Origin of the sequence: Pseudomonas sp. Irchel 3A5, assembly GCF_900187575.1 — a bacterium.
Classification (GTDB): domain Bacteria; phylum Pseudomonadota; class Gammaproteobacteria; order Pseudomonadales; family Pseudomonadaceae; genus Aquipseudomonas; species Aquipseudomonas folii.
In genome coordinates this window covers 172,895-229,743 of the sequence record NZ_FYDU01000010.1, presented here as the reverse complement: position 1 = coordinate 229,743, position 56,849 = coordinate 172,895, and the positions used below count along the sequence as shown (strand labels likewise).

Genomic DNA, 56,849 nt, shown 5'->3' with positions numbered 1-56,849 from the left:
GGTGAGCGATGAGCAGATCACCACCGGAGTAGGGCGCTCGCTCATGATTTTCTTCAAGAAGGTAATGCCATCCATGCGAGGCATTTCCACGTCCAGCACGATCACGTCCGGCCATTCTTTGGCCAGTTTTTCCATGGCGAAGATCGGATCAGACGCTGCCCCCATCACATGGATGTCAGGCGTGTCGTTGAGGATGGCCAGCAGAACTTGACGAACTACCGCCGAATCATCGACTAGCAGTACGTTTATTTTTTTCGTGGCCATGTTCCGTGGTTGTCCTTATTGGTTTGTGTCTGACCCAGACATGTCCGTTGCAAAGGTCGAAAATGACATTGCGGTAGCCTGTGCTGCCCATGTCCTGTGCAATCAGGTCAAGGTCGTGGCTATCGGCGAGCTCCAGTGCCGCCCGGACGTTCATCCGCGCAACATCGCTGTAATGCACGCCACGTTTGTGGTGGGGGAACATTTCGCCACCCCCGAACAACTTGAGTTGATAGTCTTCCGGCGCGGTGCGGTGTGCTTTGGCGTGTTCGAGGAACATCTCGATCGCTTCGTCACCGTATTTGCCGTTCAGCCCGCCGCATCGGTGGGTCCGGGTTGGCAGCATGAAGTGGCACATGGCGCCAATCTTGCGCACCGGATGCCAGAAAGTGATGCCAACGCAGGACCCGAGGATCGTGCGTATGCGGGTAGGGTTTGTCGCGAAGTGAAAGTCACCCGGCGCCAGAAAGACTTCATCAACGGTGGTATTCATGGCTTGCGATAGATCGAGGGTGCTACCAGTTTCAATGCATCGCTGACGCCGTTGAGGCTTTCAGAGTGGCTGACAATGAAATACCCACCGGACTTGAGGCGCGGGAGCAGACGGGCAACAACCTTGATCTTTGTCTCCTGGTCAAAATAAATCATTACGTTACGTAGAAAGATCACGTCGAACTCGCCGAGTTCCGGCAGAGCCTCATTTAGATTGACCTGAATAAAGTTGACCCGGTTGCGCAACCCCCGGTCCACCAGAAACGTGCCGTGCTGATTGCCAATGCCCTTGAGGCAGTACTTGTGCAGCAAGGGCTGGGGCAGGTTGGTGGCGCGCTCCATGGGGTAATGTCCGGCACGGGCCTTGGCAAGCACCTGGCTGCTGATATCCGAGCCGATGATTTCCCACGGCGTAGTGCCGAGGCTTTCGGCCAGGGTCATCGCCAGGCTGTAAGGTTCTTCGCCCGAAGAGCTCGCGGCACTCCACACTCGAAAAGTCTTGCCCGGCGTTGCTTTGGGCAATACCTGCTGGCGGAGAAAATCAAAGTGCTTGGGCTCGCGGAAGAAGTAAGTTTCATTGGTGGTGAGCAAATCCAGCGCAACCTGTAGTTCGTCGCTGCGCTGGCCGCTCATGATCAGCTTGAAGTATTCGCCATAGCTTTCCAGCTCATAGTGCTTGAGGCGCTTGAACAGGCGACCCGCCACCAGCGCTTTTTTTGCGGGTGACAGGCTGATGCCCGCCGCCCCGTACAACCAGGACTGAAACTGGCTGAATTCCCTGTCGTTGAGCACTGTTCCGTTCACGATATCTGCCGTCCCGGGTCAGCGCTGTTCGGCGTCGATGGCCGGAATCTGATCAACCGCAGCCAGACTCGACATCTCGTCGATGGACAGCACTTGATCAACTTCCAGAACGATGACGAACTTGCCATCGACCTTGGCCATGCCGCTGATGAAATCGGCACGAATCTTTGCACCGAAGCTGGGTGGTGGTTCGATTTGCGAAGCGGGGATGTCCATCACCGCTGAAACCGTGTCCACCAGCAGGCCGATGTCCTGTGACTGTCCGTCCGCTGTGCTGGCTTCGATAATGACCACGCAACTGCGACGGGTAATCGTCGAGTTGGGGCGGCCAAAGCGCGCCGACAAGTCCACTACCGGGACCACCGCGCCGCGCAGGTTGATCACCCCGCGGACGAAGGCCGGCATCATCGGCACGACAGTAAGATTGCCGTACTCGATGATTTCCTTGATACCGAGGATGCCAATGGCGAACATCTCGGTGCCGAGCATGAACGTCAGGTACTGCTCCTGTTCCTCAACGACCGTCACGTTTTGTCGTGTCGTAGCGATTGCGCCCATGTCTGTCTCCTTCATGACAAGCGAGTGGGTGGATCCGCTCAGAATCGAGTGAATTCGGATTCATCCGGGGTGCTTGCCATGTTGTACGCAAACGATTTCTGCGGCGCTTGCGGAGCCGGGCGAGACGGCTTGCGGCTTGTAGTGCCTGAGGAGTTATCGAACTTCGCGGGCTGGTTGGCGGCTTTCGGCGCGGCGTCGAGGGTGAAGAAGCTCATGGCCTGCTGCAGTTGCTCAGCCTGACTGCTCATCTCTTCAGCAGTGGCAGCCAGTTCTTCGCTGCTCGATGCGTTTTGCTGAGTGACGGAGTTGAGCTGGGTCATTGCCGTGTTGATCTGCGCGACACCGGCTGCCTGTTCTTCGGAGGCGGCGCTGATTTCCTGAACCAGATCCGAGGTTTTGTTGATCGACGGGACCATCTCATTGAGCAGGTTGCCGGCTTTCTCTGCCATGTCGACGCTGCTGGACGACAGCTCGCCAATTTCCTGTGCTGCGACCTGGCTGCGTTCCGCGAGTTTGCGCACTTCAGCGGCAACTACGGCGAAGCCTTTGCCGTGCTCACCGGCACGCGCCGCTTCGATGGCCGCGTTGAGGGCCAGCAGGTTGGTTTGATAGGCGATGTCGTCAATGATGCTGATACGCTGGGCGATTTTCTTCATGGCCACAACGGTCTGCTGTACGGATTCGCCGCCATCGGTGGCTTCCTTGGCAGCCTTGCTGGCCATGCCGTCGGTGACTTTGGCGTTCTCGGTGTTCTGATTGATGCTGGCGCTCATCTGTTCGATGGAGGCGCTGGTTTCTTCGACGCTGGCCGCTTGCTCGCTGGTGGCCTGGCTCATGGACTGAGCGGTTGCACTGACTTCTTCAGAGGCGCTGGCCAGATTGTCGGCTGCGTTACGCACCTCACCAATGATGTGCGAGAGCTTGCCAACCATGTTTTGCATAGCGTTGATCACCATGCCGGTTTCGTCTTTGGAACCCGGCTCGATGTGCACGTTGAGGTTGCCTTCGGCCAACTGTTCGGCAACGACCGCAGCTTCTTTCAATGGGCGTGAAATGACTCGCGAGATGAACAGCGCCAGACCCAGGCCGACAATCAGCGCCGAGATCAATACCGCAATGATCGAAATCCGCGCGGTTGCGTACAGTTCATTGCCCAGCACATTGGCTTTTTCAGCACCGGCGTCGTTAAATTCGACCATTTTCTGCAGGTCGGCCGTCACCAGGTCGAAAGTACGTTTCGACTCACCCCGCAACAGAGCACGTGCATCGGCTTCCGCACCCTGCATGGAAAGGGCCAGAACGTTTTTGCTGACCGTCAGATAAGCGGCCCAGTCAGACATCATCGTGTCGAAAAGCTGGCGTTCATCCGGCCCGGAAATGAGTTTTTCATAGACCGCCACCCGGCTCTCAAACTGCTTCCTCGCTTCCGCCGCTTCTTGCTCTGCGGTAGTTTTTTCCTGGGTGGATTCGGTGCTGATGTGACGGTTTTCCTTGAGACGGTAATTGGCCGCTTGAAAGCGCATCGCGGACGCCGCACGCATGGACGGCATCCAGTTATCGCGAATGTCGCTGGCAGTGTCATTTACCTGACCCAGCTGAATAATGGAAAACACGCCCATGACTGCGGTGAGGGCGAGCACCGTGAGAAATGACGCGATCAACTTCGTGGCGATCTTCAGATCGTAAAACCATTTCATCGGGTGTTACCTCCATGGAAATGCGGATGCATCAACGGGCAGTGGCTGGCGATTGGGCTGGATTAGCGGTGTAGCGTGTTTCAAGGTGTACGATTTGGCTGAGCAGGGCCGGTATGTCGAGAATCAGCGCGACGGCGCCACTGCCCAGAATGGTCGAGCCGCTGATGCCGCGCAGTGCGCCAAACAGCTTGCCCAATGGTTTGATCACGGTCTGGAATTCACCCAGCAGGTCGTCTACAACCAGCCCCGCCTTATGTTCGGCATAACGCACCACCACCACGTTCTGGCGGCGAGCGGCAGGGCCGTCGTGGTGAAAGTGGTCGCGCAGATACACCAGTGGCAGCACTTCACCACGCAGGTCCAGATAACCCTGTTCGCGACTGAGTTGGCGGTCGTTCTCGTTGAGCTCGATGCATTCCTGGACCATGTCCAACGGAATCACGTAAGTGGATTGACCTATCCCGACGAGGAAACCGTTGATGATTGCCAGCGTCAGCGGCAGACGAATGCGTATGACGGTGCCTTGCCCCGGTTTACTGTCCAGATCGACCGTGCCGCGCAGCAGGGTAATGTTGCGCTTGACCACGTCCATGCCGACGCCACGCCCTGACAGGTTGGTGACCGCCTGGGCGGTGGAGAAGCCCGGTTCGAAAATCAGGTTGTAGATTTCCTGATCGGTGAGGACTGCACCGGGGGCTATGAGGCCACGTTCCTGGGCTTTTTCCAGAATCCGGTCGCGATTCAGTCCCGCGCCATCGTCGGCAATTTCCAGCACGATGCTGCCGGAGTCATGGTAGGCATTGAGGTGCAGATGGCCCTTGGCAGGCTTGCCGGCAGCCAGGCGTGCCTCGGCGCTTTCAATGCCGTGATCCATTGAATTGCGCAGCAAATGCATGAGCGGGTCGCCGATTTTCTCGACGACGGTTTTATCCAGTTCAGTTTCGGCACCGCTGATGATCAGGTCGATGTCTTTGCCCAGTTCCTGGCTGACATCCCGCACAACACGGCGGAACCGATTGAACGTGTCACCAATGGGGATCATCCGCAGACGCAATGCCCCGTCGAGAATTTCCTCGACCAGCCCGGAAACAGTTGATGTGGACTCTTGCAACGGGTCGTTGTCGCAAGTCCGGGCGAGCAGGGTAGCGCCCGCACTGGCAATCACCAGTTCACCGACCAGATTGATCAGTTCGTCCAGTTTGTCAGCGTTGACCCGGACGTAGCGGCCATCTTTGGCTTTGCTCTCGGCAGGCTTGTCGCTGGAAAGCTGCTTCTCGCTGGAGACGTTGGCCGGCACGCGTGGCACGGAGCGCTGGTCTTCCAGCAACTCGCCCATGGCAACCATGGCGGTGCCTTGCTCTGCGATGTCCGACGCCTGGGACATCAGTTCAGTGCCCAAGCGTTCCTGTTGACTCTCAGTCTCCGCTTTAGTGATTTCCACCAGACAGTCTTCGCGCACGAAATCAAAGACTTCGTTGATCGCGGCATGGGTCGCACTGGAATGGAAGTCGATTTCGAAGCCCAGATAGCAAGACTCTGCATCCCATGCCTCGAGCGCTGGCAAGTTGTCGGTCAGTGTCTGCACCGTGACGATCTCGCCCAGCGTGTTCAAGAAGCGCAGGAATGACAACGGGTCCATGCCATTGCGAAACACGTCGTGACCGAAGCGCAGGGAAATATGCCAAAGCACGGCACTGGCCTGTTCGGTGTTGAGTTCAGTATCCGGGATCACTTCCAGCTCATCGCTGCTGACGTTCGCGGGGGCCTGATAGGCTTGCAGGCGTTGACGCAGTTCGGCTTCGCGAGCGAGTGCAGGAGCTTGCAGCTGGCCGCCTTGGCTGGCGACGACATCAATCAGTTCGAGCATGTGATCGCCGGACTTCAGCAGCACCGCGATCAGGCCCGCATCGGCAGCAACACTGCCTTCGCGCAGTCGGTCCAGCACGTCTTCGACGATGTGCGTGAAGCTGACAATCGGGTCGAGTCCGAACAGGCCAGCCGAGCCTTTGATGGTGTGCGCTGCCCGGAAGATCGCGCCGATCGCGTCGGCATCGCCGGGTTCGCTTTCCAGTTGCAGCAATGACTCTTCCATCGCCTCCAACAGCTCGCGAGCCTCGACGATGAACGTTTGTAATGCCTGGTCGAGATTAATGCTCACGCTCAGTTCCCTTTGGTGATGTCAGCCGCAGTAGCCGGGGGAGTCGGTATTCAAACCGACGGTCCCAAGCCACTCAGTTGCAGGGTTTCCAGTACCGCATTGCTATGGCCGGTCAGGGTCAGTGCCGTCCCGGCCTTCGCGGCCTCACGGGTGACCATGATTAACAGTTGCAAGCCTGCGCCGTCCATTTCGGTGATCTGCGACAGATCGATCTGCATCTGTGGCGTTGCGCCCAACCGTGGAAGCAACTGAGCGGACAAATCCGACGCGGTGTAAATCGTCAGCTCACCGTCGATGTTCACGTGTGCCGTGTCATTGAGAATTTCACATGCAAGCGGCATCGCAACCTCCCGGTATCAGGCATCAAGTAGCAGGCAATCAGGGCAGAATCAGCTTGGAAACAGCGGCCAGCATCTGCGCTGGCTGGAACGGCTTGACCACCCAGGCTTTCGCGCCTGCTGCCTGGCCTTCCATCTTTTTCGATTCCTGAGACTCGGTGGTGAGCATGATGATCGGGGTGAACTTGTAGTTCGGCAGCTTCTTGACCTCTTTGACGAAGGTGATGCCGTCCATATTCGGCATGTTCACGTCGCTGATGATCAGGTGCACTTTCTGCCCGGTGAGCTTGCTCAGGGCGTCACGGCCATCGCTTGCTTCGATAACGTCATAACCTGCGCTTTTCAGGGCGATGCCGACCACTTGTCGAACGCTGCTGGAGTCGTCGACGACCAGTATGTTTTTAGCCATGAGGCTCTCCTAAAAAAAGGTTATTTCTTGTGAACTCTGTTGTCCGGCGCTGCTGCCGTGGTGTGTCTTGCGCTGCTCGTCGGTGGCGTAGGTCGCTTCCATGCGCGCGAGCCAGCTGCGTGCGTCAATATTCACGGGCTGATCAGGTGCCTGGGTCGCCTGCTGCAAATGGGCGTGCAGGTCGTCAATGTTGTCCCGCACATGAACCAGGATCTGGCTGACTCGATCCTGGAATTGCAGGCTGACCAGTACTTCGGTCATTTCGTCGCGGATACCGAAGCTTTCCTGTTGCAGCATTTCCGCCGACTCGGCGAGGCGCTCGGTCACGCTCTTGAATCGCTCAAGTACTCGCTGAATAGTGTTTTCAGAGTTCACTACCGAGTTGCTGTCCTGGTCCGCGCCACTGGAAGCGGCCTGCACCAGTTGATTGATTGCGCTGTTGATGATGTCGACCTTGGCGGACATCTGCTGACCGGTTTCGCTGGACTTGCTCGACAGGCTGCGTACAGCGTCGGCGACCACCGCAAAACCGCGGCCGGCTTCGCCTGCGCGCGCCGCTTCAATGGCCGCGTTGAGCGCCAGCAGGTTGGTTTGAGCTGCGATGGCCGCAACGTCGGCAGCCATCGTGCGCAACTCCCCGGTGTAGGCAGTAAGGTTGCGAACCTGAGCCAGGGTTTCATCACGGCTGGTCTGCGTTGCCTTGAGGGAATTGATGACCTGCACCAGATCACTGTCACTTTGTGCAAGCACTTGCAACGCACCATCGCCGCTCTGGCCGCCAAGATCGCCCGCCGCATGTTGCGACGCATGAACCGTTTCCTGCAGCCGTGAAGAGATACCTGTGAAGCGGCCCGTCAGGGCAACGATGGCGGTTTCAGTCTGCTCTCGTGAGCTTTCGACTTGCTTGGCCCAGATGGGCATCGCGCCCAGCAGAACTTCATTGATCTGTGTGCTGGATTGCAGCGATGCGCTGTCTGCAGCGAGTTGTTGATGCAAACCCGTAGCCTTGGCAATGGCCTGCAGTTTGCGATTCTGACTGGCTGCGGCGAACAACCCTGTGGCAACACCTACAGCCAGTACGCCAGCACTCAAACCCATGTTCAGCTGGGTGGAGGCCGACAGTAAAAGCGCGGCACAACCTGCAACGGCAGGCACCAGCGGAAACCAGAGGAAGAGCATTGGGCGGCTTTGAGCAGGAGAACTACCGTTTTGGCTCTGCATCATGGTTCGATCCTTGAACTACTAAGTAAGGAGAAATTGCGAATACTGTGTTATCTGCAAACCCGACTGAGACTTTAGTCACATTAATGGCGTCAATCGTCAGTCGATTCGACAATGCCAGCTTCATTCGAGGGTGTGATGGCTTGAATGAGTGCTTTTGGGGGTGTCCATTGCCTGTCTTTGCTAGGGATTCCCCGATCGAGGGTCAGGAAAAAGCGTAGCAGTGCATTTTCAAAGCTGGAAATAATTTGTCTTGAATAGCCCGGACTTTTTTTATCCTCAGGGCAAATCAAGCCTATGGGCAGGGAAAATCATCGTTCAGGCAGCCTTGATGAGCGGTCCAGACACCGGCACCTTTGCGCGGTTATCCTCAAAGGCTTGAGTTTTCCAAGCCCGCCAAGGAGAAGCAGCATGCAATATCGTCAATTCGGCCGGACAGGCCTCAGCGTTTCGCGGCTGTGTCTGGGGACCATGACTTTTGGTTTGCAGACCGATGCTCAGGTTTCACACCGGATCATCGATCACGCCACGGACGCCGGAGTGAATTTCATCGATACCGCAGATGTGTATCCACTCGGCGCGAAATTCGATGCGGTGGGTCGAACAGAGGAAGTGGTTGGCAGTTGGCTCAAAGGTAAACGCGACCGTTTCATCCTCGCCACCAAGGCCAGCGCGCCCATGGGACCTGCGGCCTGGAATCAGGGCAATTCACGCAAACACTTGCTGGACGCAATCGAAGCTTCGCTGAAACGATTGAACACTGATTACGTCGACCTCTATCAACTGCATATGGACGACCCGCTGACCCCGCTTGATGAGACCCTTGAAGCGCTGGACATCATCGTCAAGCATGGCAAGGCGCGGTACATCGGGGTATCGAACTTCCTCGCTTATCGAATGGCGAGGATGCTCGGCAGGGCGGATTACCTGAGGCTGACCCGGTTCGTTTCCATTCAGCCTCGCTACAACCTGTTGTTCCGGCAGATCGAGCGCGAGTTGTTGCCATTGGCGAAAGAAGAAGGACTGGCGGTCATCCCCTACAATCCGTTGGCAGGCGGTTTACTGACCGGCAAGCACGCACTGGAAAGCACGCCCAGCGATGGCCGCTTCACGGCGAGTGTCGGTGAGGCCGGGGAGATGTACCAACAGCGCTATTGGCATGAGCGCGAGTTCCAGAGTATCGAGCGGCTCAAGGCCTTGCTCAACGAGTCGGGCAAATCAATGACCACTACCTCCGTTGCATGGGTGCTGGCCAACCCTGTGATCACCTCGGCGATCATCGGCGCCAGTCGCCCGGAGCAACTGGATGACACTCTGGCCGCAGCGGATTTTGTGCTGGATGAGTCGTTGAAGAAGCAGCTTGATGACATTACTCATGAATATCGGTGGGGGGATGCGGCGCGGTAGGGAGGGTCGCCGTACCTGAAACCCTTGAATTGGAATGCATGCTGTAGGAGCTCACCGAGGTTACGAGGCCAGCGATAGCGGTGTGTCAGGCAGCCTGGCATCGCGGCCTCGCGGTGCTCGTGCGCTCCTACGGATATTTTTTGGCGCGTTATCGGCGGCGATCTTCAAACGGGTCGGCCCCACAACTCCATCACGTAGTCGACAAAACTGCGCAGTTTCGGCGAGCGGTAGCGGTCCTGGGCATACAGCAGGTGCATGGGGCGGCAAGGCAATTGGTAATCAGGTAACAAAGCGATCAGCTTGCCGTTTTCCAGATCATCCTGAACCAGCGCGTCAGGCATCATCGCGATGCCTGCTCCGCCTCGGGCAGCCTTGTGCAGCCCGGCGGAGGTATTCATGGTGATGGGACCACTCACCGGGACCAATATTTCGCCTTCAGCCCCTGTTAGCCGCCAGTGTTTTTCGACTGAACTCCAGTCATCTCCGGCCGGGTAGGCAAACGCCAGGCAATCATGGTGTTGCAAATCCATCGGCTCGACGGGCGTGCCGCGACGCTGCAGATACGATGGTGCCGCGCAGAGGGTCAGGGTGTAATCCTGCAAGGGTCTGGCGATCAGGCTTGAGTTATGAATCTGGCCCAGACGAATCGCCGCGTCGAACCCTTGCCCGATCAAATCCATGCGCTCGTTGCTCCACACGATATCCAGCTTGATTTGCGGGTAGCGGCGAATGAACTCACTCAGCGCCGGGGCGAGGCTTTCCGAGCCGAATGTGAAAGGTGCGGTAATCCGCAATGTCCCCTGGGGAATGTCCTGAGACTGTGCAGCCAATTGCTCCGAATCGGCAACCAGCGCCAGAACATCGACACAACGCTGATAGTACGTAGCGCCAAACTCTGTCAGACCCTGGCGACGCGTCGTACGTTTGAGCAGGCTGACCCCCAGTCGCTGTTCCAGCCCCCTCAAGTGGTTGCCCACCATGGTGGTCGACATGCCGCATTCCAGTGCGGCAGCCGTCATGCTGCCGGTTTCCACCACTTTGACAAAAACCGACATCGCCTGAAGTAAATCCATTATCAAGCCTGACTTTAAAATTATTGAAGGGAATCGCCGTTTATCCAGCTCTGGTTGCTAACGATACTGGAAAAAACAACGCCTGAGATGGAGTTTCAAACATGACCGCTACTTGCCTGATGAGCACTTACCAACCTTTGGCACTCAGTTTCGCTCGCGGCCTTGGCACTCGCCTGTGGGATGAGGCTGGTCGCGAGTATCTCGATGCGGTGGCGGGAGTTGCAGTCACCAACGTTGGTCATTCGCACCCCCGGCTGGTGGCGGCGATCAGCGAACAGGCAGGCCTGCTGATGCACACCTCGAACCTGTACAGCATTCAATGGCAGCAGGAACTGGCCAGAAAGCTGACCGGACTGGCTGGCATGGACCGGGCGTTTTTCAATAACTCCGGCGCTGAAGCCAACGAGACGGCGCTGAAACTGGCCCGGCTGTATGCCTGGCACAAAGGCATTGAAAAGCCGCTGGTGGTGGTGATGGACAACGCGTTCCATGGGCGGACTCTGGGGACTCTGTCAGCCAGCGACGGGCCCGCTGTGCGGTTGGGTTTCAACTCGTTGCCGGGTGATTTCGTCAAAGTGCCATTTGGCGATTTGGCCGCTCTGGACAAGGTGTGCCAGACCTATGGCCATCGCATCACGGCGATGTTGCTGGAGCCGATTCAGGGCGAAAGCGGCGTGCAACTGGCTCCGCCGGGTTATTTGAAGGCCCTGCGTGAACTGTGCAGTCGGCGCGCCTGGTTGCTGATGCTGGATGAAATCCAAACCGGCATGGGCCGCACCGGGCAGTGGTTCGCCTTTCAGCATGAAGGCATTGTCCCGGACGTGATGACGTTGGCCAAAGGCCTGGGCAATGGCATCCCTATCGGCGCCTGCCTGGCGCGGGGTAAAGCGGCTGAGCTTTTCACGCCGGGCAGTCATGGCAGTACGTTTGGCGGCAACCCGCTGGCCTGTCGGGTTGGCTGCACAGTCGTGGATATTCTCAAGGAACAGCACCTGCTGGATAACGCCCGGTTGCAGGGCGAACGGTTGCTGGCCGGATTGCGTGCTGCCCTGAGTGAGCACCCGGATGTGCTGGAAATTCGTGGCAAGGGGTTGATGGTGGGCGTCGAACTGACCCGGCCATTGCCGAATCTGGCAGCGATTGCCGCGCACGAGCATGGCGTGCTGCTCAACGTCACACGTGGCAAGACGATCCGTCTGTTACCGCCATTGACCGTGAATGAGCAGGAGATTGATGCGATTGTGTTGGGGGTATGCAAGACGCTGGCGTCGTGTACCGGGTTGGGAGGGCAGCCTGCGCCAACGCAAACCGGGAAGAAGTCGATACATCCGCTGCAGGTTTGTTAGGAGCGGTTCCTGTGGCGCTATCTCGCGGCAAACAACGGACCTGTAGGAGCGCACGAGCAACGCGAGGCCGCGATGGCGGTGTATCAGGCAGACCGCCATCGCGGCCTCGCGTTGCTCGTGCGTTACAGAGAGGGATTTAATCCAACGTTTTATGCAGTCCTTGTTAGCTGCGAGGGCTTGTTTACGTCACCACCCGATAGCAAGGCTCATACGCCGCGCCACCCGGCAGCTTCATGCGATGCTGTTCAACGAACGCGTGCAGCAGCCGATCCAGCGGCTCCATGATTTCATTGTCGCCATGGATTTCATAAGGCCCATGTTGCTCGATCAGGCGAATGCCTTTGTCTTTGACGTTACCGGCAACAATCCCCGAAAACGCACGACGCAGATTGGCGGCTAGCTGGTGCGGCGGTAATGACCGGCTCAATTGCAGGGCTGCCATGTTTTCGTGGGTCGGATCGAACGGGTGCTGGAAGCCTTCGTCGATTTTCAGCAGCCAGTTGAAGTGGAACGCGTCATTGCGGTCGCGGCGGAACTGTTTGACGGTCTTGAGCCCGGCAGTCATTTCCCTAGCCACTTCAGCCGGGTCATCGATGATGATCTGGTAGTGCTTGTAAGCCGATTCGCCCAGAGTCGCGCCAACAAACGCGTGCAGTTGTTCCAGATACGGCGCTGCGCTTTTCGGACCGGTCAAAACCACCGGGAAAGGCAGTTCGCGGTTGTCCGGGTGCATGAGGATGCCCAGCAGGTATAGGAACTCTTCCGCAGTGCCCGCGCCACCCGGGAAAATGATGATGCCGTGGCCAACGCGCACAAAGGCTTCAAGGCGCTTCTCGATATCGGGCAGGATGACCAGCTCATTGACGATCGGGTTAGGCGCTTCTGCCGCGATGATGCCGGGCTCGGTCAGGCCCAGATACCGGCCCGCGTTGATCCGCTGTTTGGCGTGGGCAATGGTTGCCCCCTTCATCGGGCCTTTCATCACGCCAGGGCCGCAGCCGGTGCAGATGTCCAGGCTGCGCAGGCCCAGTTCGTGGCCAACCTTCTTGGTGTATTTGTACTCTTCGGTATTGATCGAGTGACCGCCCCAGCAAACCACCATCTTCGGTTCAAGACCCGGACGCAGCGTGCGAGCGTTACGCAGCAAGTGAAACACGTAGTCGGTGATGCCTTGGGAGCTTTCGAGATCAATGCGCTGACTGTCCAGTTCGCTCTCGGTGTACACGATGTCGCGCAAGGCGCTGAACAGCATTTCACGAGTGCTGGCAATCATTTCGCCGTCGACGAATGCATCGGCGGGTGCATTGAGGAGTTCAAGGCGCACACCACGATCCTGCTGGTGAATGCGGACTTCGAAGCTCTCGTAGGCCTCAAGAATGGTCTTGGCGTTATCGACATGCGCGCCGGTGTTGAGAATAGCCAGGGCGCACTGGCGGAAGAGGGTGTAAATGCTGCCTGAACCGGCGGCACTGAGTTGCTGTACTTCGCGTTGGGACAGTGTTTCGAGGCTGCCCTTTGGACTTACCGAGGCGTTGATTACTTGTCTTGGGGGCATTCTGAATTCCCTTGAAGAAATGCCGGTGAGCCAGTCGGGCCCACGCGCATCTGAATAGTGAGACCCTGCATGACCCTGCGCGAAGAGGCGGCTGGCCGGGCAAGTGTCTGGTTGAATACCGTGGGGCAAAAAGCCAACACCACGGCTTAAGCGGGCCGACAAACCCGGATGACTCAATATCCTCCTTGTCTGGGTTGCTGCTCTGAATTATTGAGGTGCGGCTGATTGTGCGGACCTGAGCAGGCATCGCCATTCAACCGGTGAATCAATTAAGCGTCAACTCCTTACAAGTGAGTGAGTTACAGCCCGCATCCTATACCCGATCAAGGTTTGCTGGCAGCCTTCGCTGTACGTCGTGGCTTGGCTGCACTGGTGGCCGCTGGTTTGCGCTTGCCGGTCTTGCGTTTGCCTTTCCACGGCGGCTTGCCTCCGGCAGGGCTTGCTGACGCGGTGATGACCATGCGCATGCCCATACAGCGACTGACCTGCTTGCTCATCCAGGTGGCCTGTCGAGAGACAAACTCTTCAAGGCTCATCTCGCCAGCCTGGACCATATCCAGCGCCTGTTCCCAGATGGCGGTAGTGCCAGGATCGGCGATTGCGCGGGGCACCGCGTCGATCAGACTGAACGCAGCAGGGGTCGCCGCCAGGGCTTTGCCGTTCTTGCTCAGATAACCCCGATCCAGCAAGCCCTGAATGATGCCCGCACGTGTAGCTTCGGTGCCAATCCCGGTGGTGTCCTTGAGTTTCTGTTTGAGCCGCGGATCTTCCACCAGACGGGCGACATTTTTCATCGCCTTGATCAGGTCGCCTTCTGTGAACGGCTTGGGTGGCTGGGTCCAGAGATCCTTGAGGGTGACGCTGTCGACCGCATAATCGCTGCCTTCGGTCAGCCTCGGCAAAGCTTGCGGTGCGGGCGCTTCCCGCCCTTTTGGTGGCGTCAGTGCTTCCGGTAAAGCGCGTTTCCAGCCTGGCTCGACGATCACCTTGCCGGTAGCCCGGAGCTTTTCACCGCCACAGTCGAAGTCGGCCTGCGTGCGATCGTATTCATGGTTGGGGAGAAACTGCGCAAGGTAGCGGGCTCGAATCAAGGTAAACACGGCGCGGTATTTGCCCGTCAGTTGATCGAGGGACTTGCCCGCGCCCGTGGGGATGATGCCGTGGTGAGCGCTGACCTTTGCGTCGTTCCAGGCGCGCGAGCGCCGAGCCGGATCAAGGTGTTTGAGCAATTCGTTCAGCGCCGGGTCTGCGCGGCCCAGTGCGGCAATGATCTTCGCCGCATCGCCATGCTGGCTGACAGGCAGGTAGCCGCAGTCGCTGCGCGGATAGGTGATGACCTTGTGGGTTTCATAAAGTGATTGGGCAACCTCAAGGGTTTCCTGTGCGCCGAGGCCAAGTTTTTTTGAACATATCTCCTGCAATGTGCCGAGGTCGAAAGGCAGCGGGGCGGCTTCACGTACCCGTTCGGTTCTCAACTTCAGAAGTTTCGCACTTGCCGCGTTGCGCATGACCTCAGCGGCTTGCTGCGCAGTGGTCTGGTTCAGGCATCGATCCTGGTCGTCACAGACATCGGCGGCGGCGCGCCACTGAGCGGTGAAAGGCTGGCCGTCGTGGAGGAGTTGTACGTCGATGGCCCAGAAGGGCACAGGCACGAAGTCGGCGATGCTGCGGTCGCGATCCACTACCAGCCGCAGCGTTGGGGTTTGCACACGTCCGACCGGCAATACGCCTTGATAGCCCGACTGGCGGCCGAGGAGGGTGAACAGGCGACTCATGTTCATGCCGATCAGCCAGTCTGCCCGTGAGCGGCCCAGCGCCGAGTGATAAAGACTGAAGGTTTCGGCGCCGGGCTTGAGGGCGTTCAGGGCTTTGCGAATCGACGCATCGTCCAGTGCCGACAGCCAGAGGCGTTGTATCGGTCCGCGATAACGGCAATGGTCCACCAGCTCCCGGGCGATCATTTCGCCTTCGCGGTCGGCATCTGTAGCGATCACCAGCTCGGCGGCCTCGCCCAGCAGACGTTTGACCGCTTTGAACTGGCTTGCAGTGCGCGGCTTGACCAGCATCTTCCATTTTTCCGGAACGATGGGCAGGTCATCCAGCACCCAGCGTTTGTAGCGGGCGTCGTAACTGTCGGGAGGCGCGGTTTCCAGCAGATGGCCGATGCACCACGTCACCGTCGCGTTGGGCCCCACCCAGCAGCCGTCGCCACGGCGATTCGCGCCTAATACCGCGGCGATATCTTTGGCCTGGGAGGGTTTTTCGCACAGAAACAGCCGCATGGATACCATCGTTTTTTACGGATTTTGATGGGGGTACAGCATGAGCAGTAAGGACGTTTTCGGCAAGGTTTATCTGTATGGATATACAGATAAACCTTGTGGGAAAGTGGCATGGCGTCCCAATCGCTCCCGCAGGACACACTGATGACGTGGGACCGGCTTCAGCCGGGAAGAGGCCAGTCCAGTCATCCAGAATGGGACATCAGATATACCGCTTTCCCGGCTAAAGCCGGTCCCACGTCGGATCGCTTGTGGGCAAGCATGGAAATCTCCCACAGGATCCGTGTAATCCCGCAAACCTTGCACCAACCGCTCTGGCACCGCTATTTTGTCCCTACGCCAACTAAAGAAAACCAATTCAAGGAAGTTCGATGAGCTGGATGTTTCTGTTATTTGCCGGCGCCTGCGAAATCATCTACGCAGCAGTAATGCCCCGTACGGACGGTTTCACGAGGCTGCTGCCCAGTCTGTTCTGCGGTTTTTTCATCTGCCTGAGCATGTACCTGCTTTCTCTCGCCACCCGTACCATCCCGGTCGGTACGGCCTATGCTGTGTGGGTCGGAATTGGTGCGTTGGGCACTGCGGTTTACGGCATGCTGGTACTGGGCGAAGATCGCAGTGTGCTGCGGATTCTGTGTTTTTTGCTGATTCTGGCTGGCATCGTTGGATTGAAACTGGTGTCCGCACCCGTTAAATAAAAGGTTGCGCGCCTGTTGAGCTATACCCAATCAGAACAAAACATCTAAAACAGCGTCGAAAGCCCGACTAGTGTCCTGTCTCGGTTTGAAGGAGCCATTTATGTTTATCCGGTTGTTGACCCTCGCCACGTTGCTTATCTCTGCGGGCCCTCTGCTTGCAGCTGACAGCGACAGCCCTCTGAACCAGGACCGCGGCAAGTCGCGCCCATTGATCGTTATTGCGCCGAGCACACTGGACCCGACACTGGTCAATCTGCAAAAAGAGCTCAAGGAACCGGAAAACCAGAAGGGTTTCGCGGAGCGTGGCATGGTGCTTTATACGGTGGTTGCCATGATCGGCAAACGTGACGGTAAGGATCTTGATCCTCAGGCAACCATGGCGCTGATTCGGGAGCTGAAACTGGGGGCGAGCAGGGGAACCAAGGTCGTTCTGGTGGGCAAGGACGGTGAGAAAAAACTTGATCAGCTTGGCCCCATTGCTGTGAAAGACCTGTTCACCACAATTGACCAATTACCGACCGAAGAAAAGGCTGCCACCGCCCCGGCGGTGGTCGCTCCGGTGCCTGAGGCCAAGCCTGGCGCGGAGAAGTCCGGCAAACCGGCTAAAGGTGCACCCAAAACACTCGATGACTGAGCCGTAAAGGTCTGAACCTGGCGGGCCAGCCGATAGCGGCGAAACGCCACTCAAAACGTTAGTATGTGCACGGGCCAAGGCCCGGGACCGACGCAGCCGCGGTCCCGGGCCTTTGCTTTAGGGTGTTGAACTCGATTTGGGCGATGTAAGACCATGAAGACCGTTGCAATCGTTTTGTTTCCTGACTTCCTTTTGCTCGACATGGCCGGGCCGATGGAGGTGTTCTCTATCGCCAACCGCTATCTCGATCCCTCCAGACACTATCAGTTGACTACTGTGGGCACTCAGGCGTCGGCCATTCGCGCGTCAAACGGCGTCACCGTTCACCCGGACGTCTGCGTCGAAACGGCACCCACTGCCTTCGACCTGGTGCTGGTGCCGGGTGGTCCGGGGTCTTACAACGACAGTCATCCGCCGCTGGTTGCCTGGCTGCAGCAAGCCGCGCAGGAATCAATCCTCTACGGTTCGATTTGCACCGGCGCTTTTTTGCTGGGCAGAGCCGGTTTGCTTGACGGTCACACCGTTACCACCCACTGGCACTACACCGAGCGCTTGATCAAGGGGTTCCCGGCCGCGCAGGTCACCACCGACCAGATCTACATCAAGGATCGCCGCCTGGTGACTTCTGGCGGAGTCACGGCAGGGATCGATCTCGCACTGGCACTCGTCGCGGAAGATCACGGCAGAAAAGTCGCGCTGGATGTCGCCAAGGTTTTGTTGGTGGTGATGAAGCGGCAGGGCGGCCAGGCGCAATTCAGCCCGCTGGTGGCCACTGTTGCAACCCAGGAAACGCCGATTACTCGAATTCAGAACTACCTTATCGAGCACCTTGACGAAGAGTTCAGCATCGAGCGAATGGCTTCGATGGCAGCCATGAGTCCGCGACATTTCGCTCGAGTGTTCAGCCGCGAGGTGGGCATGACGCCGATGGCGTTCATCCAGAATGCGCGGCTGGACCGGGCGCGCAACCTGCTGGAAACCACCGTGCTGCCGCTCAAGACAGTTGCCCACCGCAGTGGCTTTGGCAGCGTGCGTTACATGCGCTCGCTATTCAGCGACAGGTTGGGCCTGACGCCGAGCCAGTATCGGCAGCAATTTGGTTGATTGATGGCTTCGTTATCGCGTTCCGGTCTTGTGGGAGCGAGGCTTGCCCGCGATAAGGCTGGATACGACGATAGACCTGATATCTGCGGTGCCCTCATCGCGGGCAAGCCTCGCTCCCACATATACCGCGCTATTCCGTAGGACCGGCTTTAGCCGGGAGGACGTCGGGACATTCGCTAAATATCCTTCGGTAGAAATACCGCTCTCCCGGCTAAAGCCGGTCCTACAAGATCCAGATCATGCTTGCAGGTGAACATAGAATCTCCCACATGTTCTTTGTACGCTGTTCAATAGCGTCGTATCAGCCTGCTTTGTCCTGATCATGCACCTTGATGGCCGTTGCGCTCCCCCTGCGAGGGTTGTTAGAAAACTGACGACTGCGAAGATGACTCAAGGACATTTCGCAAGGTTTTATCGTCATGGACAACCCGCTGCACGACGTCAACGACGGGCTGGATGAGCCTGTCACCGGCGGTCTTACTCCCGACCGTTTGGCACTGGTCAAACAGCTCATCACTGCTGACCTGAGCAAGAAAGTCTCTGTGCCTTTTCTGGCCGCGTCCTGCGAGTTGACTCGCAGTCATTTCTCGCGCTCATTCAAACGCAGTACTGGCATGTCCCCACAGGAATGGATTCGCAACCAGCGCATTGAGCAGGCCAAGCAACTCATCAAATACTCGGAAATGACCCTCACGCAAATCAGCGCCGAATGCGGTTTTTGCGATCAGGCGCATTTCTCTCATATGTTCAGCAAGACCGAGGGCACCAATCCCGCCCGTTGGCGGGGCAATGAGCGCAAGTTGAAGGCGGCCAGCCAGCGTCAATATTCGCGCAATTCCCGCCACATATGGACCTTGGAAATAAACCCGGCTTCGGTCGCTACAGCCAATGGCTCCAGACCAAAGGACTCGAATCCGTTGTGCTCGTAAAGCTTGCGAGCTGAGGCATTGTTTTCGCTGACGGTCAGCTGCACCAGCAATGCATGTGGCCGTTTGCGCGCATAGCTCAATGCCGCATCGATCAGTGACTGGCCCAGACCTTTGCCTTGCTGACCGGCCACCACATACATGCCGAACAGTAAAACCTTGTGTCGCGCCCGTTGCCGGTTGCTGAAGGTCAGCCCCACCGCACCCAGGATGGCGTCACCGTCAGTGATGCCAAACACCACTTGTCCCGCATCTTCTGCCGGGTCGAGCCGCTTTTCCCACCAGGACAAGGGCAGGGCAGCGCGCTCTTCTGTGGATGAGGTGAAGGCCTCGGGATGTCGTGTATAGGCGTCCAGCATCAAATTTCGATAAGCCGCCGCGTGCCGGGCCTGCAAACGTTCCACCTTGAATGCACTGGACATGGCTTACACCACTGCAATCAGATCAAGTTCAACGGTGGCATTCTTTGGCAACTGATAGACGCCAACCGAAGTGCGAGTGTGCGCACCGACGTCCCCCAGCACGAAGAACAGCACTTCGGACGCAGCGTCGGCCACTTCGCTTTGCCGGGTGAAATCCTGAGCGCATTGCACGTAGAGGTTCATGCGCAGCAGCCGCTTGATCCCGTCCAGCGAACCCGCGCTGCGCTGTAGCAAGGCCAGGGCGCGCATGGCGCAAACCTTCGCTCCCAGTTGCGCCTGAGCCAGAGTGGTATCGGCCCCTGCGCGTCCGGTGACGACTACCGTGTCGCCAACCCGGGGAGTTTGCCCGCTGATGTAAATCTCGTCGTTGTGGCGGATCAGAGGCACATAATTGCCGCCGATTTTGATCTCGCCATCAAAGCTATAACCAAGCTGTTCGGCAATCAGGTTGAAGCGCTGGTCTGCTGACATGTCGCGTTCCGTGACGAGGATGAATGAGAGGCGAAGAGTGCCTTTATCGCCTCAAGCCCGTGACATGGCAAGCGGTCACGCATGGATTCTCTGGTCTTAGCCACCGTCGTGAAGATGAGTCGCCCTCTAGCGGGCAATGCCAAGTAGAATCACGCTCCTGAAGGTTTTTGAGGTTTGCAGTGGTGGAGGATGTTCAGCAGGGCTTTATCCTGAGCCGGCACTGGCGGGATACGCCGGAAGGTACGCAGGTGGAATTCTGGCTGGCGACTGACAACGGTCCCCGGCACATTCGCTTGCCTGTGCAACCCTCGGTGGCGTTCATTCCTGCTGAACAGCGTGCCCGTGCCGAAGCGGTATTGCGCAGCGAGTCGGGGGTCGAACTTCGTGAGTTGAGCCTGTGTGATTTCCGCCATCGTCCGGTGCTGGGGGTTTATTGTCAGCAGCACCGGCAATTGATGAACCTGGAAAAATCCCTGCGCAAGGGCGGCGTGGATGTCTATGAAGCCGACATTCGCCCGCCAGAACGCTATCTGATGGAGCGTTTTATCACCGCCCCGGTGCAATTCAGCGGCGTTGCAGACAGCAACGGCACCCTGTGCGAGGCGCAGATCCGCCCCACAGAGCATTACCGGCCGCAACTACGCCTGGCGTCGCTGGATATCGAGACCACCGAAAAAGGCGAGTTGTATTCCATCGCGCTGGAAGGCTGCGGTCAGCGTCAGGTTTACATGCTCGGCCCCGCCAATGGTGACGATCGCGACGTCGACTTCGCGCTTGAATACTGCGACACCCGCAAGTTGTTGCTGGAGCGCCTCAATCAGTGGCTTGAACGTCACGATCCGGACGCGATCATCGGCTGGAATGTGGTGCAGTTCGACCTGCGGGTGCTGCACGAGCACGCGCAGAGACTACAAGTGCCATTACGTCTAGGGCGTGGTGGAGATGCCATGGGTTGGCGCGAGCACGGCTCGCGCAACAACCACTTTTTCGCCGATGCCAGCGGGCGTCTGATCATCGACGGCATCGAGGCGCTACGCTCGGCCACCTGGAGCTTTCCGTCGTTCAGTCTGGAAAATGTCGCTCAGACCTTGCTCGGAGAGGGCAAGGCGATCAATACGCCTTACCAGCGCATGGACGAAATCAATCGCATGTTCGCTGAAGACAAGCCCGCGCTGGCACGCTATAACCTGAAGGACTGCGAACTGGTGACGCGGATCTTCGCCAAGACCGAGTTGCTGACCTTCCTGCTGGAGCGCGCGTCGGTCACGGGGTTGCCTGCTGACCGCAGCGGTGGTTCGGTGGCAGCGTTCTGTCATCTGTACATTCCGTTGATGCATCGCCAGGGCTTTGTGGCGCCCAACCTTGGCGAGCGCATGCCGGAGGCCAGCCCCGGTGGCTTTGTCATGGATTCGCAGCCGGGATTGTATGAGTCGGTGTTGGTACTGGATTACAAGAGCCTGTACCCGTCGATCATCCGCACTTTCCTGATCGATCCGGTGGGGCTGGTGGAAGGCTTGCGCAATCCTTCGGATGAAGATTCGGTACCGGGTTTTCGCGGTGGTCGCTTCTCTCGCACCCGGCATTGCCTGCCCGCCATTGTCGAGCGAGTCTGGCAGGGGCGCGAGACGGCCAAGCGGGAAAACAACCAGCCGCTATCCCAGGCGTTGAAAATCATCATGAACGCTTTTTATGGTGTGCTTGGCTCCAGCGGCTGCCGGTTTTTCGACACGCGGCTCGCGTCGTCGATCACCTTGCGCGGCCACGAGATCATGCGCCGTACCCGACAGCTAATCGAAGCCCAAGGCTATACGGTGATCTATGGCGATACCGACTCCACGTTCGTCTCGCTCAAAAGCCTGCACGGCGAGGAAGAGGCGACCCGGATTGGCCGTACGCTTGTGCAGCAGGTCAACCAATGGTGGCGCGAGCATTTACAGCAGGAATACGGCCTGACCAGTGCGCTTGAGCTGCAGTTCGAGACGCACTTTCGACGGTTCCTGATGCCGACCATTCGCGGCGCGGAAGAGGGCAGCAAGAAGCGCTACGCCGGGCTGGTCAGGCGCGCTGATGGTTCCGATGAAATGATTTACAAAGGCCTGGAAACGGTCCGCACCGATTGGTCACCCCTAGCGCGGGAATTTCAGCAGGAGTTGTACTCGCGGATTTTTCACCGGCGACCGTATCAGGATTATGTGCGCGACTATGTGCGTCGTACCGTGGCGGGGGAGCTGGATGACTTGCTGATTTACCGCAAACGGCTGCGACGCAGGCTGGATGATTATGAGCGTAACGTGCCGCCTCATGTCCGGGCAGCGCGCCTTGCCGACGAGCACAATGCAAGCCTGGGCCGCCCCAAGCAGTATCAGAATGGCGGCTGGATCAGCTACGTTATCAGCGTCGCCGGGCCGGAGCCTCTGGAAGTGAGGCATGCGCCCATCGACTACGACCATTACGTCACCCGTCAGCTACAACCCATCGCCGAGGCCATCCTGCCGTTTGTGGATGATGATTTCAGCACGCTGATTGGCGGGCAGTTGGGGTTGTTTTAGTTGGGGCTGTTGGAGCGAGGCTTGCCCGCGAAGAACCATAACACTGTTTAACTGACATTCCGCGTCGGCAGGTTCGCGGGCAAGCCTCGCTCCAACAGATTGCACGCATCAGATATCTCTGTGCCCAACCAACCGCTCCACCAACTCCGGCAACAATGCCTCGCACGACATCTCAATCTTCATATCCAGAAGCTCATCCGCGCGGGTCTTGCCGATATTGATGGCGACAAGTGGCTTGCCTTGCTCGCTTATTGCCTTGCACAGACGGAAAGCCGAGTAGGCCATCAGTGAAGAACCCACCACCAGCAAGCCGTCAGCATGGATCACGCTGGCCAGCGCCTGTGCCGCGGTAGGCGGTGCAACGTTTTCGCCGAAGAACACCACGTCGGGCTTGAGGCGCTCGCCATCGCAGTGGGGGCAATGTGGCAACTGGAAGCGCGATTCGAATGCGGGGTCGAGCAAGGTATCGCCATCCGGCGCCTGCACCGCGTCAACGTCTGCCAGATAGGGGTTCTGTGCTTCCATCAATGGCTGAATCGCGGCGCGATCAATGCGTTCGCCACAGTCAAGGCACAGCACCCGATGCAGGCTGCCATGCAGCTCGACGACATCAATACTGCCAGCCTGATCGTGTAGCGTATCGACGTTTTGTGTGATCAACCCGTCGATGTACCCATGAGATTGCAGCGTCGCCAAAGCCCGATGTGCGGCGTTGGGCTGAGCCACCCGCACTCGCGGCCAGCCCAGCATCGCTCGTGCCCAATAGCGTCGCCGTGCCTCCGGTGAGCCGAGAAATTCCTGAAACATCATCGGCGCTTTGCCGCGCCTTACGCCGTCGGTATCCCGATAATCGGGAATGCCCGACGGTGTGCTGATGCCTGCCCCGGTCAGGACCACAAAGCGTTTTTGCGCCATGAGCGTGAAAAGCGCTTCTACCGGGGCGACGGACAGGCTGTTCAGCATGATTGGATCTCCGCGTGGCGTGAGTGATATCTGACCCGGCGGATGCTTGAATGGTGCCCTCTACACGAGACTCACGGTCTGGACATGACCATCAAGCGCACGGCCATCAGGGTCAGCACAGCGGCGAGCACTCTGTGTTGCAGCTTGCCCAACCGTTCCTTACCTGCAAACCAACGATTGATGGTACTGCCAAATGCACCCAGTACGGCATGAAAGACGAACGCAATCACTGTCAGCACCAGGCCGAGCATGATCAACTGCTGGGCGATCATGCCGTTGGAGGGGTTCACGAATTGCGGTAGAAAGACGATGAAAAACAGCAGCGCCTTGGGATTGAGCAAGCTGTTGAGCATCGACCTGACGAACACGGTTCTCAGCGAAACCTTGTTGTCGATGACGTTCTTGCCCAGCTTGCCGCCTTGCAGGGCCTTCCAGGCCATCCACAACAGATAGACCGCGCCGACATAACGAGTGATGTCGAAAGACGGCGGCCATGCAGCGACGAGACCGGTCACGCCGGTTGAGGTCAGAATCGTCAGCACGACATCCGCAGCCCCGATCCCCAGCGAAACGGCCAAACCACCGCGCCAGCCATAGGTAAAACCGTGGCTCATGACAAAGGCCATGTTCGGACCCGGCGTGATCAGCAGAAGCATCACCGCGCCGCAGAATAAAGACAGTGTTTGAAAGTCGATCATGAGCTGCTTCCCTTCATTGATATCGTTTGCTGACGGTAGCGAATCGCGCCGGACAGGCTGCGCTACAGTTGCTCGCGATTTTTGTGCAACAGTTTTTCCGGGCTTTACCTTCGCAGGTTTGAAATGAGAGTCTCGCCGCCTTGGCGTTTTCAGAGAGGGCAGTGATGAGTCGTTATGCGTTCAAACAGGTTGATGTATTCAGTCGTCAGGCCCTCAAGGGCAATCCGCTGGCAGTGGTGCTTGCAGCTGACGCGCTCAGCGAATCAACCATGGCCGCGTTTGCCCACTGGACCAATCTGAGTGAAACCACTTTTGTGCTTAAGTCCCAACATCCCGAGGCGGATTATCGACTACGGATTTTCACCACGCAGCACGAGTTGCCGTTCGCTGGGCACCCGACGCTGGGCAGCTGTCACGCCTGGCTTGAGAGCGGCGGGCAGCCAAAAGGCGAGGAAATCATTCAGGAGTGCGGTATCGGGCTGGTGCGGATTCGTCGCCAGGGCGGGCAACTGGCGTTTACTGCACCAGCATTGTTGCGCTCAGAGCCCGTTGAGGATGAGTTGCTGGAACGAATTCGCACCGGAATGGGCTTGGCTGACGGTGCGATTCTTGAAGCCCGCTGGGTCGACAACGGCGCTGGATGGCTAGCACTCAGGCTTGCGGACAGGGCCAGCGTACTGGCGCTGCAGCCGGATTATTCGCAGCTCGGCGGACTGGCGATCGGCGTATTCGCGCCTTGGGATCCTTTACTCGATGGGGATGAAGCGCAATTCGAAGTCAGAGCGTTTATCCCCGGCGACGGCATGCCAGAAGATCCGGTGACCGGTAGCCTCAATGCCGGTATCGCGCAATGGGTATTGAGTGCCGGGTTGGCAGAGGACCGCTATGTGGTCAGTCAGGGCACAGCGCTGGGCAGGCAAGGCCGGGTTTACGTGCAGCGCCTTGGTGACGACATCTGGGTGGGCGGTGAGGTGGTGACGTGTATTGAGGGTGGGGTAGAGCTGGAATGAGGCTTTACAGTGGAACTGTCATGTTTGCTCGCAACTAATGCCCCACACAAACCAATGGGACCGGCTTGGGTGTCCCTACTAAAGCCGGTCCCACTGACCATGTTCCATTCCGATGGTTAGTTCGCACGGTATTGCCGCTGCGCTCTGTAGTAGATAACCCTTCAGGATTTAACGGCTTGCTCTTCAGACACAGAAAGGGTGCTGATCAGGCGTTTGATATCTTCCCGTACATCCAGAGGTAAACCTTCCAGCTCGGTTAATACTTTCGACTCGCCTGGGGAAATGGAGTCAATAGCCAATAATTCCCGAGAGCCAGTAATTACATACAAAACATCAACCCCGGCCTTCGCAACAGCTCTGAGGTATTCGGCATTGGGAAAGCGCTTGCCTCGTTCGTAAAGTCCTTGAGCATTGGCCTCAACCCCGCCAACTAAACCCAGGTCTCGCTGTGAAAGATCGAGACGCTTTCTTTCCAACTTGAGTCTTAGGCCCATGCCTTCCATTTTGGTGATTTCCTGATGCTGATCCACTTCAGTGAGAAGGTAGTTGTTTGAAGTGTGCAGCAGATTAACAAGAAGGTCTTGCTGTTTGAAGGCTTTGATCCCGACTGATGAACGGTACAGCGCTTCAGGACTAGGCGACCCCTGGGCCGCGGGCGATACGCTTGCCGGGTCTGGCGGCGACCTGACTGGCTTGACCGTCACGCTGTTTGCCGGTTCTCGCTTCGCTGATTAAAGCAGGAATTAAAGGACCTTCCGGCAGGTTTTTCCAGAAACGGCTCGGAAAGTGGCCCTCCATGACTTTCGGGTTCAGGCGTGCAGGGTTGAAAATGTGACTGTAATAGGTCAGCCATAGCTCTCCACCCGGGTCATCGGCGTTGCGCGCCAGTTGTTGCCAGGCTGGCGGGCAGACACGCTGGTGGATCAACTGCTGGCTGTCGTAATAGACGCCGTCTTTGGGCGTAGCAATCATCCAGCGGTGCTGGCCCATGCGGCCGATGAAATGCTGGCTGGCGCTGTGCAGGATATCGTGAGCGGGTTCGTGCCACGCAACGTATTGCGGTTGTGCAAATTGCTCCGGCAGCTCAGATTCGGGCAGTGCAACGAAACGCAGAAACGCATGAAGATGATGGGCTTCACGGCTGACTTGCTTGATCCGTCGGTGCAGTTCGCTGCCCAGTTTGTCCCCCGCGAGCATTGCGGTGCGATCCCCATGGCTGACTCGCCACAGCACTTCGTACAGCAGGCTCCAGCGCTGATCGCCGCGAAATTGCGACGCGCTTTCCAGTAATTGCAGAAGCGTCAGCGGGATCCGGGCTTGAAAGGGGCCTTGTTGCTCAGGGTAGCTGTGATCAGAGCCGAACAGATCGCTACCGTCGCTGGATTTCCAGCTCACCTGGCTCGGATCGACTTCATGACTGAGCAGCCAGCGTGCCTGCTGTCGCCAGTTGTCGAACAGATCGTCGCAATCCAGGCAAATCATCCCCATAACCCCATTTGCTGGGGAGCAGGGCGGTCGCGCAACAACATGTGCAGTGACTCGCTGCTGCTCTCTGCCTGAGTCGGGTGATAGTCACACGTGATGATGAACGGCTTGGCCTTGGCCAGCACGCAACGCATGCGGGTCAGGTCTTCGTAGCGGATTCGACGCTGACGGCGCAGCTCCAGCAAACGGTTGGTGGTGCGGATTCCGATGCCTGGAATTCGCGCAATCTGTGAAGCATCGGCGCGGTTGAGGTCCATGGGGAACAGGCTGCGGTTGTTCAGGGCCCAGGCCAGTTTCGGATCGATGTCCAGCGCCAGATCACCCGCGCCCTGAAACAACTCCTTGACCTTGAAACCATAGCCACGCAACAGGAAATCTGCCTGATACAGACGGTGCTCGCGCATCAGCGGCGGGGCGGCGAGAGGTACGCTTTTCGGGCTATTGGGAATGGGGCTGAACGCTGAATAATAAACCCGGCGCAGGCCGTAGTTGCCGTAGAGGGATTCGGCGCTGGTGAGGATGGTGCTGTCGTCAGTCTCGTCAGCACCGACGATCATTTGCGTGCTTTGCCCGGCGGGCACGAAGCGCGGCGCGCGGGGCTCATTAAGGATCGTTTGCTGCCCGGTATGGATGGTCTGCATCGCCTGCTTGATCGTGACGACGTTTTTTTCCGGGGCCAGGGTTTTCAAGCCGTCGTCGGTGGGCAGTTCGATGTTGACGCTCAGGCGATCCGCGTAACGGCCGGCCATCTCGATCAATGCCGGATCAGCGTCCGGGATGGTCTTGAGGTGGATGTAGCCACGAAACTCATGGACCTCCCGCAGCTGGCGCGCCACTTCGATCAGTTGTTCCATGGTGTAGTCGGACGAGCGAATGATTCCGGAACTGAGGAACAGTCCGCTGACGCAATTACGCCGGTAGAAATCCAGCGTCAGGGTGACTACTTCCTCAGGGCTGAAGCGAGCGCGCGGTACGTCACTGGAGCGGCGATTGACGCAATACTGGCAGTCGTACAGGCAGAAGTTGGTCAAGAGGATCTTGAGCAGCGAAACGCAGCGCCCGTCGGGCGTATAGCTGTGGCAGATGCCCATGCCGTTGCTGGAGCCCAGACCGCTCTTGCCCTCGGAGCTGCGCTTGGGCGCGCCGCTGCTGGCGCATGATGCGTCGTACTTGGCGGCGTCAGCGAGGATGCTGAGCTTGTCGATCAACTGCATGGGAAACTCCGACACTGTTTGCATGTACAGTATAGGGTTCGGTTGCAGTAGGCAATGTCCTGCGGTCGGGTGAATGGGCTTTATCAGTTATGAGAAATGGAATGCATGGATATTGTGAGTTGGAATGCAATCCCATGTGGGATCGGTGCTTGCCCGCGATACAGGCAACGCAAATCGCGGGCAAGCACCGCTCCCACATACGATCCCATTCCAATTTAAATGAGCAAAATCTTTACTTGAAAACCTCTGTCACTCCTCAGAACTTCCCCTACAACCCCTGACTCCCACGAATCAGGTCATAGGCCCGGCGCGCCAGTGGGTTGACGGTGTTGGGCCTGATCCACAGGTGGTAGGTCACGTCCGGGAGGCGCGGCAGCCCGTCGTTTTCACCCAGCACGCGCATGTCGGGGCCGAGCATTTCCATGCTTCGTGCCGTTACCCCAAGTCCCGCTCGGGTCGCGGCTTTGACACCGATCAGGTTGGATGCGAGATACGCCTGACGCCAGGGGATATTGGCGCGCTCCAGGGCTTCCAGCGCATAACGCCGGTAAATGCTCGGCTCGTCTATCAGGATCAACGGCAGCGGCTCGCCCGGCTCGTGAAGGTACCCGGCAGAACAGATCCACCACACCGGCGATGTGCGCAAGGCAAAGCCTTCGAGATCCGGATCTTCGCGAGTGGAAATCACCAGATCCACTTTGCCGCGATGCAAATCGTCCATCAGAAACGGGCTGCGGCCGACGTCTATTTCCAGCCGCAGGCGGGGTGCTGAACGGGCGATATGGCTGAGGATCGGCGGCAGAATGGTATCGGCGATGTCGTGAGGCGAGCCGATGCGCAGGACGCCACTCAAACTGTCCTCGCGCAGGGCGTTGAGTGCTTCGTCATTGAGCGCCAGCATTTGCCGGGCATGGCGTAGTAATTGGCGGCCCGGTTCGGTGAGCTGTTTCTGGCGGCCCTGCTTCTGAAACAGGCTGACCCCCACTTGCAGTTCCAGACGCTGCATGTGCTGGGTGACGGAGGATTGCGTGCGCGCCAGCTGGACCCCGGCTTCAGCAAAGCTGTTGTGATCGACCACTGCAACGAAGGTGCGCAGCAATTCAAGGTCAAGGGTCGGGCTGGGCGGATTGTTCGGCATGGGACATGGCTCGGTTCATATCAATCAGGTAGCTCAATACATTACGTATTTTTATGTAATGCCGGTCGGTATTTTTCAGAAACTCCATAAGGGCCCCGTTTTACAAGCTTATAGCGTTTTTGCTTAAAGCTGGAATACAGAAAGTTATAACCATATTTGATATTTGAATTTCCGTTAATCGTTGGCGCTACCTAGGATGCCCTCACATCAGGTCGGGGTACGCCGACCGTTAACAGGGAATGATTATGCCGACCACTCGCACGCCAGTTTCTCGTTTGTTGCCCGTCATGCTGGGCGCTTTGGTTTCGTTTACCGTCAGCGGTATGGCCCAGGCCGATGCGACGCTGGACAAAATTGAAGCCAGGCACAAGGTGGTGGTTGGGGTTCTGCTTTCCGGTGGGCCATTCGGCTCCATTGATCCGTCCAGCCAGAAGCCTGAAGGGCTGAACGTCGATCTGGCCGAAGACATCGGCCGCCGTCTGGGCGCTGAAGTGGAGCTGGTGCCGGTCCTGCCTGCCAACCGCGTGCAGTTCCTGCAGCAAGGCAAGGTGGATCTGTTGATCGCCAACATGGAATGGACTGCCGAGCGCGGTCAGATCCTGGGTTCGGTGCCGACGCCTTTCTATCGGGTTGGCGGCACGGCAGCGGTATTGAAGGACAGCAAGATCAATACCTGGCAAGACCTGAAAGGTCAGCCGGTGTGTACCTCCCAAGGCAGCAGCTACGTCAAGCCGCTGACCGGGTTCGGGGCTGAACTGAAGGCGTTCAAAAGCTCCTCGGAATCGCTACTGGCGCTGCGCGGCAACAACTGCGTTGCCGCGGTTCATGACTCCACCCTGATCAATCCACTGTTGGCCAGCAATCCTGAATGGAAGGACTACCGCGCCATTTCCCCGGAACTCAACCCGGCACCGTCCGTGATCTGGACCCGTCAGGGCCAAACCGACACCCAGGCCAGGCTCGACACCATCGTCAAGGACTGGCACCGCACCGGCTTTCTGATTGAGGCCGAGAAGCGCCACAACATCACCCCGGCATCGCCTGCGCTGGTTGAGCTACATGCACAGTTCAAAGGGTAACGATTCGATTTGTTGACCCTTTGTGGGAGCGAGGCTTGCCCGCGATGCATGAGACGCGGATGGAAGAGACACCGCGTTATCGTTTATCGCGGGCAAGCACCGCTCCCACAGGATGCACTATTCCAAATGACCGACTTCGGTTACCAAGGAAACACCCATGAACACCTTCTTCACCCGCAAAACCCTCACAGCCCTCGGGCTGGTGCTCTGCGCCGGGCTCGCCCATGCCGACGCGACACTGGACAAGATCCAGCAGCGTCACAAAATCAGCATCGGGGTGATTCTCAGCGGCCCGCCATTTGGCACCATTGACCCAACCACCGGTGCGCATCAGGGCTACAACGTCGAGCTGGCCAAAGGCATTGCCGAACAGTTGGGCGTAGAGTTGGAAACGGTCTCCGTGCTGGCACCTAATCGTGTGCAGTTCCTGCAGCAGGGCAAAGTCGATCTGTTGATTGCCAACATGCAGTACACCGATGAGCGCGCCGGGATTCTCGATTATGTACCGACCCCTTATGAAGAAGTCGGCGGTGCAGCACTGATTCGCAAGGGCGCGGGCATCAGCAAGTGGGAAGACCTCAAGGGCAAGCCGGTGTGCGTGTCCCAGGGCAGCAACTTTATCAAACCATTGCAGGAAACCTACGGCGCGCAAATCAAGGCGTTCCGCAGCCAGTCCGAGTCGCTGTTGTCCTTGCGCGGTAACGGATGTGTCGCGGCGGTGCACGTCAGTCCAACCATGCATGCGCTGCTCAGCGAAGACGAGTGGGCCGATTATTCGACCCCTTTGCCGACCGACCTGATCCCGTCCAACTCGGTGATCTGGATCCGCAAGGGCGAACATGACGTGCAAGCCAGACTCGACGCCATTGTGCGTGACTGGCACCGCAGCGGCTGGTTGATCGAGGTCGGCGAACGCACCGGCATGGCACCTTCCCAGGCCTTGCGCGATCTGCATGAAAAATTCCGCAATGCCGTGCCATTGGCCGTCAAACAATGAGTGCTGCCCTGTTAGAGGCGTTGCAGCAGCTGCTGGGCGCCAGCCATGTGCAGAGCGGCGAACACGCTGCGCCGCAACTGACCGACAAACAGGGCAGCTATGTCGGGCGGGTGGTGGCTATCGTGCATCCGGCCGATACCGAACAGGTCGCAGCGGTTGTGCGCCTGTGTGTCGCCCATGAAGCGCCGATTGTGGTGCAGGGCGGCAATACCGGATTAATGGGCGCGGCGACACCGGATTCCAGCGGTACAGCGGTGTTGTTGCTGCTTGATCGTCTGAATCGCGTGCGCGCTGTCGATACCGACAACGACACGTTTACCGTCGAGGCCGGTTGCATCCTGCAAAACCTGCAGGACGTGGCGCGCAACGCGGACCGTCTGTTTCCGCTCAGCCTGGGTGCAGAGGGCAGTTGCACCATCGGCGGCAACCTGGGCACCAACGCGGGCGGCACTGCGGTGCTGCGTTATGGCAACACCCGGGAGTTGACTCTGGGGCTGGAAGTGGTGACCGCCGAAGGAGAAATCTGGCATGGCCTGCGCGGTTTGCGTAAGGACAACACCGGCTACGACTTACGTGATTTGTACATCGGCAGTGAGGGCACGCTAGGCATTATCACCGCTGCGACCTTGAAGCTATTCCCTTTGCCCAAGGCGCAGGCGACAGCCTTTCTGGCGTTTGAGTCGCTGGATCAGGCGGTGAGCTTTCTATCCCACGCGCGTGCTGGATTTGGCGCAAGCCTGACGGCTTTCGAATTACTGACGGCGGATTGCCTGGCGCTGTTGCGCGAACAATTTCCTGACGGCCCACAACCATTTTCCAAGGCAGCGCAACCCTGGTTTGCACTGTTGGAACTGTCGGATAACCACAGCGAAAGCCATGCCCGGCAATCTTTTGAAGAGGTGTTGGGCGCTGCGTTCGAACGCGATTTGCTGGCCGACGCGTTGATCGCCGAAAGTCTTGCCCAGAGCGAAGCCCTGTGGCTGCTACGCGAGAATATGAGTGACGCGCAGAAACGCGCCGGTCGCAACATGAAGCACGACATCTCCGTGCCAATCTCCCGTGTGGTCGAGTTCGTGGCGCACACCGATGCCTTGCTGCAGAAGCATTTCCCCGGTGTGCGCAACTTCACCTTCGGCCACCTGGGCGACGGCAACCTGCATTACAACGTGGCCCATCCGCTGGATTCGACGGTTGAGGCGCATATGGCTAATTACGCCGCTTTAAGTGCGCTGGTGCATGACTGTGCCCATGCCTTCGGCGGCTCGATCAGCGCGGAGCACGGCATCGGTCAGCGCAAGTTGCAGATGCTGACGCACTACAAAAGCCCGGTAGAGCTGGACCTGATGCGTCGCATCAAGCAGGCGCTGGACCCGAAAAACTTGCTCAACCCCGGCAAAGTCCTGATGGTTGGCGAACAGGGAGAAGCGCCATGAGTGTGCGTCTGTCAAAACGCGTACAACGCGTCACGCTGTCGGCCAATGCCGCGGCCAAATCCCGTGTCACCGCCTTGCGCGAAGCGGGAGTCGATATTCTCGACCTGACTACCGGTGAGCCGGATTTCGATACCCCGGAACACATCAAACAGGCCGCCTATGCGGCGATTGCGGCGGGCGACACCAAGTACACCGCGACCCCCGGCGTAAAAGCCTTGCGTGATGCCGTGCAGCGCAAACTCAAACGGGAAAACCGTCTGGACTACACGCTGCCCTCCATCGTGATCGCCAATGGCGCCAAACAGATTATCTATAACGCCTTCGCTGCGACCCTGGATAAAGGTGATGAAGTGCTGGTCCCGGTGCCGTACTGGCCGTCATTTCCGGACAGCGTACGTTTCAGTGGTGGCGAACCGGTGTTCATCGAATGTCCGTTGGAGCAGGGCTGCAAACTGACGCCGCCCCAACTGGAGGCCCACATCACTGAGCGCACCCGCTGGTTAATTCTTAATGGCCCGGGCAACCCCAGCGGCGCGGTGTACAGCGAAGCCGAGTTGCTGGCGCTGGCCGGGGTGCTGCGCCGCTATCCGCAGGTTCTGGTGTTGCTCGACGAGCTCTATGAACACATTCGTTTCGATGACCGTCAGGCATTGAACCTGCTCAACGTCGCGCCTGATCTGCAATCGCGTTGCCTGCTGGTGGGTGGGGTGTCCAAAACCTATGCCATGACCGGTTGGCGCATCGGCTTTGGTGCCGGGCCGCAAGAACTGACTACTGCCATGACGGTCGTCCAGTCCCAGTCTACCTCCGGCGCATCGTCGGTGGGGCAGGCCGCTGCATTGGCGGCATTTGAAGGTGGCCTGGGTTTCCTGCCGGAGCAAGTCACGGCTTATCACCAGCGTCGCGATCTTTTGGTTGCTGCGTTGCGCGATGTGGATGGCTTACAGGTGCTGGAGCCACAAGGCGGATTCTTTGTGTTTGTCCGCTGCGCCGGTTTGCTCGGTCGTTATCGTCCGGACGGTCAGCGCATTGATAGCGATGCCGATGTGGTCGACTGGCTACTTGAGTCCGGTGTCGCTGGCGTGGCCGGGAGCGCTTATGGACTGTCGCCTTGGTTCCGCCTGTCGATTGCCACTGCAACGGCCAGCGTTGCCGAAGCCGGGCGACGCATCGCCGCGGCCTGTGCACGTTTGCAAAGCGAGGTCCCCGCATGAGCCATTGGCTGGAACTGTTCGTGCACTGGACCGCCGGGTTCGGACTCAACTACAACTTCTTGCTGGATGCCTACCAGCGCGGCTCCATGCTGGACGGTGCGCTGACCACTTTGTTGCTCTGTGCATTCACCATTGTCGGCAGTTTGCTGGTCGGGGTGCTGCTGGCGGCAATGCTCACCTCGGGCAAAGCCTATCTAGCCACTCCGGCGCGAATCTTCATTGAAGTCACCCGCAATACGCCGACGCTCGTCCAGTTGTATTGCGCGTTTCTGGTGCTGAACATGCTGCTGACTCAGGCGGTCGGCGCGGCGAACCCGCTGACGCCGTTTGCCTGGGTGGTGATCGTGATTTCCCTGCACAAGGGCGCGTTTCATGCCGAAGCATTACGCGCCGGTATCGAGGCAGTGCCGTCGGTCACCATGGAAGCCGCCAGCTCGCTGGCATTCAGCAGCCGTCAGTTGCTGTGGAATGTGCAATTGCCGCTGGCGCTACGGTTTGCCTTACCGTCGCTGATCAACAATCTGATTGATCTGGTGAAAATGACCGCAGTGGCGTCGGCCATTGCCGTCGGCGACATCACCTATGCGGCGATCATGATCTGGACCCAGAGCGACAACGTGCTGGAGCTGATGATTCTGATTCTGTCGTTCTTTGGCTTGCTGAGCTTTGTCGTCAATTGTGTAGGCCGCGCCCTTGAAGCGCGCCTGAGGATGCCTGGTTATGGCCACTGATTCTTCCACCGCAGCGTTGCCGCTGACCTGGCCACGTCGCCACATGGGCAAGCTGCTTCTGGCTGTGCTGGCAGTGGCGTGGCTGATTTTCGCGGCGCCGCAAAGCCCGGTCTTCATGGCCTTGGTGCAATGGTCGCCCGCATTGGCCAAGGGCTTCGGACAGAACATTCTGATCAGCCTGGTGGCGATTGGTCTGGGCACCGTCGCCGGGCTGTTGATCGGTGCGCTTGCCTTGTCGCCCAGCTGGATATTGCGCCTGCCTGCGCGGATATGGGTGCAGATTTTCCGCAACGCGCCCTGGCTGGTGCTGATCTATTTCACGACGTATGTGTTCCCGTTCGAGATTCACATTGGCAGCTCTTACATTTCGTTTCCTGACTGGGTCAAGGTCACCATCGGCCTGGCATTGCCTGCCAGCGCCAACGTCGCGGAAATCTTCCGCGGCGCTATTGGCTCGATCCCCAGCACGCAGTGGGAAGCCGCGCGTTCACTGGCATTCACCCGCGGGCAGATCTTCACGTCGATCATCCTGCCGCAGTGCTTCAAACGCATGTTGCCGCCGTGGATGAATCTTTATGCGGTGATCACCATGGGCACGGCACTGGCTTCGCTGGTGGGTGTGCACGACGTGATCGACACCGCGCAGATCGCCAGTAACACCGTGAATCAGACCGGTTTCACCGTGCTGATTTACCTGAGCCTGTTGGCGCTGTTTTTTGCCTACTGCTATCCGATTTCACGCTTGACTCAACGTCTGGAGCGCCGTTATGCCTTCTACTGATACAGCTCCCACTCCTCTGGTCAGCCTGCGCGATCTGCATTTGTCGTTCGGCACCAATCATGTCCTCAAAGGTATTGATCTGGAGGTGCAACGGGGCCAGGCGGTGTCGATTATCGGGCCTTCAGGATCGGGTAAATCGACCATTCTGCGCTGCATCACCGGTCTGCTGCAGACCCAGCGCGGCACCATCCAGGTCGGCGCAACGGAGGTCAACAAGCTGGCCACCGAGGCCGACCGTATCGAGTTGCGCAAGCGGGTTGGATTTGTGTTTCAGCAATACAACCTGTTTCCGCATTTGTCGGTGCTGGAGAATCTGGTGATTGCCCCGCGCAAGGTGCTCGGTCTCAGCCGAGCCGACGCCGAGCAACAGGCTCGTGCGTTGCTGGCCAAGGTCCGCATGGAACACAAGGCGGAGGCTTATCCCGGGCAGTTGTCGGGTGGTCAGCAACAACGCGTGGCGATTGCCAGGGCGTTGGCCATGCGGCCTGAATTGATTCTGTTTGACGAAGTGACCTCCGCGCTGGACCCGGAAACGGTCGGGGAAGTGCTGACCGTTATTCGTGAGCTGACGGAGGAGGGCATGACCTGCGTGCTGGTCACCCACGAAATGCGCTTTGCCGAAGAAATCAGCGACGTGGTGTATTTCACCGAGAACGGCTTGATCGTCGAACACGGCAGCGCCGAGCAGATATTCCAGCGGCCGATCAGCGAGCGGACCCAAGAGTTTCTGCGTCATGCGCTGGGTGATTCCGGTCGCCGTCCGACGGCACAGAATGACCCGTATGTGTTGAGCAATCTGGGCCGGTACAGCATTTCTGTTTGAGGCTGTAAGAGGACCCCCAAACTGTTTTGATTTGAAATGCTTTCCCATGTGGGGGCTGGGCTTGCCCGCGATGAGGCTGGACGCGATTCCCTTTAGATCGCGTCCAGCCTCATCGCGGGCAAGCACCGCTCCCACAGGGAGATCGCATTCCAATTCAATAAATAACCCAGGAGTATTTATGACCATTGAAAACCGTGCCGAAGCCATCGAAACCCTTTTGCAGCAAGTGCGTGTAATCAACGACTGCGGCGTAGACCGGGCGGCGTTGCAGGAGATCATCGGGTTGCTTGAAGGCCTCGCCACTCGCCATGACCTGTTCAACTTCGACACGTTTCCATCGCCGGTGCCGGGCGCTGGCTCAACGGCTTTCCGCTATCGCCTGAACGACGACGGCAATACGCCAACGCTTTACATGAACTCGCTGCTGCCAGGCAAAAAGACCTTGCCTCACAACCATGAGACCTGGGCCGTGATCGTTGCTGTGCAAGGCCAGGAGATCAACTACGTCTGGGCCCGTACCGACGACGGCAGCAATCCTGAATACGCCAGACTCGAACTGGAAAAAGAGGTCGTGGTGCAGCCGGGCACGCCGATCGGCTTCCTCGGCGAAGACCTGCACGGCATTCGTGTGGACGGTGAAACGCCGACCCTGCATTTCCATTTGTATGGCCGACCGCTGGAGTCGTTGAACGGCCGGTTTGGCGTCAACGAAGAAGGCCGCGTGCTGAATTACAACGCCTCGCAGATGGAGCCTTCGATCAAGGCTTATGCGTGATTGATCTTCTCTGTTTGCATGTCTGTGGCAGCGCGCCAACGATGACTTTTCAGATGCCTCTGCCGCTCTGGAGCGAGCAGAGGACCTGTGGGGAATTCAATGTTTGCCCGAAATTTGATGTGCGACGTGGACCGGCTTTAGCCGGGAATACGGTGTTTATGATGACCCGTTTTTGGTGAGTGTAATGGCGTCTTCCCGGCTAAAGCCGGTCCCACGACATCGCGCCAATATTTGGGATTGCATCCCCCCCGCAGGCCCTGCGTCAATAAAACAATTTGTGAGATCCCATGAGCCAAACCATCACCCCAGCGCAACTGCAACAGTGGCTATTCGACGGACAGGAAATTGCCCTGTTTGATGTGCGCGAGCACGGTCAGTACGGCGAGGCACATTTGTTCCATGGGCAGAACCTGCCGTATAGCCGACTGGAAATTGAAGCGCCGCGTCTGGCGCCCAATCCCGCGGTTCGCCTGGTGATCTATGACCAGACCGGCAGCGACGTGGCTCCGCGTGCAGTCGCTCGCCTTGCTGCGCTGGGTTATCAGCATGTGCATACCCTCCAAGGTGGCGCGGATGGCTGGCAGGCGGCGGGTTTGCAGTTGTTCGCCGGGGTACACGTGCCGTCAAAGGCATTTGGCGAACTGGTTGAAGAGGCCAGCCACACGCCACACATCACTGCAGACGAACTGGCGCACTGGCAGGCTCGCGGCGAGCCGTTGCTGGTGCTCGACGGCCGACCGTTCGATGAATACCGCAAGATGACCATACCCGGTTCAATTTGCTGCCCCAATGGCGAACTGGGCTATCGTCTGCCCGCACTGGTCAATGACGAAACCACCCCGATCGTCGTCAACTGCGCAGGGCGTACCCGCAGCATCATTGGCGCGCAAACGCTGATCGATCTGGGCGTGAAGAACCCGGTTTATGCCTTGGAAAACGGTACGCAAGGCTGGTACCTCGCCGATCTGCAACTGGAACATGGCAGCACTCGACGTTATCCCGACGAGGTGGCGGTTGAATCCCTTGGCAAACAGCGTGAAGCCGCTCAGGCATTGGCGCAAAAAGCCGGTGTCGAAACCGTCAGCGCTGAACAGGTTGCAAGATGGGCGGAAGATCAAAGCCGCAGTCTTTTCCTCTGTGACGTGCGCACTGCTGAAGAGTTTGCTGCGGGGACATTGCCGGGTGCGCAGCATACGCCGGGCGGGCAGTTGATTCAGTCCACCGACCTGTACATCGGCGTGCGCCATGCGCGGGTTGTACTGATTGACTCCGATGACATTCGTGCGCCAATCGTTGCCAGCTGGCTGCGTCAGTTAGGGCATCAGGCCTATGTACTGGACGACGGTGTCAGCAGTGGTCTGGCATTGCCGGTAGCGCAGAGCCCGAATGCTGCGCCATTGGCGATGATCAGCGCGGCGGCGACCTCAGATGCCTTGAAGGATGACGCTGTGACCTTGATCGATCTGCGCCCGAGCACCCACTTCCGCAAGGCGCATATCGAAGGTTCGAGCTGGTCGATTCGTCCGCTGCTGGCTAACGCGGTGGCCGATGAAACACGGCCGCTGGTGTTACTGGCCGACATCCCGGAAGTCGCGCAACTGGCGGCACTTGAACTACCTGAGGCGCAACGTGCAACCGTGCGTTTGCTGGAGGGCGGCGTTGCGGCCTGGCAAGCAGCGGGTTTGCCGCTGGTGGACAACGCAACGGCGCTGGCCGACGCGCAGTGCATCGACTTCCTGTTTTTCACTCACGACCGGCATTCCGGCAACAAGGACGCGGCACGTCAGTATCTGGCCTGGGAAATCGGCTTGCTGGCGCAGATGACTGAACAGGAAATCAACAGCCTGAAGCCTTTGCACGCAAAAAAGCCTGAGCGCCCGTCGTCTACTTCTGATGTGCGGACACGGCTGGTTCATGCCGCGCGCACTGAAAAAGGCAGCGGCGGGCGCGCAGTCAATGTTCCGGTGACCCGATTGAGCACTGTGCTGTTCGACAGCCTCAGCCAGATGCGTGACATCCGTAAGCGTCGCGATACGGAACGCGTTCTGAGCTACGGCGCGCGGGGTAATCCGACCGGGTTTGCCCTGGAAGATCTGGTCACCGAGCTGGAAGGTGGATATCGCACCAAGCTGTTCTCGACCGGACTGGCGGCCGCGGCGCAAACCTTTCTGGCCTATCTGCGTCCCGGCGATCATGTGCTGCTCACCGACGCGGTCTATGGCCCGGTGCGCAGACTGGCGAAAGAGTTTCTTGTCCCGTTCGGTATCGAAGTCGGTTATTTCCCGGCCAATGGGCGCGGGCTGGAAGGGCTGTTGCAAGCCAACACCAAAATGGTCTACGCCGAGGTGCCGGGTTCGCTGCTCTACGAACTGTGCGACCTGCCCGCCATTGCTGCACTGTGCAAGCCACGGGGCATTCTGTTGGCCGTCGACAACACTTGGGGTTCGGGCTACCTGTATCGGCCGCTGACGCTGGGTGCCGACATCTCGATCATGGCGTTGACCAAGTACATTTGCGGCCATAGCGACGTGGTGATGGGCAGCGTTTGCACGCGCAAGGAGGTGTGGCCAGCTTTGGGGCGGATGAGCGAAACCTTCGGCAACACCGTCAGCCCGGATGATGCTTATCTGGTATTGCGCGGCGCCCGGACGCTGGCCTCGCGGCTGGATGTGCATGAGCGTCAGGCACTGGAAATTGCCCATTGGCTACAGGCGCAACCTCTGGTCAAAAGGGTCTTCCATCCGGCGCTGGTGGAGCATCCGGATCACGCAGTGTTCAAGCGCGACTTCAGTGGCAGCAATGGTTTGTTGTCGTTCGAGCTGGTGAATGCCGACCCTGCTCAAATGGACCTGTTCATCGGCGCCTTGAGTCTGTTCGGACTGGGCGCGTCATGGGGCGGCTACGAGAGCCTGATTACGGTCGCCGACCTCAGTGACCGGGAGAATCTGGCAGACAAGGCGCTGAATCCGGTTCTGCGTCTGCACATTGGTCTGGAAGATGTGGCGGCATTGATCGAGGATCTGCAAAAGGGCTTCGTTGCTATCGGGAAATAGCGGACATAAATGTTATTTCATAACATTTCGATGTTTGGCTATGTAATACTGTAACGAATCGTTGCAGGTTACTGGCCCATGAAAGCTCCCCGTGTTCCTTCCATCGCCGGTTCGGTTCTCGCCCAATCGGCATGGAAGCGAGTCGTGCTCGCCCTGGGCATGCTGATATTGCTGTGGTTGGCCATCGTCTGGGCGGTGGCCATACCATGAGTGCGGCTATTTCCCTAAAAGACCTTACCGTCGCCTACGAACGTCGGCCTGCGGTGCACCACCTCAGCGGTTGTTTCGAAGCGGGCAGCCTGACGGCGATCGTCGGGCCTAACGGTGCAGGGAAATCAACCCTGATCAAAGCCATCGCGGGTACCCTTAAACCGGCTGCAGGGCGGGTGGACCGCGGCAATCTGGCGACTAAAACCCTGGGTTATTTGCCTCAAGCCGCGGAAATCGACCGCAGCTTTCCATTGAGCGTGGCCGACACCGTGGCGATGGGCGCGTGGCGCAGCATCGGCGCGTTCCGTGGTTTGACTCGCGACCTGGCGAAGCGCACGCAGGATTCACTGCAAGCGGTGGGGTTGGAAGGCTTTGAGTCTCGCAGCATTGGTTCGCTGTCTTCCGGACAGTTTCAGCGGGTGCTGTTCGCCCGGCTGTTGTTGCAGGACGCGGCCGTCATCTTGCTCGACGAACCCTTCACCGCGATTGACGCACGCACCACCCGCGACCTGCTGGAGCTCGTCCGGGTCTGGCACGGGCAGGGCAGAACCGTCATCGCAGTGCTGCATGACATCGATCAGGTGCGTCAGCACTTTCCGCAAACCCTATTGATGGCCCGAGAAGCCATTGCCTGGGGCGCCACTGCAGACGTGCTGAACGTCGAGAACCTGCGCAAGGCACGCAACATGGCCGAGTTCTGGAGTGCGGATGCGGAGTTGTGTGGGGAGCAGGCTCAATGATGAACCTGATGCCACGCCTTCCTGTTGTAAGCGCGGAACCTGTGGGAGCGGTGCTTGCCCGCGATAAGAGCACCTCGATTTATCCTGAATCGCATCCAGCCTTATCGCGGGCAAGCACCGCTCCCACAGGGGACTGCATTTCAGTCGACTTCTCGGGGGCAATCTCATGACCCTCTACACCTTACTCATCGAACCCTTCATCGAGTTCGGCTTCATGCGCCGTGCTCTGGTGGCGTGTCTGGCGCTGGGCATTGGCTCGGGGCCGGTGGGCGTTTTGCTGATGCTACGGCGCATGAGCCTGGTGGGCGATGCCATGAGCCATGCGGTGTTGCCAGGCGCCGCGTTGGGCTTTCTGTTTTTTGGTTTGTCGCTGCCTGCCATGGGTATCGGCGGCTTGATCGCAGGTCTGGCGGTCGCGCTGCTGTCGGGGCTGGTCAGCCGTTTGACGGCTCTGCGTGAGGACGCCAGTTTCGCCAGTTTCTACCTGACCTCGCTGGCAGCCGGGGTGATGATCGTTTCCCTGCACGGCTCCAATGTGGATCTGCTGCATGTGCTGTTTGGCACCATTCTCGCCATCGACGCCGATGCGATTTACATGGTCGGCGGCATCGCTTCGTTCACCGTGATCCTGCTGGCACTGATTTATCGGCCACTGGTCCTGGAGTGTTTTGATCCCGGATTCCTGCGAGCCGTCGGCGGGCGTGGCTCGCTGTATCACGTACTTTTTCTGTTGTTGGTGGTGCTCAATCTGGTGGCAGGCTTTCAGGCGCTGGGCACCTTGATGGCGGTCGGCATGATGATGCTCCCGGCTACGGCGGCGCGCTTCTGGGCCACTTCACTGAGCGCTCTGGTGGCGATTTCCACGCTGGTTGCGACGTTGTCAGGGCTGATCGGACTGATCATTTCCTACCACATGAGCGTCGCCTCTGGACCCGCCATCGTCCTGACCGCCAGCGCTTTCTATGGTTTTTCTCTGTTGTTCGGCCGCACGGGCATCCTGCGCGGCCTGTTTCCCCAATCCCACCTGACCCACTGACTTCAAGAGGAACGTCATGAAACGATCAATGCTGTTGAGTTCGATGGCAGCCCTTGTGCTGTCTGCGTTTAGTGTTCTGGCCCAGGCCAAACCACTGGAAGCCGTCGCGTCATTTACAGTCATTGCCGACATGGTGCAGACCGTCGGCGGCGAGCGGGTGCATGTCACGTCGCTGATCGGCCCCAACGGCGATCCGCATGTCTATGAGCCCAGCCCGGCCGATGCTCAGGCGTTGAAGAAAGCCGATCTGGTATTTGTCAGCGGCTTGCATCTGGAAGGCTGGATGGATCGGCTGATCAAGGCATCAGGCTACAAAGGCGAGCCTGTGGTGCTGTCCAGCGGGATCAAGACTCGCAGCATGGAAGAGGACGGCCAGCGCATTACCGACCCACACGCCTGGAACAGCGCTGCCAATGCAGTGATCTACGTGCACAATATCGTTGCTGCGCTGGAAAAAGCCGATCCTGCGGGCGCCAGTCTTTATAAGGCCAATGGCGAGCGCTACACCGAGCAGCTTAAAGCGCTGGACAGCTACGCACGGACGCAAATCCAGTCCATCCCGGTGGCGCAACGTAAAGTGCTGACTTCTCACGACGCTTTTGGCTACTTTGGCGATGCGTATGGCGTCACGTTCCTGTCGCCCTTGGGCTTCTCCACCGAATCTGAAGCTTCGGCAGCGGATGTGGGCAAGTTGATCCGACAGATCAAGGCGGAGCACGTCAGTGCGTACTTTTTCGAGAACTCCGGTGATCCGCGTCTGGTGAAACAGATCGCCGATGCCAGCGGTGCCAAGCCGGGTGGCGAGTTATATGTGGAAGCGCTGTCGCCAGCCAATGGGCCGGCGGCCAGCTATGTGCAGATGTTCAAGTACAACGTTGATCAGTTGGTGGCGGCGATGCGGGGTAAGTGATTATCAGACTATTACGCGGTTCATGTGGGAGCGGTGCTTGCCCGCGATAAGAACAACGCGATCCATCCTGAATCGCATCCAGCCTTATCGCGGGCAAGCACCGCTCCCACAGGGATTTGCATAGGCTTACAAAAATTTAAACACGGTGGTCTGGGTATACGCCTTGCCCGGATCCAGTCGGGTGCTCTGGAATTTCGGCTGGTTCGGCGCGTCCGGGTAGTGCTGGGTTTCCAGGGTGAAGGCGCCCCAGTGCGGGTAGACCTTGCCGCCTTTGCCATGGATGCTGCCGTCCAGGAAGTTGCCGGTATACAGCTGCACGCCAGGCTCGCTGGTGAACAACTGCAGGCGCCGACCGGATTGCGGGTCGCTGACTTCGGCAGCCAGTTTGCTGACGTCGCCTTTAGTGTCCAGCACCCAGTTGAAATCAAACCCGCCTTGTTTCGGCTCGGCGTATTTCAATTGCTGATGGTCCGCCTTGATGTTCTTGCCGATGGCTGTAGGCGTCAAGAAGTCCATGGGTGTGCCTTTGACCGCAGGCAGTTCGCCGGTGGGGATCAGCTTCTCGTTGACCGGCGTGTAATGCGAAGCGTGAAGGGTAGCGACTTGCTTGAGCACATCACCGTTACCCGCGCCCGCGAGGTTGAAGTAACTGTGATTGGTCAGGTTGAGCACGGTGGGCTTGTCGGTGGTGGCGTTGTAGTGGATGCGCAGCTCGTTCTTCTCGTTGAGACTGTAGGTCACCTCGGTTTTCAGCTCTCCGGGGAACCCCATCTCGCCATCCGGCGACACATAGGTCAGCTTGACGCCCACCCAGCCGTTTTCATTGCTGGGTTCAGCTTTCCATACCCGCTTGTCAAAACCCTGAGTGCCACCGTGCAGGGCATTGGTCTTGTCGTTTTGCGGCACCTGATAGGTCTTGCCATCCAGGCTGAATTTGCCATCGGCCAAACGGTTGCCGAAACGGCCAATGGTTGCGCCGAAATAGACGGTGCCGTTGTCCTGATAACCTTTCACATCATCGAAACCAAGGACCACATCCTCAACCTTGCCGTTCTTGTCGGGCAGGAGCAGCGATTGCAGGGTCGCGCCGTAGGTAATGATGTTGGCTTCCACGCCATGGCTGTTGCGCAGGGTGTACTTCTCGACGGCAGTGCCATCGGCTGTTTTGCCAAAGGCGCTGTGTTCATTGGTAAGGTTGGCGGCGTTGGCCGTGAGGGTGGCGATCATCAAGGACAGTCCGAAGCTGCTGAGCAGTGAAGAGGGTTTCATTGAATGTACCTTTTTTTGTTGTTGTAGTGGGCTGCACCGAACCTTCGATGCGGGTCGGATTCTTGCTCGGGAAGGTTATTGGTCTGACTATTCATCCTGTAAAAGAGTGTTATCAGGATTTATAGCCGATAAAACGTCACTTGAAAATTTAATCGTAATACTATTTGATGGTCGCATCGATTTTGTAGGAGCTGCCGGAGGCTGCGATTTGGCGTTTCCCCAGTATTAGAGCCATCGCAGCCTTCGGCAGCTCCTACGGGCAACACCATAGGCAGGTTTGACAGCCAATCATGTGATGATTAGCCTCGGGTCGCGGAAATGACCGCGTGGTGAGGCGCAGCACATGAGTAGTAATTTTCATGCGTCCACAGTCGATTGGCTGGGGGCGTGGATCGCGGCGGGCAATGTGCGGCCGGGTCAGGTGTTGAAAGTCGAAGCGGTATTGGCTGAAGAGTTAGGCGTCAGCCGTACGGTGATCCGCGAGGCGATCAAAACCCTGGTTGCCAAGGGCCTGCTGGAAGTAGGGCCCAAGGTGGGCACCCGGGTTTTGCCGTTGCGTAGCTGGAATCTGTTCGACCCGCAGGTTGTGAGCTGGCTGGCACGCAAGGGATTGCCAGAAGATTTTGTGAAGGACCTGCTGGATTTGCGCAGGACCATCGAGCCCATGGCGGTGCGTTGGGCGTGCGAGCGGGCCAGCGCCGAGCAGATCAGCGAGATTCAGTTGGCGTATGCAGCATTGGCAGAATCGGTGGCGGACATGGGCGACTACAACCTGGCCGACCGACGCCTCCATGAAGCGGTTCTGGCGGCCAGCCATAACCGGTTCATTGAGCAAATGCTGCCTGCGCTGGGTGCCTTGTTGGCGGTGTCCTTCGAGGTGTCGTCGGCGGTGCCGGGCGAATTGGGTAAAACCTTGCCACTGCACAAGGATCTCGCCGACGCGATTGCCAGTCGTGATGCGGCGCGGGGCGTGTGGGCTTGCATGACCTTGATCGAGCAGGCTGCCGGGGTCATTGCCGAATCGTTTGCCCGCCAGGCTTTGGCGTCAAACAGCTTCACCGACTAACGTTGTACTGATAACCGAACACCCTGAAGCACCTATAAGAAGCACCTAAAAAAACAAGAACAAAGGACATTTTCATATGCAATGGCTGCCTGTTTCAGCGCACCGTTTCATGCTGGGCGAAGGCTCGTTCTGGGATGCAGAAACCCAGACCCTGTACTGGGTCGACATCGCGGCCCGATTGGCTTGCCGCCTGTTCGAAGAGCAGTATCAGCAATGGCATTTGCCCGAGCCTGTCTCGTCGTTCATTCCCACTCGCCGGGGCGACGCACTGGTGACACTGGCCAGCGGCGTCTACCGTCTTGATCTGGATTCTCCGGGCTACACACCAAACCTGACGCTGTTGTGCAAGGCCGACCCGGTTGTCGGTAATCGCGCCAATGAAGCCCGTTGCGATGCTCAAGGTCGCTTGTGGCTGGGCACCATGCAAAACAATCTCGACGAGGAGGGCGGTGATCTGCCGATCACCCGACGCTCGGGCGGTTTATTCAGAATTGACGCCGATGGCGCAGTCAAGCCTTTGCTTGAAGGCCAGGGCATCGTCAACACCTTGGTATGGAATTCCAGGAGCGATGAGCTCTACAGCGCGGACAGTCTTGATGGCGTGATCTATCGCTACCCGATTCTTGCCAATGGAGAACTTGCATCGCGCTCGATCTGGGCCGCCGAACATGCTCGCGGCGTGCCGGACGGCTCGGCGATGGACGTCGAAGGCTACGTGTGGAACGCCCGTTGGGGTGGTAGCTGCCTGATCCGCTTTGCGCCGGACGGCAGCGTTGACCGGATCGTCGAACTGCCAGTCAGTCATCCCACCAGCTGCGTGTTTGGCGGTCCAGACATGACCACACTGTATGTCACCAGCGCGGAGCCGGGCGACGCTCATGGTCAATTCGACGGTGCACTGTTGGCGACGGATGTTGGCATTCAGGGTTTGCCGTCGACGCGTTTTGCGGGCTGACCGTTGGTGGGTCCAAGGCTGGTTTCATTAACTGAAAAGGAGCGTTCCATGTTGGTGCTTTAGCATGCGTGACACTAGGTTACATTCCGGTCATTGATAATATGATATGACTGTTTTGTTCTTGTTTTGATGTCGATCCAGATTCCCTTCGGGTGCGGATGACCTCAACACAACTCATCGCTGGACGCTGTAGCTATTCAATAAAAATAAGGAGTTAGCTATGTTGAGTCGTCATGGGATCCGTTCCCTTTGCTGTGCCGCTGTTGCCACTGCTGTGCTGGGTCTGTCGGGTGGTGTATCTGCCGCTGACAAAGTCAAAATCGGCTTCCTCGTCAAACAGGCCGAAGAGCCGTGGTTTCAAACCGAATGGGCCTTTGCTGAGAAAGCTGGCAAGGACCATGGTTTTGAAGTGATCAAAATTGCCGTGCCTGACGGTGAAAAGACCCTTTCCGCTATCGATAGCCTGGCCGCCAACGGTGCCAAAGGCTTCGTCATCTGCCCACCCGACGTATCCCTTGGCCCTGCCATTGTTGCCAAGGCCAAAGCCAACGGCCTGAAAGTCATGGCCGTGGATGATCGATTTGTCGACGCCAGTGGCAAGTTCATGGAGGACGTCCCGTACCTGGGCATGGCCGCGTTCGAAGTCGGCCAGAAACAGGGCGAAGCCATGGCCGCCGAAGCGAAGAATCGTAACTGGGACTGGAAAGAAACCTACGCCATTATCAACACCTACAACGAACTCGATACCGGCAAGAAGCGTACCGACGGTTCGGTAGATGCATTGAAGAAAGCGGGCTTCCCGGAAGACCACATCCTGTTCACTGCGCAAAAGACCCTCGATGTACCTGGCAGCATGGAGTCCACCAACTCGGCATTGCCTAAGCTGCCTGCCGCTGCGAAGAACCTGATCATCGGCGGCATGAACGACAACACCGTTCTGGGTGGTGTGCGTGCAACGGCCGGCGCGGGCTTCAAGCCTGCCAATGTGATCGGCATTGGTATCAACGGCACTGACGCCATCGATGAATTGAAGAAGAAGGAAAGCGGCTTCTTCGGTTCGATGCTGCCAAGCCCGGATAAAGAGGGCTACAACACTGCGCTGCAGATGTACAAGTGGGTGACCACCGGCGAAGAGCCTCCTAAATACACGGCAATGGATGACGTGACACTGATTACCCGGGCGAACTTCCAGGAAGTGCTGACCAAGATTGGTCTCTGGAAGTAAAAACGGCGTGAGGTTCGCGTTTTGCGTTCCTCGTGCTGAACTGTCTCGCACTACGGGACCCTGTAGGAGTGAGCTTGCTCGCGATGGCGGTGTATCAGCGAATAAATTATCGCCTGACCCGGCGCCATCGCAAGCAAGCTAGCTCCTACAGGAATGGTGTTCGATCCTGATAATGGGAGGTTTCATGCAATCGCAAGCTACTGTCAAATCCGCCTCACAGCCTGTACCCGCAGGCAGCCTGCGCTTTAACGGCATCGGCAAGACCTTTCCCGGCGTGCGCGCACTGTCGGAGATTAACTTTGAAGCACGTCCCGGCAGCGTTCATGCGCTGATGGGCGAGAACGGAGCGGGCAAGTCCACGCTCCTGAAAATACTGGGCGGCTCTTATCAGCCGAGCAGCGGCAACTTGTCGATTGGTGACCAGGCGTACACCTTCAAATCCACCGCCGACAGCATTGCCGCAGGTGTCGCAGTCATTCACCAGGAACTGCAACTGGTACCTGAGATGTCTGTCGCCGAGAACCTGCTGCTGGGCCACATGCCAAGCCGCTGGGGCATGGTGAACCGCCGCGCCATGTTGCGTCAGGCGCGGGAGCTGCTCAAAGGGCTGGCCGACGAGATTGATCCGTCGACCCGGCTTGGCGACTTGTCTCTTGGCCAACGGCAACTGGTGGAAATCGCCAAGGCCATGTCACGTAACGCCCATGTCATTGCGTTCGATGAGCCCACCAGCAGTCTGTCGGCACGGGAAATCGATCGCTTGATGGCAATCATCGTCAAGCTGCGGGACGAAGGCCGGGTGATCCTTTATGTGTCCCATCGCATGGAAGAAATCTTCCGTGTTTGCGATGCCGTCACGGTGTTCAAGGACGGGCGCTTCGTGCGCACCTTCGAAGATATGGCTGAGCTGGACCACGACCGGTTGGTGACCTGCATGGTCGGTCGCGATATTCAGGACATCTACAACTATCGGCCGCGACAGCATCAAGGGCCAGGCTTGCGGGTCACTGGATTGCTTGGGCCGGGTTTGCAGGAACCGGTGACGTTCGCCGTGCAAAAAGGCGAAGTGCTGGGCTTCTTTGGATTGGTGGGGGCTGGTCGTACCGAGATGTTCCGCATGTTGTCGGGCCTGACGCGCAGCAAGTCCGGCACGTTGCAGATCGACGGCAAGAACCTCGAACTGCGTTCCCCTCGTGATGCGATTGCCGCCGGAATCCTGCTATGCCCAGAAGACCGCAAGAAAGAAGGCATCGTGCCGCTCTCCAGCGTTGCCGAAAACATCAACATTGGTGCGCGTCCACGCCACGTGACGATGGGCTGCCTGATTCAGGGCCGCTGGGAGAAGAGCAACGCCAAACACCAGATTCAGGCGATGAACGTCAAAACGCCTTCGCCGGATCAGCAGATGCTGTTTCTCTCCGGGGGCAATCAACAGAAGGCGATTCTCGGTCGCTGGCTGTCGATGCCCATGAAAGTCCTGCTGCTGGATGAGCCGACGCGAGGCATCGATATCGGCGCCAAGTCCGAGATTTACCAGATCATCCATAACCTGGCGGCCGACGGTATTGCGGTGATTGTAGTGTCCAGTGACTTGATGGAAGTCATGGGTATTGCCGACCGGATTCTGGTCATGAGCGAAGGCGCGATCACCGGCGAGCTGAATCGCGATGATGCGAATGAAGCGCGTCTGTTGCAACTGGCATTGCCGCGAACCCGTGTCTGACACGGACCCGCTACGTGAAGCACAAGCAGAAAAACAAGAATGAAAAACAAGAATGAAAAACAAGAAAGAGGTGCGTATGTCTACCGAATCCAGTCTGACGGCTCCACGTCAGGGCCTTAACGTGCGTCGTTTCATTGATGACTGGGCGATGCTGATGGCCGCCGTGGGCATCTTTGTGCTCTGCACACTCCTCATCGACAACTTCATGTCACCCCTGAACATGCGTGGTCTGGGGCTGGCAATTTCCACCGTTGGCATCGCTGCCTGCACGATGTTGTTTTGCCTGGCATCCGGGCATTTCGACCTGTCGGTGGGCTCGGTGCTGGCTTGCTCGGGGGTGATTGCCGGGATCGTGATTCGCGATACGGACAGCCTGTTTCTCGGTATATCCGCCGCGTTGGCCATGGGCCTGGTGGTAGGGCTGATCAACGGCATTGTGATTGCCAAGCTGCGCATCAACGCGCTGATCGCGACATTGGCGACGATGCAGATTGTTCGTGGCCTTGCGTATATCTTTTCCAATGGCAAGGCGGTGGGCGTTTCCAACGAAGACTTCTTCGTGTTCGGTAACGGCCAGCTGTACGGTGTTCCGGTGCCCATTCTGATCACCATCGTGTGTTTTGCATTTTTTGGCTGGTTGTTGAATTACACAACTTACGGCCGTAATTCCCTTGCGATCGGCGGCAACCAGGAAGCGGCGTTGCTGGCCGGTGTGCATGTGGATCGCACCAAGATCATTATCTTCGCGGTGCATGGTTTGATCGGTGCGCTGGCGGGCGTGGTGTTGGCGTCGCGGATGACGTCTGGTCAGCCAATGATCGGGCAGGGCTTTGAGCTGACGGTAATTTCCGCTTGCGTGCTGGGCGGGGTGTCGCTGAGCGGCGGGATTGGCATGATCCGCCATGTGATTGCCGGGGTGTTGATTCTGGCAATCATCGAGAATGCGATGAACCTGAAGAATATCGATACGTTTTATCAGTACGTGATCCGCGGATCGATCCTGTTGCTGGCGGTGATCATTGACCGGATGAAGCGGCGCTGAGGTGTCGGGTGGACTTCTTGAGAGGTCATTTCAGGAAAGATTTTTAGCGCCTGAATCGTCCGGATGCGGCCCAGACCAAGCACCGCTCCCACAGGGGGAGTGCGATCTAATGTGGGAGCGGTGCCTGCCCGCGATTTGGGCGCCGCAAAACCAGGCACACACCGCAAACTCAACAAATAAAGTTGGCGCTCCCGCCTGAACTACTTAGAATGATTCTCATTTTAAGTAGTGACTCACAGTGAGCGGTTGACGATGAGGGAAGCAGCGGGGCCGTTGGAGCCCACCCTGGAAAGTTTCTACCGCGATCATCGCAGTTGGCTGGAAAGCTGGCTGCGCGGTCGCCTTGGCAATGCATGGGATGCTGCCGATTTGAGTCAGGATACGTTCGTCAAGGTACTGGCCAGCCAGCACAGCGAACCACTGAGCTCATTGCGTGAGCCACGGGCCTACCTGTTGACGGTGGGCAAGCGCTTGCTGATCAACCATTACCAACGTCGCAGCGTCGAGCAGGCCTACCTCCAGGCGCTCGCGACGCTGCCTGAACACGTGATTCCCTCACCCGAGCAGCGCTGGGTCTTGCTGGAAACCCTGCAGGCACTGGATGAACTGCTCGACGCGCTGCCGGTGCCGGTGCGCCGTGCGTTTCTCTGGGCGCAACTGGAAGGTCTCAATTACGCACAGATTGCGGAGCGCTTGCAGGTCTGCGAGCGAACGGTAAAACGCTATATGGCTCAGGCTTACACCCATTGCCTGATGGTTGAGCTATGAGCGGCGCGGTGCCGTCCCGGCAGATTGCCGAAGACGCAGCGGATTTCCTCGTCCTGCTGGAATCCGGCAGCGCCAATGCCGAGGACCGGGCGCGCTTGCAGCGTTGGCGTGAGCAGTCCACTCATCACGAACAGACCTGGCAAAAAGCCCAAGGCCTGCGCCAGCGGTTTGCCGGGCTGCCCCCCGAGTTGGCGATGGCCAGTCTGGACCGACCGGATTCGGGGCGTCGCGCGGTGCTCAAACGCGCCCTGATCGTTGCCGCGCTACTGCCTGCGGGGTGGATGCTCGCCCAGCAGGCACCGGTCGCCGCCTGGCGGGCCGATCTGCGTACAGCCTCGGGCGAGCGCCGTGATCTGCGTTTGCCGGATGGCAGTTTGCTGCAACTGGACACTGCCTCAGCGTTAGACATGGATCTGGAGCAGGGCAGGCGTTTGCTGTCGCTGATCGAGGGCGAGATGGCGCTGAACCTCGCCAACAACGTCCCGGCGATGACCATCAATACCGCTCAAGGGCAGGTGTTGGCCGTAGGTGCGGAGTTGTGTATCCGTCAGTACGGGCAGAGCTGTCAGGTTTCTGTGTGGCGCGGTACGGTGGAACTCACCCCGCATCAGGGACACTCGATGAGATTGCAGGCGGGCCAGCGCGCCACCATGAGCGCCGAATCAATTACCTCTGTGCAGCCTTTTGATACCCGTCAACCGGGTTGGCGTCCGGGCGTGGTCAGTGTTGAAAATCAGCCGCTGGGCCGTTTTCTGGAGGAGCTCAGTCGCTATCGTCCAGGCATTCTGCGTTGGGAGCCTGCACTGGAGTCGCTGAAGGTCACCGGCACCTTCCGCCTCGATGACACTGACAAGATTCTGTTCCTGCTCGCCGCCAGCCTGCCTCTGCAAGTACAAACCCGGACGCGGTATTGGGTGACGCTAACCGCGCGCCAGGTTGCAGCGTGAATTGGAAGACTGGTCCTTACAGGCGTTGTGCAGCAAACACAGGACCTGTAGGAGCTGCCGAAGGCTGCGATCGCGGTGTGTCAGCATAAATGCTTCGCAGCCTTCGGCAGCTCCTACAAAAATGCATTTCAATCCAGCAGTTTGCATGTTGTTTGATGAGTGAGGTGTTTCAACTCAGTGGTTTGCAACAACTGCTGTCACGCACGATCAGCACTGCCGGGAACCGATGTGACTGCACCGGTTCACCCGCAATTCGTTGCATCAGGGTCTCAACCGCACGTACGCCCTGGGCGTGCATGCTGGTGCTGATGCTGGTGAGTTGCAGGTGAGCGGCGAGTGGCGTGTCGTTGTAGCCGATGACAGCAATGTCCCGTCCGGCCACCAGGCCGCGATTGCGCAGGGCACCGAACAAGCCGATGGCCAGGAAATCGTTGACGGCAAAAATCGCCGTCGGCGGGTGTTCCAGGCTTAGCAAATATTCGCCGGTACTGAAACCGACCTGGCTGTCGAACTGGCCGGGGATGATGTACTCACGCGCAATGTCGATGCCGCGCTCGCGGTAATACTCGACGAAGCTGGCAGTGCGTTCGCTGGAGTTGCTGCTGTGCACTTCACCGGCGATCACTGCAACTCTCGTATGACCCTGCGCAAATAAATGTTCGGCAGCGAGACGACCACCCATTTCGTCGTCCGACGTGACCGAGCAATGCTGACCGCGTCGGCGGCTGACCAGCACGAAGGGCACCTGCCGTTCCGCCAGTTCCTCTAGAAACCCGGGCGCCGCAGTGCAGTGCACATCGCTGATGATCAAACCTTCGACATTGCGCGCCAGGGCACGCTCTGCCAGTTCCCGTTGGCGTTCCGGACGGTCGAAGGTGTTGGCAACGAATGAGGTATAGCGTCGCGCGCTGGCGGTTTCGTCGATGCCTTCATAGACCGTGGCCAGTACGAGGTCGGAAAGCCTGGGAACCAGAATCGCTATCTCGCGGCTGTGCCGGGTTTTCAGGGTGCGGGCGTGGGTGTTGGGTTGGTAATCAAGGCTGGCGGCAAGGGCGCGAATGCGCTCAATAGTGTCTTTGGACGCGGCCCTGCCTGCATGGTCAAGGGTGCCGTTGAGCACCCGTGAGACCGTCGAGACATGAACGTTGAGCTGCTGGGCAATACCGCGAAGTGTGGCGGGACGTCTGTTCATGGAGCGGGCCTCATAACGCGTATTTCGCCGACGGTTCTGCGCGGCCTGGCCTGTGCCGTCATGGGAGCAGGGCAGTTGCGCCAGCATGGAGCGCTGCGTACCAAAAGATTGCATGAACCGCCGCGCAACACTACCCAAACGTTTGGGTAGAATTTTCCAGCGATTTTTAATGTGTTGTAACTGGCTGAAAATACTAGACTTTCCATGCAGGGCTCGCTGGAAAGGATTTCCAGATAAAAAAGTTGGTATGCCCATTGCGTTGCACCTGTCAGCTCTCCTTACCTGGACTGATGGGAAACTCGCCATGACGCACGCTTCAGTAACCCGCGCACGTAGTTTTACCCGACTGGCACTGGCCTGCTCGGTAGCGATCGGTGCCTTGTCGCCTCTGGCCGCGATGGCCGATAGCACCTTGCGGATTGCCATGACTGCAGCGGACATTCCGCTGACTCATGGTCAGCCGGATCAGGGGTATGAAGGCAACCGTTTTACCGGGATCACTCTTTTTGACTCGCTGGTTGAGTGGGATCTGTCCCAGAGCGAGAAGCCCAGCGCCTTGGTGCCGGGGCTTGCCACCGAGTGGGCGGTCAATCCTGATGATCACACCAAGTGGATCTTCAAGCTGCGCCCCGGCGTCAAGTTCCACGATGGCTCGGCTTTCAACGCTGATGCAGTGGTCTGGAACGTCAATAAGGTCCTCGACAAACAGGCCCCGCAATATGCCCCTGGGCAGATTGGCGTGACCGTATCCCGCATGCCGACCCTGCGCAGCGCGAAGAAGATCGATGATCTGACCGTCGAGCTGACCACCAGCGAGCCGGATGCAGTGCTGCCGTACAACCTGACCAACCTGTTCATGGCTTCGCCCGTGGCCTGGCAGAAGGATTTCGATGCTGTGCCAGCCACTACAACGGATCCCGCCGAGCGTTCCAAGCAAGCCTGGACCGCGTTCGCCAGCCACTCTTCGGGCACCGGTCCGTTCAAGATGAACCGTATGGTGCCGCGTCAGGTTCTGGTGCTGGACAAGAACCCGGATTATTGGGATCCCAAGCGTGTGCCCAAGGTTGATCGCGTCGAGTTGATCCCGTTGCCAGAAGCCAACGCTCGTACCGCGGCGCTGTTGTCCGGCCAGGTGGACTGGATTGAGGCACCGGCGCCGGATGCCATGGACCAGATCAAAAGCAAGGATTTCAAGATTTACTCGAACGCTCAGCCGCACCTGTGGCCATGGCAGTTCTCCTTCGCGCCGGGTTCGCCCTGGCTGGACAAGCGTGTCCGTCAGGCTGCCAACCTGTGTCTGGACCGCAGTGAGCTGAAGGCTTATCTGGGCGGCTATATGCAGGAAGCCACCGGCACGTACGAGAAGGATTCGCCGTGGTACGGCAACCCGTCCTTCAAGATCAAATACGATCAGGAGGCCGCGCAGAAACTCATGACCGAGGCGGGCTACAGCAAGACGAAACCGATCAAGGTCAAGGTGCTGACCTCGGCATCCGGGTCTGGGCAAATGCAGCCATTGCCCATGAACGAATACATTCAGCAGAGCCTCAAGGGCTGTTACTTCGACGTAGAAATCGCGGTCACTGAGTGGAACACCCTGTTCAGTGGCTGGCGTCTGGGGGCCAAGGATCCTGCGGCGCAAGGCGCCAATGCGATCAACGTCAGCGCGGCTGTGATGGACCCATACTTCGGCATGGTGCGCTTCGCCAGCGAGAAGGCATTCCCGCCGGTCTCCAATAACTGGGGGTATTTCGCCAACCCGGAAGTCGAGAAGTTGATCACCACGGTGCGCAATTCCTTCGACCCCAAGGCGCTGGATGAAGCGGCTGGCAAGCTCAACGCGGCCATCGTTGATGAGGCTCCGTTCCTGTACGTGGCGCACGACGTAGGACCACGCGCCATTTCGCCAAAAATCAAAGGCGTGGTCCCGGCGCAGAGCTGGTTCATCGACCTGACGCTGGTCTCCAAACAGGACTGAGAAGCCTGAGACCTTCAGCCGGTCCTACAGGATTGCGCAGAACCTGTGGGAGCGGTGCTTGCCCGCGATAAGGCTGGACGCGATCTAAAGCGAAATCGCATCCAGCCTTATCGCGAGCAAGCGCTGCTCCCACATAAAAACCGTGTGAGGCGACCTTATGCTTTCCTATATCTTGCGTCGCATTCTACTGGCGACGCCTATTTTGCTGGGCGTGGCGCTGGTGTGTTTCATGCTCGTGCAAATGGCTCCTGGCGATCCGCTGGTTTCGGTGATGCCACCGGATGCATCCGAGGCACTGCGTACGCAGTTGATCCAGGCTTATGGTTTCGACAAACCGCTGCCGGTGCAGTTTGGCCTGTGGCTATGGCATGCGGTTCAGGGTGATCTCGGAATGTCCATTGCCAGCGGCCGTCCGGTCACTGCTGAAGTCATGGGCGCCGTGGGTTATTCCTTGCGGCTGGCATTGCTGGCGACCCTGATTGGCTTCGTCCTTGGCAGCCTGTTTGGCTTCGTGGGCGGTTATTTTCAGGACAGCTGGCTTGATCGAGTGGCATCGGCCATTTCTGCGGTGGGCGTCAGCGTTCCGCATTACTGGCTCGGCATGTTGATGGTGATCATCTTTTCTTCACAATTGGGCTGGCTGCCCGCGACCGGCGGCGGGCCGCTGGGGCAGGCCGCGTGGGCATGGGACTGGGCGCATTTGCAGTTCATGATTCTCCCGGCGATTACCTTGTCGGTCATCCCCACCGGAATCATCGCCCGCACCGTGCGCGCTCAGGTAGCGGAAACCCTCGCTCAGGAATTCATCATCGGCTTGCGCGCCAAGGGCCTGAGTGAATGGGGTCTGTTCCGTCACGTAGTGAAGAACGCAGCGCCCACCGCGATGGCGGTGATGGGCTTGCAGATCGGTTACTTGATGGGCGGCTCTATTCTGGTGGAGACCGTGTTCGCCTGGCCCGGCACCGGCTTGCTGCTCAACTCCGCGATCTTTCAGCGCGACTTGCCGTTGCTGCAGGGCACGATCTGGGTCCTGGCCTTGTTTTTCGTGGCACTCAATCTGCTGGTGGACATCCTGCAGACGTTGCTCGATCCACGTATCAAAAGGGGCTGAGCATGAACCTGTCGATATTGCGGCCGGCCACGCCGGTCATTGCCCCCGTCGAAAGCTCGCCGGGCTACTGGAGTGAAGTGTTTGGTCGCGTGCGCCGCGATCCGGTGGCGTTGTTCGTGGGCACGATCATTTTCGTGTTGCTGCTGCTGGCCGTGTTCGGGCCATGGATCGTTCCAGGAGACGCGTTTACCACCTCCATGTTCAAACGCCTGAAGCCAATCGGCACCGAAGGCTTTCCTCTGGGCACCGATGAATTGGGCCGTGATCTGCTCTCGCGTCTCATGCTGGGTGCGCGCTTGTCGTTGTTCATGGGCATCACGCCGGTGATCTTCGCCTTTTTCATCGGTGGTGCGATCGGGGTTATTGCCGGTTACTTCGGTGGCTGGCTGAACAGCCTGATCATGCGCACCGTGGATGTGTTCTACGCATTCCCGTCGGTGCTGCTGGCGATCGCTTTCTCGGGAGCGTTGGGCGCCGGGGTCAACAACGCCTTGCTGTCACTGACGCTGGTGTTCGTGCCGCAAGTGGCGCGGATCGCTGAGAGCGTCACCACTCAGGTGCGCAACCGGGATTACATCGAAGCGGCGCGTGCCTCGGGGGCGGGTTCATTCACGATTATTCGCACTCAGGTGTTGGGCAATGTGCTGGGGCCGATTTTCGTGTTCACCACGGGACTGATTTCGGTGTCGATGATCCTCGCTTCGGGCCTGTCGTTTCTCGGGCTGGGCGTCACGCCGCCCGAGCCCGAGTGGGGCCTGATGCTCAATACCCTGCGCACCGCGATCTACACCCAGCCACTGGTTTCGGCCTTGCCGGGAGCGATGATTTTCATCACCTCGATCTCTTTCAACGTGCTCGCCGATCGGTTGCGGGCGGCC

General features: G+C 58.4%; 53 protein-coding genes (2 of these 53 running past the window's edge). 31 read left to right on the top strand and 22 right to left on the bottom strand.

Annotation, left to right across the window (positions count from 1 at the left end):
• The 9 genes in view from CKW31_RS18380 to CKW31_RS18340 are tightly spaced (at most 50 nt apart) and all read right to left on the bottom strand, a layout consistent with a single transcriptional unit that may run on beyond the window.
• Positions 1–264, bottom strand: the start of a protein-coding gene (locus tag CKW31_RS18380; RefSeq protein ID WP_095098150.1) for a chemotaxis response regulator protein-glutamate methylesterase. The gene continues 813 nt to the left of window position 1, outside the view; only the first 264 of its 1,077 coding nucleotides appear in the window; it begins with the start codon at positions 262–264; its stop codon lies beyond the left edge, outside the window.
• Positions 227–754, bottom strand: a complete 528-nt coding sequence (gene cheD, locus CKW31_RS18375; RefSeq protein ID WP_095098147.1) for a chemoreceptor glutamine deamidase CheD — start codon at positions 752–754, stop codon at positions 227–229. Before cheD ends, CKW31_RS18380 begins: the two co-directional genes overlap by 38 nt.
• Positions 751–1,560, bottom strand: a complete 810-nt coding sequence (locus CKW31_RS18370) for a protein-glutamate O-methyltransferase CheR (protein WP_095098143.1) — start codon at positions 1,558–1,560, stop codon at positions 751–753. Before CKW31_RS18370 ends, cheD begins: the two co-directional genes overlap by 4 nt.
• Before the next feature lie 15 nt (positions 1,561–1,575).
• Positions 1,576–2,115, bottom strand: a complete 540-nt coding sequence (locus CKW31_RS18365; protein WP_095098139.1) for a chemotaxis protein CheW — start codon at positions 2,113–2,115, stop codon at positions 1,576–1,578.
• A gap of 38 nt (positions 2,116–2,153) precedes the next feature.
• A complete protein-coding gene (locus tag CKW31_RS18360) occupies positions 2,154–3,812 on the bottom strand; it encodes a methyl-accepting chemotaxis protein (protein ID WP_095098136.1) in 1,659 nt (552 codons plus the stop codon).
• A gap of 31 nt (positions 3,813–3,843) precedes the next feature.
• Positions 3,844–5,970: a chemotaxis protein CheA gene (locus CKW31_RS18355; RefSeq protein WP_095098133.1), complete on the bottom strand. Its 2,127-nt coding sequence runs from the start codon at positions 5,968–5,970 to the stop codon at positions 3,844–3,846.
• 50 nt (positions 5,971–6,020) lie between these two features.
• Positions 6,021–6,311: a lipid asymmetry maintenance protein MlaB gene (locus CKW31_RS18350; protein WP_027902809.1), complete on the bottom strand. Its 291-nt coding sequence runs from the start codon at positions 6,309–6,311 to the stop codon at positions 6,021–6,023.
• A 37-nt stretch (positions 6,312–6,348) separates the two neighbouring features.
• Positions 6,349–6,717 carry a response regulator gene (locus CKW31_RS18345; RefSeq protein ID WP_027902808.1) on the bottom strand — a complete coding sequence of 123 codons (369 nt, stop codon included), beginning with the start codon at positions 6,715–6,717 and terminating at the stop codon, positions 6,349–6,351.
• A 9-nt stretch (positions 6,718–6,726) separates the two neighbouring features.
• Positions 6,727–7,638, bottom strand: a complete 912-nt coding sequence (locus tag CKW31_RS18340; protein ID WP_371856775.1) for a methyl-accepting chemotaxis protein — start codon at positions 7,636–7,638, stop codon at positions 6,727–6,729.
• A 711-nt stretch (positions 7,639–8,349) separates the two neighbouring features.
• Between CKW31_RS18340 and CKW31_RS18335 the strand changes: the two genes are divergently transcribed.
• Positions 8,350–9,345, top strand: coding sequence for an aldo/keto reductase (locus CKW31_RS18335; protein ID WP_095098127.1), 996 nt, complete (start codon positions 8,350–8,352; stop codon positions 9,343–9,345).
• Positions 9,346–9,509: 164 nt separating this feature from the next.
• On the opposite strand, the gene CKW31_RS18330 is transcribed toward CKW31_RS18335, so the two are convergent.
• Positions 9,510–10,418 (bottom strand): LysR family transcriptional regulator, encoded by a 909-nt coding sequence (locus CKW31_RS18330; protein ID WP_095098124.1) that lies wholly within the window; start codon positions 10,416–10,418, stop codon positions 9,510–9,512.
• 101 nt (positions 10,419–10,519) lie between these two features.
• On the opposite strand from CKW31_RS18330, the gene CKW31_RS18325 reads away from it, so the two are divergent.
• Positions 10,520–11,764 (top strand): aspartate aminotransferase family protein, encoded by a 1,245-nt coding sequence (locus CKW31_RS18325; RefSeq protein ID WP_095098121.1) that lies wholly within the window; start codon positions 10,520–10,522, stop codon positions 11,762–11,764.
• 181 nt (positions 11,765–11,945) lie between these two features.
• Here CKW31_RS18325 and ppnN read toward each other — a convergent pair whose 3' ends face one another.
• Complete coding sequence (gene ppnN / locus CKW31_RS18320) at positions 11,946–13,319, bottom strand: nucleotide 5'-monophosphate nucleosidase PpnN (RefSeq protein ID WP_095098118.1); 1,374 nt, start codon at positions 13,317–13,319, stop codon at positions 11,946–11,948.
• 323 nt (positions 13,320–13,642) lie between these two features.
• Positions 13,643–15,601 carry a DNA topoisomerase III gene (locus CKW31_RS18315; RefSeq protein WP_095098115.1) on the bottom strand — a complete coding sequence of 653 codons (1,959 nt, stop codon included), beginning with the start codon at positions 15,599–15,601 and terminating at the stop codon, positions 13,643–13,645.
• Between the two features lie 371 nt (positions 15,602–15,972).
• Here CKW31_RS18315 and CKW31_RS18310 point away from each other — a divergent pair, with 371 nt between their 5' ends.
• The 4 genes from CKW31_RS18310 (at position 15,973) to CKW31_RS18295 (ending at position 18,966) form a co-directional block, all read left to right on the top strand.
• Positions 15,973–16,299 carry a multidrug efflux SMR transporter gene (locus tag CKW31_RS18310; protein ID WP_095098113.1) on the top strand — a complete coding sequence of 109 codons (327 nt, stop codon included), beginning with the start codon at positions 15,973–15,975 and terminating at the stop codon, positions 16,297–16,299.
• A 100-nt stretch (positions 16,300–16,399) separates the two neighbouring features.
• Entirely contained in the window at positions 16,400–16,933 is a 534-nt protein-coding gene (locus tag CKW31_RS18305; protein ID WP_095098110.1) for a DUF4174 domain-containing protein, read from the top strand.
• A 153-nt stretch (positions 16,934–17,086) separates the two neighbouring features.
• Entirely contained in the window at positions 17,087–18,037 is a 951-nt protein-coding gene (locus CKW31_RS18300; RefSeq protein WP_095098107.1) for a GlxA family transcriptional regulator, read from the top strand.
• 419 nt (positions 18,038–18,456) lie between these two features.
• Positions 18,457–18,966: an AraC family transcriptional regulator gene (locus tag CKW31_RS18295; RefSeq protein ID WP_095098104.1), complete on the top strand. Its 510-nt coding sequence runs from the start codon at positions 18,457–18,459 to the stop codon at positions 18,964–18,966.
• Here the strand turns inward: CKW31_RS18295 and CKW31_RS18290 are convergent.
• Both CKW31_RS18290 and CKW31_RS18285 read right to left on the bottom strand, forming a co-directional pair.
• Positions 18,858–19,385, bottom strand: coding sequence for a GNAT family N-acetyltransferase (locus tag CKW31_RS18290; protein ID WP_095098101.1), 528 nt, complete (start codon positions 19,383–19,385; stop codon positions 18,858–18,860). The two genes, CKW31_RS18295 and CKW31_RS18290, sit on opposite strands and share 109 nt — an antisense overlap.
• Positions 19,386–19,388: 3 nt before the next feature.
• Entirely contained in the window at positions 19,389–19,856 is a 468-nt protein-coding gene (locus CKW31_RS18285; RefSeq protein ID WP_095098098.1) for a RidA family protein, read from the bottom strand.
• Between the two features lie 182 nt (positions 19,857–20,038).
• Here CKW31_RS18285 and CKW31_RS18280 point away from each other — a divergent pair, with 182 nt between their 5' ends.
• Positions 20,039–22,405, top strand: a complete 2,367-nt coding sequence (locus CKW31_RS18280) for a DNA polymerase II (protein WP_095098209.1) — start codon at positions 20,039–20,041, stop codon at positions 22,403–22,405.
• Between the two features lie 108 nt (positions 22,406–22,513).
• Here the strand turns inward: CKW31_RS18280 and CKW31_RS18275 are convergent, their stop codons facing one another.
• A complete protein-coding gene (locus CKW31_RS18275; protein WP_095098095.1) occupies positions 22,514–23,368 on the bottom strand; it encodes an NAD-dependent protein deacetylase in 855 nt (284 codons plus the stop codon).
• Positions 23,369–23,439: 71 nt separating this feature from the next.
• Positions 23,440–24,066: a LysE family translocator gene (locus CKW31_RS18270; protein WP_095098092.1), complete on the bottom strand. Its 627-nt coding sequence runs from the start codon at positions 24,064–24,066 to the stop codon at positions 23,440–23,442.
• Positions 24,067–24,230: 164 nt separating this feature from the next.
• Between CKW31_RS18270 and CKW31_RS18265 the strand changes: the two genes are divergently transcribed.
• On the top strand, positions 24,231–25,076 hold the full coding sequence (locus CKW31_RS18265; protein WP_095098089.1) for a PhzF family phenazine biosynthesis protein: 846 nt from the start codon (positions 24,231–24,233) through the stop codon (positions 25,074–25,076).
• 161 nt (positions 25,077–25,237) lie between these two features.
• Here CKW31_RS18265 and CKW31_RS18260 read toward each other — a convergent pair whose 3' ends face one another.
• The 4 genes from CKW31_RS18260 to CKW31_RS18245 all read right to left on the bottom strand — a co-directional run bounded on the left by CKW31_RS18260 (position 25,238) and on the right by CKW31_RS18245 (position 28,913).
• Entirely contained in the window at positions 25,238–25,579 is a 342-nt protein-coding gene (locus CKW31_RS18260) for a helix-turn-helix domain-containing protein (protein WP_095098086.1), read from the bottom strand.
• 130 nt (positions 25,580–25,709) lie between these two features.
• Positions 25,710–26,564, bottom strand: coding sequence for a TIGR03915 family putative DNA repair protein (locus CKW31_RS18255; protein ID WP_176469913.1), 855 nt, complete (start codon positions 26,562–26,564; stop codon positions 25,710–25,712).
• Positions 26,555–27,775 (bottom strand): putative DNA modification/repair radical SAM protein, encoded by a 1,221-nt coding sequence (locus CKW31_RS18250; RefSeq protein ID WP_095098083.1) that lies wholly within the window; start codon positions 27,773–27,775, stop codon positions 26,555–26,557. Before CKW31_RS18250 ends, CKW31_RS18255 begins: the two co-directional genes overlap by 10 nt.
• 268 nt (positions 27,776–28,043) lie before the next feature.
• Complete coding sequence (locus CKW31_RS18245; RefSeq protein WP_095098080.1) at positions 28,044–28,913, bottom strand: LysR substrate-binding domain-containing protein; 870 nt, start codon at positions 28,911–28,913, stop codon at positions 28,044–28,046.
• Positions 28,914–29,158: 245 nt separating this feature from the next.
• Here CKW31_RS18245 and CKW31_RS18240 point away from each other — a divergent pair, with 245 nt between their 5' ends.
• From CKW31_RS18240 to CKW31_RS18185, 13 genes are all read left to right on the top strand, one after another.
• Entirely contained in the window at positions 29,159–29,992 is an 834-nt protein-coding gene (locus CKW31_RS18240) for a transporter substrate-binding domain-containing protein (protein ID WP_095098077.1), read from the top strand.
• A 157-nt stretch (positions 29,993–30,149) separates the two neighbouring features.
• A complete protein-coding gene (locus tag CKW31_RS18235) occupies positions 30,150–30,989 on the top strand; it encodes a transporter substrate-binding domain-containing protein (RefSeq protein ID WP_095098074.1) in 840 nt (279 codons plus the stop codon).
• On the top strand, positions 30,986–32,422 hold the full coding sequence (locus CKW31_RS18230) for an FAD-binding oxidoreductase (protein ID WP_095098071.1): 1,437 nt from the start codon (positions 30,986–30,988) through the stop codon (positions 32,420–32,422). The genes CKW31_RS18235 and CKW31_RS18230 overlap by 4 nt, the downstream gene beginning before the upstream one ends.
• On the top strand, positions 32,419–33,636 hold the full coding sequence (locus tag CKW31_RS18225) for an aminotransferase class I/II-fold pyridoxal phosphate-dependent enzyme (protein ID WP_095098068.1): 1,218 nt from the start codon (positions 32,419–32,421) through the stop codon (positions 33,634–33,636). The genes CKW31_RS18230 and CKW31_RS18225 overlap by 4 nt, the downstream gene beginning before the upstream one ends.
• On the top strand, positions 33,633–34,367 hold the full coding sequence (locus CKW31_RS18220; RefSeq protein WP_095098065.1) for an amino acid ABC transporter permease: 735 nt from the start codon (positions 33,633–33,635) through the stop codon (positions 34,365–34,367). Before CKW31_RS18225 ends, CKW31_RS18220 begins: the two co-directional genes overlap by 4 nt.
• Positions 34,357–35,148 carry an amino acid ABC transporter permease gene (locus tag CKW31_RS18215; protein WP_095098062.1) on the top strand — a complete coding sequence of 264 codons (792 nt, stop codon included), beginning with the start codon at positions 34,357–34,359 and terminating at the stop codon, positions 35,146–35,148. Before CKW31_RS18220 ends, CKW31_RS18215 begins: the two co-directional genes overlap by 11 nt.
• Positions 35,135–35,971, top strand: a complete 837-nt coding sequence (locus CKW31_RS18210) for an amino acid ABC transporter ATP-binding protein (protein ID WP_095098060.1) — start codon at positions 35,135–35,137, stop codon at positions 35,969–35,971. Before CKW31_RS18215 ends, CKW31_RS18210 begins: the two co-directional genes overlap by 14 nt.
• Before the next feature lie 178 nt (positions 35,972–36,149).
• Positions 36,150–36,746, top strand: a complete 597-nt coding sequence (locus CKW31_RS18205) for a cysteine dioxygenase (protein WP_095098058.1) — start codon at positions 36,150–36,152, stop codon at positions 36,744–36,746.
• A 287-nt stretch (positions 36,747–37,033) separates the two neighbouring features.
• Positions 37,034–39,799: a cystathionine beta-lyase gene (metC, locus tag CKW31_RS18200; protein ID WP_095098055.1), complete on the top strand. Its 2,766-nt coding sequence runs from the start codon at positions 37,034–37,036 to the stop codon at positions 39,797–39,799.
• A gap of 78 nt (positions 39,800–39,877) precedes the next feature.
• Entirely contained in the window at positions 39,878–40,009 is a 132-nt protein-coding gene (locus tag CKW31_RS30120) for a hypothetical protein (protein ID WP_256582652.1), read from the top strand.
• Positions 40,006–40,749 (top strand): zinc ABC transporter ATP-binding protein AztA, encoded by a 744-nt coding sequence (gene aztA / locus CKW31_RS18195; RefSeq protein ID WP_095098052.1) that lies wholly within the window; start codon positions 40,006–40,008, stop codon positions 40,747–40,749. The genes CKW31_RS30120 and aztA overlap by 4 nt, the downstream gene beginning before the upstream one ends.
• A 166-nt stretch (positions 40,750–40,915) precedes the next feature.
• Positions 40,916–41,785: a metal ABC transporter permease gene (locus CKW31_RS18190; protein ID WP_095098049.1), complete on the top strand. Its 870-nt coding sequence runs from the start codon at positions 40,916–40,918 to the stop codon at positions 41,783–41,785.
• 16 nt (positions 41,786–41,801) lie between these two features.
• Positions 41,802–42,695: a metal ABC transporter substrate-binding protein gene (locus CKW31_RS18185; protein WP_095098045.1), complete on the top strand. Its 894-nt coding sequence runs from the start codon at positions 41,802–41,804 to the stop codon at positions 42,693–42,695.
• A gap of 126 nt (positions 42,696–42,821) precedes the next feature.
• Here CKW31_RS18185 and CKW31_RS18180 read toward each other — a convergent pair whose 3' ends face one another.
• A complete protein-coding gene (locus CKW31_RS18180) occupies positions 42,822–43,964 on the bottom strand; it encodes an aldose epimerase family protein (protein ID WP_095098042.1) in 1,143 nt (380 codons plus the stop codon).
• Between the two features lie 343 nt (positions 43,965–44,307).
• Between CKW31_RS18180 and CKW31_RS18175 the strand changes: the two genes are divergently transcribed.
• The 7 genes from CKW31_RS18175 (at position 44,308) to CKW31_RS18145 (ending at position 51,690) form a co-directional block, all read left to right on the top strand.
• Entirely contained in the window at positions 44,308–45,030 is a 723-nt protein-coding gene (locus CKW31_RS18175) for a FadR/GntR family transcriptional regulator (RefSeq protein ID WP_095098040.1), read from the top strand.
• A 76-nt stretch (positions 45,031–45,106) separates the two neighbouring features.
• A complete protein-coding gene (locus tag CKW31_RS18170) occupies positions 45,107–45,985 on the top strand; it encodes an SMP-30/gluconolactonase/LRE family protein (protein WP_095098037.1) in 879 nt (292 codons plus the stop codon).
• A gap of 220 nt (positions 45,986–46,205) precedes the next feature.
• On the top strand, positions 46,206–47,210 hold the full coding sequence (locus CKW31_RS18165; RefSeq protein ID WP_095098034.1) for a substrate-binding domain-containing protein: 1,005 nt from the start codon (positions 46,206–46,208) through the stop codon (positions 47,208–47,210).
• Positions 47,211–47,394: 184 nt separating this feature from the next.
• Entirely contained in the window at positions 47,395–48,933 is a 1,539-nt protein-coding gene (gene araG / locus CKW31_RS18160; RefSeq protein ID WP_095098031.1) for an L-arabinose ABC transporter ATP-binding protein AraG, read from the top strand.
• A 76-nt stretch (positions 48,934–49,009) separates the two neighbouring features.
• Positions 49,010–49,975 carry an L-arabinose ABC transporter permease AraH gene (gene araH / locus CKW31_RS18155; protein ID WP_027902022.1) on the top strand — a complete coding sequence of 322 codons (966 nt, stop codon included), beginning with the start codon at positions 49,010–49,012 and terminating at the stop codon, positions 49,973–49,975.
• A 252-nt stretch (positions 49,976–50,227) separates the two neighbouring features.
• Positions 50,228–50,743, top strand: a complete 516-nt coding sequence (locus CKW31_RS18150) for a sigma-70 family RNA polymerase sigma factor (protein WP_095098028.1) — start codon at positions 50,228–50,230, stop codon at positions 50,741–50,743.
• Entirely contained in the window at positions 50,740–51,690 is a 951-nt protein-coding gene (locus tag CKW31_RS18145; protein ID WP_095098025.1) for a FecR domain-containing protein, read from the top strand. Before CKW31_RS18150 ends, CKW31_RS18145 begins: the two co-directional genes overlap by 4 nt.
• Before the next feature lie 169 nt (positions 51,691–51,859).
• Here CKW31_RS18145 and CKW31_RS18140 read toward each other — a convergent pair whose 3' ends face one another.
• Positions 51,860–52,996 (bottom strand): LacI family DNA-binding transcriptional regulator, encoded by a 1,137-nt coding sequence (locus CKW31_RS18140; RefSeq protein ID WP_256582651.1) that lies wholly within the window; start codon positions 52,994–52,996, stop codon positions 51,860–51,862.
• A 190-nt stretch (positions 52,997–53,186) separates the two neighbouring features.
• On the opposite strand from CKW31_RS18140, the gene CKW31_RS18135 reads away from it, so the two are divergent.
• The 3 genes from CKW31_RS18135 to CKW31_RS18125 all read left to right on the top strand — a co-directional run.
• Complete coding sequence (locus CKW31_RS18135; protein ID WP_095098200.1) at positions 53,187–54,860, top strand: ABC transporter substrate-binding protein; 1,674 nt, start codon at positions 53,187–53,189, stop codon at positions 54,858–54,860.
• 157 nt (positions 54,861–55,017) lie between these two features.
• Positions 55,018–55,971 (top strand): ABC transporter permease, encoded by a 954-nt coding sequence (locus tag CKW31_RS18130; RefSeq protein WP_095098022.1) that lies wholly within the window; start codon positions 55,018–55,020, stop codon positions 55,969–55,971.
• A gap of 2 nt (positions 55,972–55,973) precedes the next feature.
• Positions 55,974–56,849, top strand: partial view of an ABC transporter permease gene (locus CKW31_RS18125; protein ID WP_095098019.1) — the 5' portion only. Its footprint extends 18 nt past the window's final position; the window shows 876 of its 894 coding nt (coding positions 1–876); it begins with the start codon at positions 55,974–55,976; the stop codon falls past the right edge of the window.

Excerpts from the sequence above, each read along its gene's own strand:
- CKW31_RS30120 (WP_256582652.1), top strand. The coding sequence starts at position 39,878 with ATGAAAGCTCCCCGTGTTCCTTCCATCGCCGGTTCGGTTCTCGCCCAA.
- metC (WP_095098055.1), top strand. The coding sequence starts at position 37,034 with ATGAGCCAAACCATCACCCCAGCGCAACTGCAACAGTGGCTATTCGAC.
- CKW31_RS18350 (WP_027902809.1), bottom strand. The coding sequence starts at position 6,311 with ATGCCGCTTGCATGTGAAATTCTCAATGACACGGCACACGTGAACATC.
- CKW31_RS18215 (WP_095098062.1), top strand. The coding sequence starts at position 34,357 with ATGGCCACTGATTCTTCCACCGCAGCGTTGCCGCTGACCTGGCCACGT.
- CKW31_RS18290 (WP_095098101.1), bottom strand. The coding sequence starts at position 19,385 with ATGTCCAGTGCATTCAAGGTGGAACGTTTGCAGGCCCGGCACGCGGCG.
- CKW31_RS18165 (WP_095098034.1), top strand. The coding sequence starts at position 46,206 with ATGTTGAGTCGTCATGGGATCCGTTCCCTTTGCTGTGCCGCTGTTGCC.
- CKW31_RS18325 (WP_095098121.1), top strand. The coding sequence starts at position 10,520 with ATGACCGCTACTTGCCTGATGAGCACTTACCAACCTTTGGCACTCAGT.
- CKW31_RS18145 (WP_095098025.1), top strand. The coding sequence starts at position 50,740 with ATGAGCGGCGCGGTGCCGTCCCGGCAGATTGCCGAAGACGCAGCGGAT.
- CKW31_RS18235 (WP_095098074.1), top strand. The coding sequence starts at position 30,150 with ATGAACACCTTCTTCACCCGCAAAACCCTCACAGCCCTCGGGCTGGTG.
- CKW31_RS18310 (WP_095098113.1), top strand. The coding sequence starts at position 15,973 with ATGAGCTGGATGTTTCTGTTATTTGCCGGCGCCTGCGAAATCATCTAC.
- CKW31_RS18240 (WP_095098077.1), top strand. The coding sequence starts at position 29,159 with ATGCCGACCACTCGCACGCCAGTTTCTCGTTTGTTGCCCGTCATGCTG.
- CKW31_RS18255 (WP_176469913.1), bottom strand. The coding sequence starts at position 26,564 with ATGGGGATGATTTGCCTGGATTGCGACGATCTGTTCGACAACTGGCGA.
- CKW31_RS18150 (WP_095098028.1), top strand. The coding sequence starts at position 50,228 with ATGAGGGAAGCAGCGGGGCCGTTGGAGCCCACCCTGGAAAGTTTCTAC.
- CKW31_RS18275 (WP_095098095.1), bottom strand. The coding sequence starts at position 23,368 with ATGCTGAACAGCCTGTCCGTCGCCCCGGTAGAAGCGCTTTTCACGCTC.
- CKW31_RS18315 (WP_095098115.1), bottom strand. The coding sequence starts at position 15,601 with ATGCGGCTGTTTCTGTGCGAAAAACCCTCCCAGGCCAAAGATATCGCC.
- CKW31_RS18190 (WP_095098049.1), top strand. The coding sequence starts at position 40,916 with ATGACCCTCTACACCTTACTCATCGAACCCTTCATCGAGTTCGGCTTC.
- CKW31_RS18345 (WP_027902808.1), bottom strand. The coding sequence starts at position 6,717 with ATGGCTAAAAACATACTGGTCGTCGACGACTCCAGCAGCGTTCGACAA.
- cheD (WP_095098147.1), bottom strand. The coding sequence starts at position 754 with ATGAATACCACCGTTGATGAAGTCTTTCTGGCGCCGGGTGACTTTCAC.
- CKW31_RS18285 (WP_095098098.1), bottom strand. The coding sequence starts at position 19,856 with ATGTCAGCAGACCAGCGCTTCAACCTGATTGCCGAACAGCTTGGTTAT.
- CKW31_RS18220 (WP_095098065.1), top strand. The coding sequence starts at position 33,633 with ATGAGCCATTGGCTGGAACTGTTCGTGCACTGGACCGCCGGGTTCGGA.
- aztA (WP_095098052.1), top strand. The coding sequence starts at position 40,006 with ATGAGTGCGGCTATTTCCCTAAAAGACCTTACCGTCGCCTACGAACGT.
- CKW31_RS18140 (WP_256582651.1), bottom strand. The coding sequence starts at position 52,996 with ATGCAATCTTTTGGTACGCAGCGCTCCATGCTGGCGCAACTGCCCTGC.
- CKW31_RS18270 (WP_095098092.1), bottom strand. The coding sequence starts at position 24,066 with ATGATCGACTTTCAAACACTGTCTTTATTCTGCGGCGCGGTGATGCTT.
- araG (WP_095098031.1), top strand. The coding sequence starts at position 47,395 with ATGCAATCGCAAGCTACTGTCAAATCCGCCTCACAGCCTGTACCCGCA.
- CKW31_RS18205 (WP_095098058.1), top strand. The coding sequence starts at position 36,150 with ATGACCATTGAAAACCGTGCCGAAGCCATCGAAACCCTTTTGCAGCAA.
- CKW31_RS18335 (WP_095098127.1), top strand. The coding sequence starts at position 8,350 with ATGCAATATCGTCAATTCGGCCGGACAGGCCTCAGCGTTTCGCGGCTG.
- CKW31_RS18340 (WP_371856775.1), bottom strand. The coding sequence starts at position 7,638 with ATGCCCATCTGGGCCAAGCAAGTCGAAAGCTCACGAGAGCAGACTGAA.
- CKW31_RS18360 (WP_095098136.1), bottom strand. The coding sequence starts at position 3,812 with ATGAAATGGTTTTACGATCTGAAGATCGCCACGAAGTTGATCGCGTCA.
- CKW31_RS18175 (WP_095098040.1), top strand. The coding sequence starts at position 44,308 with ATGAGTAGTAATTTTCATGCGTCCACAGTCGATTGGCTGGGGGCGTGG.
- CKW31_RS18265 (WP_095098089.1), top strand. The coding sequence starts at position 24,231 with ATGAGTCGTTATGCGTTCAAACAGGTTGATGTATTCAGTCGTCAGGCC.
- CKW31_RS18130 (WP_095098022.1), top strand. The coding sequence starts at position 55,018 with ATGCTTTCCTATATCTTGCGTCGCATTCTACTGGCGACGCCTATTTTG.
- CKW31_RS18250 (WP_095098083.1), bottom strand. The coding sequence starts at position 27,775 with ATGCAGTTGATCGACAAGCTCAGCATCCTCGCTGACGCCGCCAAGTAC.
- CKW31_RS18365 (WP_095098139.1), bottom strand. The coding sequence starts at position 2,115 with ATGGGCGCAATCGCTACGACACGACAAAACGTGACGGTCGTTGAGGAA.
- CKW31_RS18260 (WP_095098086.1), bottom strand. The coding sequence starts at position 25,579 with ATGGAAGGCATGGGCCTAAGACTCAAGTTGGAAAGAAAGCGTCTCGAT.
- CKW31_RS18245 (WP_095098080.1), bottom strand. The coding sequence starts at position 28,913 with ATGCCGAACAATCCGCCCAGCCCGACCCTTGACCTTGAATTGCTGCGC.
- CKW31_RS18135 (WP_095098200.1), top strand. The coding sequence starts at position 53,187 with ATGACGCACGCTTCAGTAACCCGCGCACGTAGTTTTACCCGACTGGCA.
- CKW31_RS18305 (WP_095098110.1), top strand. The coding sequence starts at position 16,400 with ATGTTTATCCGGTTGTTGACCCTCGCCACGTTGCTTATCTCTGCGGGC.
- CKW31_RS18300 (WP_095098107.1), top strand. The coding sequence starts at position 17,087 with ATGAAGACCGTTGCAATCGTTTTGTTTCCTGACTTCCTTTTGCTCGAC.
- araH (WP_027902022.1), top strand. The coding sequence starts at position 49,010 with ATGTCTACCGAATCCAGTCTGACGGCTCCACGTCAGGGCCTTAACGTG.
- CKW31_RS18185 (WP_095098045.1), top strand. The coding sequence starts at position 41,802 with ATGAAACGATCAATGCTGTTGAGTTCGATGGCAGCCCTTGTGCTGTCT.
- CKW31_RS18295 (WP_095098104.1), top strand. The coding sequence starts at position 18,457 with ATGGACAACCCGCTGCACGACGTCAACGACGGGCTGGATGAGCCTGTC.
- CKW31_RS18210 (WP_095098060.1), top strand. The coding sequence starts at position 35,135 with ATGCCTTCTACTGATACAGCTCCCACTCCTCTGGTCAGCCTGCGCGAT.
- CKW31_RS18230 (WP_095098071.1), top strand. The coding sequence starts at position 30,986 with ATGAGTGCTGCCCTGTTAGAGGCGTTGCAGCAGCTGCTGGGCGCCAGC.
- CKW31_RS18330 (WP_095098124.1), bottom strand. The coding sequence starts at position 10,418 with ATGGATTTACTTCAGGCGATGTCGGTTTTTGTCAAAGTGGTGGAAACC.
- CKW31_RS18170 (WP_095098037.1), top strand. The coding sequence starts at position 45,107 with ATGCAATGGCTGCCTGTTTCAGCGCACCGTTTCATGCTGGGCGAAGGC.
- CKW31_RS18225 (WP_095098068.1), top strand. The coding sequence starts at position 32,419 with ATGAGTGTGCGTCTGTCAAAACGCGTACAACGCGTCACGCTGTCGGCC.
- ppnN (WP_095098118.1), bottom strand. The coding sequence starts at position 13,319 with ATGCCCCCAAGACAAGTAATCAACGCCTCGGTAAGTCCAAAGGGCAGC.
- CKW31_RS18180 (WP_095098042.1), bottom strand. The coding sequence starts at position 43,964 with ATGAAACCCTCTTCACTGCTCAGCAGCTTCGGACTGTCCTTGATGATC.